General features: G+C 53.3%; 53 protein-coding genes and 2 tRNA genes (1 of these 55 running past the window's edge). 24 read left to right on the forward strand and 31 right to left on the reverse strand.

Features of this window, described 5'->3' with window-relative positions; all coding sequences use genetic code 11:
* Positions 1 to 77: 77 nt before the first annotated feature.
* The gene (locus tag J1778_RS08725) at positions 78 to 524 is read right to left on the reverse strand and encodes a winged helix-turn-helix transcriptional regulator (RefSeq protein WP_217172842.1); all 447 of its coding nucleotides are present in this window, start codon (positions 522 to 524) and stop codon (positions 78 to 80) included.
* Positions 525 to 626: 102 nt separating this feature from the next.
* On the opposite strand from J1778_RS08725, the gene J1778_RS08730 reads away from it, so the two are divergent.
* The gene (locus J1778_RS08730; protein WP_217172843.1) at positions 627 to 1,421 is read left to right on the forward strand and encodes an SDR family NAD(P)-dependent oxidoreductase; all 795 of its coding nucleotides are present in this window, start codon (positions 627 to 629) and stop codon (positions 1,419 to 1,421) included.
* Between the two features lie 92 nt (positions 1,422 to 1,513).
* Complete coding sequence (locus tag J1778_RS08735; protein ID WP_217172844.1) at positions 1,514 to 2,203, forward strand: fumarylacetoacetate hydrolase family protein; 690 nt, start codon at positions 1,514 to 1,516, stop codon at positions 2,201 to 2,203.
* Positions 2,204 to 2,223: 20 nt separating this feature from the next.
* Here the strand turns inward: J1778_RS08735 and J1778_RS08740 are convergent, their stop codons facing one another.
* The 7 genes from J1778_RS08740 to bglF all read right to left on the reverse strand — a co-directional run bounded on the left by J1778_RS08740 (position 2,224) and on the right by bglF (position 10,908).
* Positions 2,224 to 3,030, reverse strand: a complete 807-nt coding sequence (locus tag J1778_RS08740; RefSeq protein WP_217172845.1) for a hypothetical protein — start codon at positions 3,028 to 3,030, stop codon at positions 2,224 to 2,226.
* Positions 3,030 to 3,227 (reverse strand): hypothetical protein, encoded by a 198-nt coding sequence (locus J1778_RS08745; RefSeq protein ID WP_112288224.1) that lies wholly within the window; start codon positions 3,225 to 3,227, stop codon positions 3,030 to 3,032. Before J1778_RS08745 ends, J1778_RS08740 begins: the two co-directional genes overlap by 1 nt.
* A gap of 158 nt (positions 3,228 to 3,385) precedes the next feature.
* Complete coding sequence (gene ansP, locus J1778_RS08750) at positions 3,386 to 4,867, reverse strand: L-asparagine permease (protein WP_217172846.1); 1,482 nt, start codon at positions 4,865 to 4,867, stop codon at positions 3,386 to 3,388.
* A gap of 231 nt (positions 4,868 to 5,098) precedes the next feature.
* Positions 5,099 to 5,947 carry a transcriptional antiterminator BglG gene (bglG, locus tag J1778_RS08755; protein WP_217172847.1) on the reverse strand — a complete coding sequence of 283 codons (849 nt, stop codon included), beginning with the start codon at positions 5,945 to 5,947 and terminating at the stop codon, positions 5,099 to 5,101.
* A 124-nt stretch (positions 5,948 to 6,071) separates the two neighbouring features.
* Entirely contained in the window at positions 6,072 to 7,478 is a 1,407-nt protein-coding gene (locus J1778_RS08760) for a carbohydrate porin (RefSeq protein ID WP_217172848.1), read from the reverse strand.
* Between the two features lie 138 nt (positions 7,479 to 7,616).
* Positions 7,617 to 9,014 (reverse strand): glycoside hydrolase family 1 protein, encoded by a 1,398-nt coding sequence (locus J1778_RS08765; protein ID WP_217172849.1) that lies wholly within the window; start codon positions 9,012 to 9,014, stop codon positions 7,617 to 7,619.
* Between the two features lie 22 nt (positions 9,015 to 9,036).
* On the reverse strand, positions 9,037 to 10,908 hold the full coding sequence (gene bglF, locus J1778_RS08770; protein ID WP_217172850.1) for a PTS beta-glucoside transporter subunit IIABC: 1,872 nt from the start codon (positions 10,906 to 10,908) through the stop codon (positions 9,037 to 9,039).
* Positions 10,909 to 11,363: 455 nt separating this feature from the next.
* Between bglF and J1778_RS08775 the strand changes: the two genes are divergently transcribed.
* Positions 11,364 to 13,742: a glycoside hydrolase family 3 N-terminal domain-containing protein gene (locus tag J1778_RS08775; RefSeq protein ID WP_217172851.1), complete on the forward strand. Its 2,379-nt coding sequence runs from the start codon at positions 11,364 to 11,366 to the stop codon at positions 13,740 to 13,742.
* Between the two features lie 62 nt (positions 13,743 to 13,804).
* Here J1778_RS08775 and ruvB read toward each other — a convergent pair whose 3' ends face one another.
* The 6 genes from ruvB to aspS form a co-directional block, all read right to left on the reverse strand.
* Entirely contained in the window at positions 13,805 to 14,812 is a 1,008-nt protein-coding gene (gene ruvB / locus J1778_RS08780) for a Holliday junction branch migration DNA helicase RuvB (RefSeq protein WP_120162671.1), read from the reverse strand.
* 8 nt (positions 14,813 to 14,820) lie between these two features.
* Positions 14,821 to 15,435, reverse strand: coding sequence for a Holliday junction branch migration protein RuvA (gene ruvA / locus J1778_RS08785; protein WP_013575037.1), 615 nt, complete (start codon positions 15,433 to 15,435; stop codon positions 14,821 to 14,823).
* Positions 15,436 to 15,522: 87 nt separating this feature from the next.
* Entirely contained in the window at positions 15,523 to 16,044 is a 522-nt protein-coding gene (gene ruvC, locus J1778_RS08790; RefSeq protein ID WP_013575036.1) for a crossover junction endodeoxyribonuclease RuvC, read from the reverse strand.
* Positions 16,045 to 16,154: 110 nt separating this feature from the next.
* Positions 16,155 to 16,898 carry a YebC/PmpR family DNA-binding transcriptional regulator gene (locus J1778_RS08795; protein ID WP_015696864.1) on the reverse strand — a complete coding sequence of 248 codons (744 nt, stop codon included), beginning with the start codon at positions 16,896 to 16,898 and terminating at the stop codon, positions 16,155 to 16,157.
* 25 nt (positions 16,899 to 16,923) lie between these two features.
* A complete protein-coding gene (gene nudB, locus J1778_RS08800; protein WP_217172852.1) occupies positions 16,924 to 17,370 on the reverse strand; it encodes a dihydroneopterin triphosphate diphosphatase in 447 nt (148 codons plus the stop codon).
* On the reverse strand, positions 17,370 to 19,166 hold the full coding sequence (gene aspS / locus J1778_RS08805) for an aspartate--tRNA ligase (RefSeq protein WP_217172853.1): 1,797 nt from the start codon (positions 19,164 to 19,166) through the stop codon (positions 17,370 to 17,372). Before aspS ends, nudB begins: the two co-directional genes overlap by 1 nt.
* Positions 19,167 to 19,501: 335 nt before the next feature.
* Between aspS and J1778_RS08810 the strand changes: the two genes are divergently transcribed.
* The 6 genes from J1778_RS08810 to J1778_RS08835 all read left to right on the forward strand — a co-directional run bounded on the left by J1778_RS08810 (position 19,502) and on the right by J1778_RS08835 (position 23,708).
* Positions 19,502 to 20,077 carry a hydrolase gene (locus J1778_RS08810; protein ID WP_217172854.1) on the forward strand — a complete coding sequence of 192 codons (576 nt, stop codon included), beginning with the start codon at positions 19,502 to 19,504 and terminating at the stop codon, positions 20,075 to 20,077.
* Positions 20,078 to 20,164: 87 nt separating this feature from the next.
* Positions 20,165 to 20,983 (forward strand): DUF72 domain-containing protein, encoded by an 819-nt coding sequence (locus J1778_RS08815; RefSeq protein WP_217172855.1) that lies wholly within the window; start codon positions 20,165 to 20,167, stop codon positions 20,981 to 20,983.
* Between the two features lie 108 nt (positions 20,984 to 21,091).
* Positions 21,092 to 21,487 (forward strand): MAPEG family protein, encoded by a 396-nt coding sequence (locus J1778_RS08820; RefSeq protein WP_217172856.1) that lies wholly within the window; start codon positions 21,092 to 21,094, stop codon positions 21,485 to 21,487.
* 136 nt (positions 21,488 to 21,623) lie between these two features.
* Positions 21,624 to 22,367, forward strand: coding sequence for a carboxy-S-adenosyl-L-methionine synthase CmoA (cmoA, locus tag J1778_RS08825; protein ID WP_120162666.1), 744 nt, complete (start codon positions 21,624 to 21,626; stop codon positions 22,365 to 22,367).
* Positions 22,364 to 23,335, forward strand: a complete 972-nt coding sequence (gene cmoB, locus J1778_RS08830; RefSeq protein WP_217172857.1) for a tRNA 5-methoxyuridine(34)/uridine 5-oxyacetic acid(34) synthase CmoB — start codon at positions 22,364 to 22,366, stop codon at positions 23,333 to 23,335. Before cmoA ends, cmoB begins: the two co-directional genes overlap by 4 nt.
* Before the next feature lie 169 nt (positions 23,336 to 23,504).
* A complete protein-coding gene (locus J1778_RS08835; protein WP_217172858.1) occupies positions 23,505 to 23,708 on the forward strand; it encodes a hypothetical protein in 204 nt (67 codons plus the stop codon).
* Between the two features lie 396 nt (positions 23,709 to 24,104).
* On the opposite strand, the gene cutC is transcribed toward J1778_RS08835, so the two are convergent.
* Positions 24,105 to 24,863 carry a copper homeostasis protein CutC gene (cutC, locus tag J1778_RS08840; protein ID WP_120133478.1) on the reverse strand — a complete coding sequence of 253 codons (759 nt, stop codon included), beginning with the start codon at positions 24,861 to 24,863 and terminating at the stop codon, positions 24,105 to 24,107.
* A 113-nt stretch (positions 24,864 to 24,976) separates the two neighbouring features.
* Between cutC and J1778_RS08845 the strand changes: the two genes are divergently transcribed.
* Positions 24,977 to 26,125 (forward strand): MalY/PatB family protein, encoded by a 1,149-nt coding sequence (locus J1778_RS08845; RefSeq protein ID WP_217172859.1) that lies wholly within the window; start codon positions 24,977 to 24,979, stop codon positions 26,123 to 26,125.
* On the opposite strand, the gene J1778_RS08850 is transcribed toward J1778_RS08845, so the two are convergent.
* Positions 26,122 to 26,691, reverse strand: a complete 570-nt coding sequence (locus J1778_RS08850) for a VOC family protein (RefSeq protein ID WP_217172860.1) — start codon at positions 26,689 to 26,691, stop codon at positions 26,122 to 26,124. The two genes, J1778_RS08845 and J1778_RS08850, sit on opposite strands and share 4 nt — an antisense overlap.
* Before the next feature lie 6 nt (positions 26,692 to 26,697).
* Positions 26,698 to 26,847 (reverse strand): hypothetical protein, encoded by a 150-nt coding sequence (locus J1778_RS08855; protein ID WP_217172861.1) that lies wholly within the window; start codon positions 26,845 to 26,847, stop codon positions 26,698 to 26,700.
* A 62-nt stretch (positions 26,848 to 26,909) separates the two neighbouring features.
* Between J1778_RS08855 and argS the strand changes: the two genes are divergently transcribed.
* A complete protein-coding gene (argS, locus tag J1778_RS08860; protein WP_217172862.1) occupies positions 26,910 to 28,643 on the forward strand; it encodes an arginine--tRNA ligase in 1,734 nt (577 codons plus the stop codon).
* A 66-nt stretch (positions 28,644 to 28,709) separates the two neighbouring features.
* On the opposite strand, the gene murJ is transcribed toward argS, so the two are convergent.
* The 4 genes from murJ to rimJ form a co-directional block, all read right to left on the reverse strand.
* Entirely contained in the window at positions 28,710 to 30,245 is a 1,536-nt protein-coding gene (gene murJ / locus J1778_RS08865) for a murein biosynthesis integral membrane protein MurJ (RefSeq protein ID WP_217172863.1), read from the reverse strand.
* A gap of 206 nt (positions 30,246 to 30,451) precedes the next feature.
* Positions 30,452 to 31,363: a Gfo/Idh/MocA family protein gene (locus J1778_RS08870; protein WP_217172864.1), complete on the reverse strand. Its 912-nt coding sequence runs from the start codon at positions 31,361 to 31,363 to the stop codon at positions 30,452 to 30,454.
* A gap of 12 nt (positions 31,364 to 31,375) precedes the next feature.
* Positions 31,376 to 32,029: a YceH family protein gene (locus J1778_RS08875; RefSeq protein WP_217172865.1), complete on the reverse strand. Its 654-nt coding sequence runs from the start codon at positions 32,027 to 32,029 to the stop codon at positions 31,376 to 31,378.
* A 10-nt stretch (positions 32,030 to 32,039) separates the two neighbouring features.
* Positions 32,040 to 32,627 carry a ribosomal protein S5-alanine N-acetyltransferase gene (gene rimJ, locus J1778_RS08880; protein ID WP_132963875.1) on the reverse strand — a complete coding sequence of 196 codons (588 nt, stop codon included), beginning with the start codon at positions 32,625 to 32,627 and terminating at the stop codon, positions 32,040 to 32,042.
* A gap of 212 nt (positions 32,628 to 32,839) precedes the next feature.
* On the opposite strand from rimJ, the gene mdtH reads away from it, so the two are divergent.
* The 3 genes from mdtH (at position 32,840) to J1778_RS08895 (ending at position 35,700) form a co-directional block, all read left to right on the forward strand.
* A complete protein-coding gene (gene mdtH, locus J1778_RS08885) occupies positions 32,840 to 34,045 on the forward strand; it encodes a multidrug efflux MFS transporter MdtH (RefSeq protein WP_217172866.1) in 1,206 nt (401 codons plus the stop codon).
* 265 nt (positions 34,046 to 34,310) lie between these two features.
* Positions 34,311 to 34,958 carry a glutaredoxin 2 gene (gene grxB / locus J1778_RS08890; RefSeq protein ID WP_217172867.1) on the forward strand — a complete coding sequence of 216 codons (648 nt, stop codon included), beginning with the start codon at positions 34,311 to 34,313 and terminating at the stop codon, positions 34,956 to 34,958.
* A gap of 178 nt (positions 34,959 to 35,136) precedes the next feature.
* Complete coding sequence (locus J1778_RS08895) at positions 35,137 to 35,700, forward strand: lipoprotein (protein WP_217172868.1); 564 nt, start codon at positions 35,137 to 35,139, stop codon at positions 35,698 to 35,700.
* Positions 35,701 to 35,772: 72 nt separating this feature from the next.
* On the opposite strand, the gene J1778_RS08900 is transcribed toward J1778_RS08895, so the two are convergent.
* From J1778_RS08900 to J1778_RS08915, 4 genes are all read right to left on the reverse strand, one after another.
* A complete protein-coding gene (locus J1778_RS08900; protein ID WP_217172869.1) occupies positions 35,773 to 36,357 on the reverse strand; it encodes a TorD/DmsD family molecular chaperone in 585 nt (194 codons plus the stop codon).
* Between the two features lie 60 nt (positions 36,358 to 36,417).
* Positions 36,418 to 37,158, reverse strand: a complete 741-nt coding sequence (locus J1778_RS08905) for a phosphatase (RefSeq protein ID WP_217172870.1) — start codon at positions 37,156 to 37,158, stop codon at positions 36,418 to 36,420.
* Positions 37,159 to 37,225: 67 nt separating this feature from the next.
* Positions 37,226 to 38,167, reverse strand: a complete 942-nt coding sequence (gene ghrA / locus J1778_RS08910; protein WP_217172871.1) for a glyoxylate/hydroxypyruvate reductase GhrA — start codon at positions 38,165 to 38,167, stop codon at positions 37,226 to 37,228.
* A 123-nt stretch (positions 38,168 to 38,290) separates the two neighbouring features.
* Entirely contained in the window at positions 38,291 to 39,772 is a 1,482-nt protein-coding gene (locus tag J1778_RS08915) for a peptide MFS transporter (RefSeq protein ID WP_217172872.1), read from the reverse strand.
* A 396-nt stretch (positions 39,773 to 40,168) separates the two neighbouring features.
* Between J1778_RS08915 and J1778_RS08920 the strand changes: the two genes are divergently transcribed.
* Together J1778_RS08920 and J1778_RS08925 are read left to right on the forward strand one after the other, a co-directional pair.
* Positions 40,169 to 40,258 (forward strand) — tRNA-Ser (locus tag J1778_RS08920).
* A 196-nt stretch (positions 40,259 to 40,454) separates the two neighbouring features.
* Positions 40,455 to 40,544 (forward strand) — tRNA-Ser (locus tag J1778_RS08925).
* Between the two features lie 131 nt (positions 40,545 to 40,675).
* Here J1778_RS08925 and astE read toward each other — a convergent pair.
* The 5 genes from astE to J1778_RS08950 are packed head-to-tail and all read right to left on the reverse strand — an operon-like array spanning position 40,676 to position 46,883.
* Entirely contained in the window at positions 40,676 to 41,713 is a 1,038-nt protein-coding gene (gene astE, locus J1778_RS08930; RefSeq protein ID WP_238484639.1) for a succinylglutamate desuccinylase, read from the reverse strand.
* Positions 41,714 to 41,731: 18 nt separating this feature from the next.
* Positions 41,732 to 43,075 (reverse strand): N-succinylarginine dihydrolase, encoded by a 1,344-nt coding sequence (gene astB / locus J1778_RS08935; protein WP_217172873.1) that lies wholly within the window; start codon positions 43,073 to 43,075, stop codon positions 41,732 to 41,734.
* 10 nt (positions 43,076 to 43,085) lie between these two features.
* Complete coding sequence (gene astD / locus J1778_RS08940) at positions 43,086 to 44,564, reverse strand: succinylglutamate-semialdehyde dehydrogenase (protein WP_217172874.1); 1,479 nt, start codon at positions 44,562 to 44,564, stop codon at positions 43,086 to 43,088.
* Positions 44,561 to 45,634, reverse strand: coding sequence for an arginine N-succinyltransferase (gene astA, locus J1778_RS08945; RefSeq protein ID WP_217172875.1), 1,074 nt, complete (start codon positions 45,632 to 45,634; stop codon positions 44,561 to 44,563). The genes astD and astA overlap by 4 nt, the downstream gene beginning before the upstream one ends.
* A 28-nt stretch (positions 45,635 to 45,662) precedes the next feature.
* Positions 45,663 to 46,883: an aspartate aminotransferase family protein gene (locus J1778_RS08950; RefSeq protein ID WP_217172876.1), complete on the reverse strand. Its 1,221-nt coding sequence runs from the start codon at positions 46,881 to 46,883 to the stop codon at positions 45,663 to 45,665.
* A gap of 777 nt (positions 46,884 to 47,660) precedes the next feature.
* Here J1778_RS08950 and J1778_RS08955 point away from each other — a divergent pair.
* The 6 genes from J1778_RS08955 to J1778_RS08980 all read left to right on the forward strand — a co-directional run bounded on the left by J1778_RS08955 (position 47,661) and on the right by J1778_RS08980 (position 54,657).
* Entirely contained in the window at positions 47,661 to 48,647 is a 987-nt protein-coding gene (locus tag J1778_RS08955; protein ID WP_217172877.1) for an autoinducer 2 ABC transporter substrate-binding protein, read from the forward strand.
* Positions 48,648 to 48,924: 277 nt separating this feature from the next.
* A complete protein-coding gene (locus J1778_RS08960; protein ID WP_217172878.1) occupies positions 48,925 to 50,445 on the forward strand; it encodes a sugar ABC transporter ATP-binding protein in 1,521 nt (506 codons plus the stop codon).
* Complete coding sequence (locus J1778_RS08965; RefSeq protein WP_217172879.1) at positions 50,438 to 51,427, forward strand: ABC transporter permease; 990 nt, start codon at positions 50,438 to 50,440, stop codon at positions 51,425 to 51,427. The genes J1778_RS08960 and J1778_RS08965 overlap by 8 nt, the downstream gene beginning before the upstream one ends.
* Position 51,428: 1 nt before the next feature.
* The gene (locus J1778_RS08970; RefSeq protein ID WP_217172880.1) at positions 51,429 to 52,382 is read left to right on the forward strand and encodes an ABC transporter permease; all 954 of its coding nucleotides are present in this window, start codon (positions 51,429 to 51,431) and stop codon (positions 52,380 to 52,382) included.
* Positions 52,383 to 52,411: 29 nt separating this feature from the next.
* Positions 52,412 to 54,052 (forward strand): FGGY-family carbohydrate kinase, encoded by a 1,641-nt coding sequence (locus J1778_RS08975; RefSeq protein ID WP_217172881.1) that lies wholly within the window; start codon positions 52,412 to 52,414, stop codon positions 54,050 to 54,052.
* A complete protein-coding gene (locus J1778_RS08980) occupies positions 54,049 to 54,657 on the forward strand; it encodes a KpsF/GutQ family sugar-phosphate isomerase (RefSeq protein ID WP_217172882.1) in 609 nt (202 codons plus the stop codon). Before J1778_RS08975 ends, J1778_RS08980 begins: the two co-directional genes overlap by 4 nt.
* Positions 54,658 to 54,666: 9 nt before the next feature.
* Here J1778_RS08980 and J1778_RS08985 read toward each other — a convergent pair whose 3' ends face one another.
* Positions 54,667 to 56,097, reverse strand: coding sequence for an aminotransferase-like domain-containing protein (locus J1778_RS08985; RefSeq protein ID WP_217172984.1), 1,431 nt, complete (start codon positions 56,095 to 56,097; stop codon positions 54,667 to 54,669).
* A gap of 368 nt (positions 56,098 to 56,465) precedes the next feature.
* Here J1778_RS08985 and spy point away from each other — a divergent pair, with 368 nt between their 5' ends.
* Positions 56,466 to 56,975 carry an ATP-independent periplasmic protein-refolding chaperone Spy gene (gene spy / locus J1778_RS08990; protein WP_217172883.1) on the forward strand — a complete coding sequence of 170 codons (510 nt, stop codon included), beginning with the start codon at positions 56,466 to 56,468 and terminating at the stop codon, positions 56,973 to 56,975.
* Positions 56,976 to 57,265: 290 nt separating this feature from the next.
* Positions 57,266 to 57,671: the 5' portion of a carbon starvation CstA family protein gene (locus tag J1778_RS08995; RefSeq protein ID WP_217172884.1), read on the forward strand. 1,661 nt of this gene lie beyond the right edge of the window; only the first 406 of its 2,067 coding nucleotides appear in the window; it begins with the start codon at positions 57,266 to 57,268; its stop codon lies off the right edge, out of view.

A 57,671-nucleotide genomic window follows, 5' to 3' on the forward strand; every position in this document is an offset into this window, starting at 1 on the left:
CCCCTTCGCAGGTGAGGGAGCAGATCAAGATTTGCTCTTTTTCCTGTGAAATGGAGGAACCGGATCGCGTACAAATTTTAAATCTCAGGAATAATCGCCGTGATATCCCGGCTCTCCAGCACCCGTCCGTCCTGCGCCCGGATTTCCAATCTGCGCAGTGGCTGGCGGTTTTCACTGTCCACCAGTTGCGTGCAGGCTTCGCCTTCTTCGAACAGGTATTCGCTTCCCCACTGCCCAAGCGCGACCAGCACAGGTTGCAGCGCCAGCCCTTTTTCGGTCAGCACGTAATCCTGATACGCCGAGCCATCCGCCGCCGGTTCAATCTTCAAAATGCCTTCGGCCACCAGCGCTTTCAGGCGTGCACTGAGGATATTTTTTGCCGCACCCAGACTGCGCTGAAATTCACTGAAGCGTGAAATCCCGCGCATGGCGTCACGGACAATCAGCAATGTCCACCAGTCACCGATTAAATCCAGTGCACGGCCAGCCGGACAAGGCGTGTTTTCCAGACGGGTTCGTTTCATGGCACCTCCTGCTTAAAGAATCTGGTTGCATTATAAAACCACTGATGCTAAAAATCATCTGGTTTCATAATTAAACCACTTACTCAACGCCGAGGTTCTCACATGTCAGATTCAATCCGCTCCAAATCCGTCGCTTTAATCACCGGCGCATCCACCGGTATTGGCGCAACCTATGCCGATCGTCTCGCTAAACGCGGCTATGATCTTATTCTTGTGGCCCGTGACGTTGAACGTCTTAATGCGCTGTCAGATCGTCTGCAACAGGAGTCCAGCGTCAATATCACCGTGTTACCGGCCGATCTGACCCGCAGCGAAGACCTGTCACGGGTGGAAGATTTTATCCGCGCGACACCGCAAATTTCCCTGCTGATCAACAACGCCGGCGCGTCCCTGAAAGCCGGTTTTGAGAACAGTGATGCCGATGCCATTGAGAATCTGATCACCCTGAATGTTACTTCCGTGGCCCGCCTTTCACGCGTCGCTTTCGATGGCCTGATCAAACATAAAGACGGTGCGATTATTAATATCGCCTCAGTGATGGCACTGACGCCGGAGCTGCAATCTGCTGTGTATTCCGCGACGAAAGCTTTTGTGCTGACCTTCAGCCAGACACTGCAATTTGAAATGGCCGAACGTGGCTTGTATGTTCAGGCCGTATTACCTGCCGCGACACGTACAGAAATCTGGGAACGTTCAGGCAAAAATATTGATGAAGTGCCGGGCGTGATGGAAGTGGGGGAACTGGTTGATGCCGCGCTGCTTGGCTTTGACCGCAAAGAAAAAATCACTATCCCGCCATTGCAGGATGAAAAACAGTGGGACGATTTTGATGCACTGCGCTCGGCGATGGTGCCGAACTTCCTGCAATCCCACGCCGCACCACGTTACAAAGCCTGACAGTGAGACATTGACCAGTAACATAAATTTGCTGGTCAATGTTGATTCGCTTTGCAAATATGTTAATTCGACAACTTTGTGAAGTGAATACGATGACCGAATATGTAATTGCTGCACCCGAAGTTCCGTCTCTCGCCGTCGAAGGCCAGAGCGCCCGTTTTCCATTGCGCCGCGTGTATTGCGTTGGCCGTAACTATTCCGAGCACGCCCGCGAAATGGGTCATGATCCGGATCGCGAGCCGCCCTTCTTCTTTGGCAAACCCGCTGATGCCGTTATTCCCGCAAGCGGTAACGTGCCGTATCCGACTCTGACCGAAGATCTGCATTACGAAGTGGAACTGGTCGTAGCGATCGCCAAAGGCGGCAAAAATATCGCCGCTGAAGATGCGCTTTCGCATGTCTGGGGTTATACCGTGGGTGTGGATTTGACCCGTCGCGATATCCAGGCACAGGCCAAGAAACAGGGGCGTCCGTGGGATTTTGCCAAAGGTTTTGATGATTCCGCGCCAGCCAATCCGCTGCTGCCCGTCAGTCAGACCGGTCACCCTGCCAGCGGTAAAATCTGGCTGGATGTGAACGGTGAAAAACGTCAGCGCGGTGATTTACGTGATCAGATCTGGCAGGTGGCAGACGTCATCAGCTATCTCTCGCTGGCCGTTGAACTTAAACCTGGCGACCTGATTTACACCGGCACACCGGCAGGCGTTGGCGCCGTGGTGCGCGGTGATGTAATTACCGGCGGTATCGAAGGCCTGAGCGATTTCAGCTTCACCATCGTGTAATTCATTCAGGACGTCTGACTTCAGGCGTCCTTCTCACCGATTTTTTTCTGATTCTCTTCCTCGATAATCGGAATTAACTTCTCAAAGGCACAGGCGCTGGACGGGTCGAAAAGCGACAGCGTTTCAATCTGACTGAGTAATATCACCTTGCGAAATTTCAGCGCATTCACCGGATCCGATACCGGCGTGATGCCGTGCTCCTGATAATAACGGGCATAGTTGTGCTCGACGCGCAGCTCCAGCGTGTCTTTATCGCGATACCCGCTGACCATCGGGATCACCACCACATTGTCCGACGAACTGGTTTCGCATCGCGCGGTATGCACCATGCCGATGTAAACACGCCGTGATTGCAGGGTGATAAACACCATATCGCCCTCTTCCATGCACTGATACAAAAGCCCTTCCACGCCGTTGGCGCGGGTGAGTTGTTTGTACAACTGTTTGCGTCCGGCGGTATTGAGCCGCAGGCCCGGCGACCAGGTAGTTCGCACCAGACACAACATCACAGAAACCGCCAGCATAATGACCACCGGTGCCTGAATGCCTAAGAAACTCCAGTTGATAAAGTCACGATGGTAATGCACATCCTGATGCAGATGCGGGATGGCGGGCAGCCAGTTAACGGCTGCTGAAATCCCCCACAGCGCCATATACACCAGCGCAATCACCAGCACGCCCTGCAGGACAAAAATGCAGCCGTATAGCGCCACCAGAAAATAGACGTCCCAGCCGAAGGTGCGTTTGAGTTTAAAGCGCGATGAGATGTCGCGGGTGGTATACCAGTAACCGCAGACCATTAACACCATGAAAACCGCTGTCGCCATTACAGCACGCTCATACGTTTGACGTGGCGGTCGAAGTCTTCGCGCATATCCTGATTTGCCGGATTAACTGATGCTGTACCGTTTTCATCAATCAGAATACGCTCCCCCTCTTCAATGGTATCTTCCATGTCTGCTGCGCTGAACAGTCCGAGGAATTTTTCCGGGCTGGAGAAAATCTGTAACATAATCTTGAACATAGTTTGCCTCTTTTAACTAAAGAGTAAGCCTAGTCAAAAATGAGGGAGACTTTCACGCTTTCGGATTTTTTACAGGCAACAAAATTTTAGCGCGGCATATAACGAAAAAGGGCCGCCTTACCGGCAGCCCTTTGAGGAAAGTCTCTGAAGTGAATTAATTACTTCGCATCCAGACTTTCGTGATGTGCTTCTTCGTGAGCGGCCTGCTCGGCATGAACTTCCGCCGCGCGTTTACGCAGACCAATCCAGCCCAGAACCAGCAGGATGATCAGCACAGGAATGGTCGCCACGGTGTAGGTGCCGTTCGGATAGTCAAACGCCATCAGGATCAGCACGCCCGCCAGAAATGCCAGCGTCAGCCACGAGGTGACCGGTGCCCACGGCATTTTGAAGGAAACGTCTTTGGCGCGACCTTCTTTGATAGCCTTACGCAGTTTCATCTGACAAACGATGATGAAAGCCCATGAACTGAGGATGCCGAGTGACGCGACGTTCAGGACAATTTCAAATACCTGCGACGGCACGTAGTAGTTGAGTACCACGCCGATGACATAAATACCCACGGTGACCAGAATACCGGCGTAAGGCACCTGCTGTGCGCTCATCTTCGACATGAATTTCGGCGCAGAACCGCCCATCGACAGCGAACGCAGAATACGACCGGTAGAATACAAGCCGGAGTTCAGACTCGACAACGCCGCAGTCAGTACCACGATATTCATGATCGTGCCGATATAAGGCACGCCCAGCTTACTGAAGAAGGTCACAAACGGGCTCTGCCCTGCCTGATACGCATTCCACGGTAACAGCAGAACCAGCAACACCACTGAGCCGACGTAGAATAATGCGATACGCCAGATCACGCTGTTGATGGCTTTCGGCAGCACTTTTTCAGGATTTTTGGTTTCGCCTGCCGCCGTACCGACCAGTTCGATGGCCGCGAACGCGAAGACCACGCCCTGCACCAGAACCAGCGCCGGTAACAGACCGTGCGGGAAAATACCGCCGTTATCGGTGATCAGATGTAAACCGGTGGTATTGCCGTCGAGCTGTTTGCCGGTGCCGAGGAACACCACGCCGACCACCAGGAACAGGGCAATCGCCGCGACTTTGATCAGCGCAAACCAGAATTCCATCTCAGCGAACCACTTCACGCCGATCATGTTCATGGTGGCGACAATCGCCAGCGCGCCCAGCGCAAACATCCATTGCGGGACATCACCGAAGGTTCCCCAATAGTGCATGTAAAGAGCCACTGCGGTGATATCGACAATGCCGGTCATCGCCCAGTTAAGGAAGTACATCCAGCCTGCAACGTAAGAGGCTTTTTCGCCCAGGAACTCACGGGCATAAGAAACAAAACTGCCGCTGGTCGGACGGTGTAAAACCAGTTCGCCCAACGCACGTAAAATAAAGAACGAGAAAATACCACACACCGCATACACGATTGCCAGCGCCGGGCCAGCCATCTGTAAACGCGCGCCCGCGCCGAGAAACAAACCGGTGCCGATAGAACCACCAATGGCAATCATCTGAACCTGACGATTGCCCATACTTTTGTGATACCCGTGTTCGTGCGAGTCCAGCCAGCGTCTTTTGGCCGCGTGCTTCGCCTCTGCCGATTTTTTATGAGACTTCATTCGATCTTGTTCTCCAAAAATAACCTTCACCTGACGTCGGGTGCTGCAAGCAAACGATTGCAAGCCTCAACGTTTATGGGGTTTACCCACTGTAGTTTTTTTAGCCGGAACTGTTTTGGTGCAATAACGGCGAAGGATGCTACCTGTTCTCATTAACCGTGGCAAAAAAAACCGTCATAAAAAATTGTGAACAGTCATATTTCGCGCAACGAAATTTGCGCTTGCGTGCGCTTATGGGGTTTCTTTAGGCAAACATTCTTTTCTCACCCGCTCAATATTGATCGACAGATACATGATCTCTTCCGTCGTCAGATCCCGCTGATATTGCGCGGCGAGGTATTCACCGATCTTCTCTGAGCACTGCCAGGCTTGCGGATAGTTCTCTTTCACGGCCACATGCAGGGTCATGTCGTCGTCAGCGACGACGGTGCGGCTGAGCATGCGCTGTGCGAAGAATTTCAGATGGGTGACGAAGCGCTGATAACTCAGCGATTCTTCGTCATATTCGATACGCAGCTGGTATTTCACCAGATTGAGGATTTCCTGCATCACGCGGGTGATTTGCGCCACTTCCGGCATTTCGCCATTTAACTGGGCGTTCACCAGATGCAGGGCAATAAAACCTGCTTCATCCACCGGCAGACGCACACCGAGGCGCGAATGGATAATCTCCAGCGCTTCCAGGCCCAACGCATATTCTTTCGGATAAAGACGGCGGGTTTCCCACAGCAGCGCGTTGCTGATCGGCACCCCTTTCTTTTGCCGTTCAATGGCGAAGTTACAGTGGTCAGTAAGCGCGATGTAGAGATTTTCCTGCAATTTCCCCAGCCGCCCGCGCGCCAGCGTAATGATCTGGTCACAGGTGGTCATCACTTCCATCGGGATATGCGAGAGCAGTTCTGTCAGATGCGCGACCAGCTCGTCGCTCTGTAATGCAAAGATTTTCTCGATTTTACTGTCATCGAGTTCGTCTCCGGTTTTCTTCATAAACGCCAGCCCGCGGCCCATGACGACCTGCTCCCGCTGCTGATCGCTGACGACAACCACCACGTTATTATTTAGAATTTTGGCGATTTTCATTGTTATTCCCTGAAAAGAAAAACCCGACCGTTCCTAAGAAAGATCAGGTTTTGTCTGCCGCAGTCTGCGGATCTGCCGGGTAATTTTACCAGATCCGATCCTCAGTCAGACGTAAATTTTGCACTCAGAACGTGACGATGGCCTTAAGTCCTGTCACCCACGCATCCTGCGTTTCCTTCACCCCGCCAGGACGATACCAGTATTGCAAATCCGGTTGCAGAATCAGCCACGAACGGACTTTTATCTGATAGTACAAATCAGCGTTCACCGAGTGCCCGGACAGCGGCGTATAGAGCGGATTGCCGTAATCATCCACCTGATAAATCGTATTCAGGTTTTCCTGATTCTGGCGGTAATGATTACTCATTTTAATATACGTCATACCAAAGCCCAGCCAGTCGTCAGGACGCGCATCAAACAGCCCGCGATAGCGCATGGAAGCGGCCTGCGAGTAGTGTATGGCGTTGCTGCGCTGATCGCCCAGCCCCAGACTGTACGACACGCTCATCCCGCGATTCGGATCATCCCCGCGCTGCGTCACCTGCTGGTTGAAACCGGTATACATAAACCAGGTGCTGCTGTGTTTGCGGTAACCCTCTGGATCTGTTGCGCCAACGCTTTGGGTTTTCCCTTCCGATAAATCTGTTTGCGGCGAGTTGGTATACAGCAAACCAAGATTATAAATGCCCGGTAAACCGTTCACTTTGGTTTTCAGTTCTGCTTCCATCGGCAACAGAATGCCGCGTGCGCCTTTGAGCGAACCACTCCATGCATATTTACGGTCAGACGCGTCCGGGTTCTGCTCCATGATGCCGGTTTTCAGCGTCAGTTCCGGCGTCAGTTTGTACTGGAATGTGGTGCCCCAGTAATGTTTATTCCAGTTATACCAGGTCATCGAGTTCGCCGATTTACCGCCACACTGGCTCAGCAACTGAAAATCGCACGGGATAATCTGGTCGAAATCCTGGTTTTTATTCATCATGCCGATGCGCCAGTGCAGTTTGCGGTCATCGAAACTGCGACCAAACGTCAGCCAGCCCAGACGGGTTATCGACTGTCCGCCCCAGCTTTCCTGGGCCAGATCGTTAAAGCTGACCCGCGGATCCTGCGTACGTTTAGACGTCAGATTATCGTCGTGGTTACGGTTAACAATATTCCCTTCAATAGCGGCGTCAGGAATGCCGGTGTACATCTCCAGATCCTGCGTAAACGTCAGCGAAAACTGATCGATATACGCCAGATGTTTATCATGGTTATAACCGCCGCCTGCGTTATAAGAAGACTCGCTCAGATAACCGAGCTGATAATGAAATCCATGGTCTTCAATAATCGGGCGAATACCCAGCATATCGCCAAACATGCCTTCGCCGGGCGCTTCAAAACCTAATACTGTGCCATTCCAGTTATCCACGGCCTGTGCTGAATGAATACCTGCGACTGAAAAACACAGCACCAGAAAACTGGCTTTCAGCAAGCGGTTATTATTTTTGGCTTTATATGTAGGTGCTGCAGAAGTCTTAGAAAGTTTCATTTTTATATATCCGTTTTATTATTTTTAAATCATCATTATTATTTTCGGGCAATACGAAGTGAAGCTGCGGCTTATAAACTTTATAAGCCGCAGGTACTGTTTCTTATTAAGAACGTATCTGTTGAATAAAGAAGCAGATCAGGATTTTAAAGCTGCACCATTAGAACCAATCACTTCTTTATACCAGAAGAAACTTTTCTTACGGCGGCGTTCCAGCGTGCCATTCCCCTGATCATCACGGTCGACATAGATATAACCGTAGCGTTTAGAGAATTCTGCTTTCGAGGCGCTGACCAGATCGATTGGCCCCCAGCTGGTGTAGCCCATCACCTCTACGCCGTCGGCAATGGCTTCTCGCACCTGAACCAAATGGTCGTTAATGTAATCAATCCGGTAATCGTCATTGATGCTGCCATCTGCTTCGACTTTATCGCGCGCGCCCAGTCCGTTCTCCACAATAAATAATGGCTTCTGGTAGCGGTCATAAAGTTCATTCATTAAGAAACGCAAACCTACAGGGTCAATCTGCCAGCCCCATTCAGAACTTTGCAGATGCGGGTTCGGCACCATATTTAATATATTGGCCCGCGCTTTGATATTTTGCTCTGCGTCAGTTGTCACGCAACCTGTCATATAATAACTGAAGGAAATAAAGTCGACAGTTTCTTTCAGCGCCGCTTTATCTTCAGCAGTAATATTAATTTCCATGCCACGATCTTTAAAGAAACGCTTCATGTAGGCCGGATATGCGCCGCGCACCTGAACATCGCCAAAGAATAACCAGTCGCGGTTTTGCTGCAAGGTTTCCATCATATCGGCAGGTTTGCAGGTCAGCGGATACAACATTCCACCGAGCAGCATATTGCCGATTTTGCCATCCGGAATGATCTCGTGGCAGGCTTTTACCGCTCTGGCGCTGGCCACCAGCTGATGGTGAATGGCCTGATAAATTTCCTGTTTGCTGCTGTCTTCCGGCAATCCGACCCCGGTGAACGGCGCATGCAGCGACATGTTGATTTCGTTGAACGTCAGCCAGTGCTTCACCTTATTTTTGTAACGGCTGAACACCGTACGGGCGTAGTTTTCAAAGAAACCGATGGTGTCACGACTGCCCCAGCCACCGTGTTTTTTCACGATACCGTACGGCATTTCGTAGTGAGAAAGTGTCACCAGCGGTGTGATCCCATATTTCGCCATTTCATCAAACAGGCGGTCATAAAAAGCCAGACCGGCTTCATTTGGCTGCAATTCATCGCCCTGCGGGAAAATGCGCGTCCAGGCAATTGAAGTGCGCAGTACGGTAAAACCCATTTCGGCGAACAATTTCATGTCTTCCGGATAGCGATGATAGAAATCTATCGCCACATCTTTCACGCCAAAATCGCCTTCAGCACGCTCCTGCACCGGACCAAAAACGCCTTGCGGTTGCAGGTCAGATGTTGATAAGCCTTTACCGTCAGTCAGATAGGCACCTTCCACCTGATTGGCTGCGACTGCGCCGCCCCATAAGAAACCGTCTGGGAATTGCTTGTTCATGTGAACCTCCTGGCTCTGGTCGTTATCGTAATAAAGTGAGTAATGGCGTTTGTTCGCCAGCGTCCTGACCGACGCCTGCCGGGATGACATCCAGATAGTCGTCGCTGTTCGTGACCAGCACCGGCGTGGTCAGGTCATAACCGGCATCGGCAATGCCCTGCATATCAAATTCCAGCAACAAATCGCCCTGTTTCACCACCGCATCCACCGCGACGTGTGGCGTAAAGAATTTGCCGTCGAGCTTCACCGTATCGATGCCGACGTGGATGAGAATTTCTGCACCCTCATCCGATTCGATTCCGATGGCGTGATGGGTTTTGAACAGCGAAGCGATGGTGCCATTGACCGGCGAAACCACGCGGCCTGTTGTCGGGACGATCGCCACGCCCTTGCCCAGCAGACCGCTGGCAAACGTCGGGTCTTTAACCTGGTCGAGTGCGATACATGATCCGGTCATCGGGCTGGCAATCAGGGTTTTTCCACGTGGCGCCTGAACGGCCTCCGTTTTTGCCTTTTCGATGATTTCCGGCGCGGCGGCTTCTTCTTTCATGCCGAAGAAATAGGTTGCCAGCGCTGCAAACACCAGGGCAATCAGAGTGCCGGCAATGGCGGCGGTTACCGTTTTATCAAAGCCGGTTGGCGGAATAATTTGCGTGAAAGTGAAGATGTTAGCGAAACCGAAGGAATACGCCGTGGTCTGGAAATACCCGAGGATCGCGGCCCCCAGTGCGCCACCGGCGCAACCGAAAATAAACGGACGACGGCGCGGCAGGTTGATGCCGTAAACCGCAGGTTCAGTAATCCCGAAAATCCCTGCACTGATGGCTGAACCCGCCAGCGCTTTAGTCCTTGCATCTTTGGCGCGCAGCATCACGCCGATAACTGCCCCAACCTGCCCCATCACGGCTGGCAACAAGAGAGGCAGCATGGTGTCGTGACCGAGAATACTGAAGTTGTTAATCATCAGCGGCACCAGCCCCCAGTGCAGACCGAAAATTACACACACCTGCCACAGTGCACCCATAAAGGCACCGGCAATCATCGGGCTGATGTGATACACAAACTGATAGCCATTAGCCAGTTGCTGGCTGGCCCAGGTGGCGACGGGTCCGATGACCAGGAAGGTCAGCGGCACCACGACCATCAGGCAAATCAGCGGCGTGATAAAGTTACGCAGCGCAGAAGGCAGGATTTTCATTGCCCGTTTTTCCAGCCAGCAGGAAACCCAGGCAGCCAGAATCACCGGGATCACCGATGAGGCGTAGTTGATGAAAATCAGCGGAATACCGAAGAAGTGCTCCACCGCCGTGCCCGACTGTTGCGCATCAAACGCGGCAATCATCAGCGGATGTACCATCGCGCCGCCAATCATCATGGTGACGAACGGGTTACCGCCAAATTTTTTACCCGCAGTAAAACCAATCAGCAGCGGGAAGAAATAGAAAATTGCATCACTGGCCGCGTACCAGACTTTGTAGGTCCCGCTTTCCGGCACCATCCAGCCGCAGGCCAGCGCCAGTGCCAGAAAACCTTTCAGGATCCCTGACGCGGCCATGATGCCGATAAACGGGGTGAAAATACCGGAGATAATGTCAATCGCGCGGGCAAACAAACTGCCTTTTTCGCCGCTGTCGTCGCCGCTGTCGGAAAGCGCGCTGCCTTTTACCAGCGCTTCATAAACCGCGCCGACGTGGTTACCGATCACCACCTGAAACTGTCCGCCGCTCTCGACGACCATGATTACCCCCGGGTTTTCTTTAAGCCCGGCAGCATCGGCTTTGCTGGTATCTTTCAATTTAAAACGTAGACGGGTGGCACAATGCACCACGCTGTTGACGTTGTCCTTTCCGCCGACTCCGCGGAGGATCTCATCGGCTAATGTACTGTATTCCATGGTGTTATCTCATCAGAGTAATGGCGTCGTGCACGACATTGCCGTTGTATTTCAAAGGGGCGGCCGGCCCCTGAATTCAGGCCAAAAAAAAACCTAAACTTCCGGTCTTTTCGCGATATGCGAAAAAACGAGAAGTTTAGGTTTTGCCTGTCAGACAGTAACAATCCTGCTTTCTGAAAAGGATTCTCTGGCGAATCGTCAGAAGAAACAAGTCGTAATATCCGCCGGATGATGAAACTGTGATCGGCTTCAGAATTTGTGCGAAAAGCAGATGCCTGACCGGATCACCTTCAATCTGATCCTGCTCACAAACCGGAAACAAAATTAAATAACGTAAAATGCATATTCGTTTCCTCAATTGTTTACGCGCAGTCCATTCTCAATACTTCTGTTTATATTTCGTCTTTCCGCGCGTTATCCCTGCGTTCCTATCCGGTAAATCAAGGAGATATAAGATGACTCACCTGTATCAGGATGCTTCACAATCCGTCGCGACCCGCGTCGCCGATCTGCTCGCCCGCATGACCCCCGCCGAGAAGTATGCCCAGATGCACGCGTTCTGGTTGATCCTCGACAGCAACGGGAAGCATAAAGAACGCTCCGATCTGAGCGATGATTTTGCCGGACATAAACAGACCATGGCGCTGGAGGAGCAACTGGCGCTGGGCGCGGGACAAATCACCCGGCCACTGGGAACGCACGTGGTCAGCCCGGCAGAAGGGGTGCGCGCCCTGAACCGGCTGCAAAAAATGCTGGTAGAAGAAACGCGGCTGGGCATTCCGGCGATGTTCCACGAAGAATGTCTGGTCGGCTTATTGTGCAAAGACGCCACACTGTTCCCCTCTTCCCTGAGCTATGCCTCGACGTGGGATCCACAACTGATGGAGCAAATTGCGGGCGCTATCCGCGATGAAGCGCAAAGCATTGGTTGTCATCAGGGCCTGGCACCGGTGCTGGATGTATCCCGCGATGTCCGCTGGGGAAGAACTGAGGAAACTTTTGGCGAAGACCCGTATCTGGTCGGCGTAATGGCGACGGCTTACGTGCGCGGTTTGCAGGGCGAAAAACGTGACCTGCTGGCAACGCTGAAACATTATGTCGGGCATTCGTTCAGCGAAGGGGCGCGCAATCATGCGCCGGTGCATCTGGGTTTTCGCGAGCTGAATGACACTTTCCTGCTGCCGTTTGAGATGGCCGTAAAGCTGGCGAATGCCGGTTCGGTGATGCCTGCCTATCACGACATCGACGGCCAGCCTTGCCACAGCGATCACTTCCTGCTGACCGAAGTATTGCGCGAACAGTGGGGATTCGATGGTCTGATTGTTGCCGATTACGGCGGTGTCAGCCTGCTGCATCAGCATCACGGTGTCAGCCACGATGATGCCGAATCCGCAGCCTTGTCATTCAATGCCGGGCTGGATATCGAATTGCCTAAAGGCGATTGCGCGCAGCATCTGGCTGATGCTGTTTCACGTGGTCTGATCGACATGGCAAAAATTGATGAGATTGTAGCGCGCGTGCTCACCGAAAAATTCCGTCTCGGGCTGTTTGAACAGCCTTACGCCCGTGATCCGCAGCCACAAATGCAACAACCCGCCACGCGTGAACTGGCCTGGAAAGCCGCGGTCCGTTCTATAACCCTGCTGGAGAATAATGGCATCCTGCCGCTGAAACCTGAATCCGGGCAGAAAATCGCAGTGATCGGCCCGACGGCAGACGATCCGCTGGCGTTGCTTAGCGGTTACAGCTTCCCGGTGCATCTGATCATCAGTGAAATGGAAGCGCAGACGGAACAAGTCATCACGCCATTACAGGCCCTGCGCGTAGCCTGTGGCGAACAGAATGTCCGATATGCCAGGGGTTGTCATATTCTCGAAAAACGCACGGCAGGTGCGCCGGTATTCCCCGGCGATGCTGCAACGCCAATGCAAAGTTCACCGGTGTCAGACAGCACCGCGCTTATCCCGCAGGCCGTTAAACTGGCCGAGGAAAGTGACGTCGCACTGGTGTTTGTCGGCGATTTGGCCGGATTATTCCAGAGCGGCACCGTCGGCGAAGGCTCTGATACGGACAGCCTGCAATTGCCGGGCGTTCAGCAACAGTTGCTGGAAGAAATTATCGCGACCGGCAAACCCACCATTGTGGTGATGACCGGCGGTCGTCCGTATTCGCTTGGCGGACTGGAGGATAAAGTCGCCGGGTTCCTGATGGCATTTGCGCCCGGTCAGGAAGGCGGACGTGCCATCAGTGACATTATCTGCGGCAAACAGGCACCCTGCGGACGGCTGGTGGTTTCCGTGCCGAAAAGCGCCGGTGCAATGCCTTATTATTACAATCACAAACTGAAAAGTGGCGGCACACCGATTGCGTTCCACTTTGGAGCCAGATATCCGTTTGGCTACGGGCTTAGCGGCACCACGTTCCGTTATCACGACCTGCAACTGAATCAGCAACCGGTCGCCATCGAAAATGGCAGTATTGCCGTACAAATAAAAGTCACCAATACCGGAAATCAGGCTGGCAGCGAAGTGGTGCAGGTTTATGTGCGGGACTGCGTGGCATCTCTGGTACGCCCGGTGCAGGAACTCAAAGCCTTTGAGCGCATTGAGCTGGATGCAGGACAAACCGCAACGCTCAGCTTCAGCATTCCCACCGACATGCTGAATTTTACCAGTCATGCCGGTAAGCGCATCGTCGAGCCGGGTTCTGTTGAAGTTCAGGTGGGATCTTCAAGCGCCGATATTCATGCAACGGGGAACGTGATTCTTGCGGGTGAAGTACACGAGTTGCCACGCAACTGGCGAATGGTCAGCCATTGTGAAGTCAGCAGGTAATCACCGATAACGGAAAGCAAAACGGACGCTCAGGGCGTCCGTTTTTATACGCGCTACATCGTTTACTCTGATTCTCTGGTGATCCCGAAGTGCTTATACGCATGATTGGTCGCCATACGCCCGCGCGGTGTGCGCTGAATAAAGCCCTGCTGGATCAGGAACGGTTCGATGACGTCTTCAATGGTCTCACGCTCTTCACCAATCGCCGCGGCTAAGTTATCCAGCCCGACCGGCCCGCCGGTGAACTTATCGATGATCGCCAGCAACAGTTTACGGTCCATGTAATCGAAACCTTCGGCATCAACATCCAGCATATCCAGCGCGCCGTTCGCCACATCACCGTTAATAGTGCCGTCGCCTTTGACTTCCGCGAAGTCACGCACACGGCGCAACAGGCGGTTGGCGATACGCGGCGTACCGCGTGAGCGGCGGGCGATCTGATGCGCGCCCTCTTCCGACAATTCCAGCCCGAGGCAGGACGCACTGCGCCCGACGATGTGCTGCAAATCTGCCACCTGATAAAATTCCAGACGTTGCACAATACCAAAGCGGTCACGCAACGGTGACGTCAGGGAACCGGCGCGGGTGGTGGCACCAATCAGGGTAAACGGCGGTAAATCGAGTTTGATGGAACGCGCCGCCGGGCCTTCGCCAATCATGATATCCAGCTGGTAGTCTTCCATTGCCGGATACAAAATTTCTTCAACAACCGGCGACAGACGGTGGATCTCATCGATGAACAGCACGTCGTGCGGCTCAAGATTGGTCAGCATCGCGGCCAGATCACCGGCTTTTTCCAGCACCGGTCCCGACGTGGTACGCAGATTCACGCCCATTTCGTTGGCCACAATGTTGGCCAGCGTGGTTTTACCCAGCCCCGGAGGGCCGAAAATCAACAGGTGATCGAGCGCATCTTTGCGTTGCTTAGCCGCCTGAATAAAGATTTCCATTTGCGAACGCACATGCGGCTGCCCGACGTATTCGCTGAGCAACTTCGGGCGGATCGCACGGTCAATGACTTCTTCTTCACTGAAAACTTCGGAAGATATCAGGCGGTCAGCTTCAATCATCGTTTACCTCACAGCGCCGCGCGCAGCGCTTCTCTAATCAACGTTTCAGATTCTGCACCCGGCTTCGCCACTTTGCTGATCATGCGGCTGGCTTCAGGTGGTTTGTATCCGAGGGATATCAGGGCTGCAACGGCTTCGCCTTCGGCGTCAGATTCTTTTGCTTTCGACGCCGATGCAGGTAGCGTGATATCAGTATGATTGTTAAATAGATCACCGTTTAATCCTTTAAACCGGTCTTTCATTTCAACGACCAGGCGTTCTGCGGTTTTCTTACCGACGCCAGGTAACTTGATTAATGCGGTGATTTCTTCCTTTTCCACCGCACTGACAAACTGCTGTGCCGACATGCCTGACAGGATCGCCAGCGCCAGCTTCGGCCCCACACCGTTCACCTTGATCAGTTCACGAAACAGCGCGCGCTCTTGCTTATCGTTAAATCCGTAGAGCAACTGGGCATCTTCACGGACGATAAATTGCGTGAAGATGATAGCTTCCTGACCCAGCTCCGGCAATTCGTAAAAACAGGTCATCGGCATATGCACTTCATAGCCCACGCCGTTAGTTTCAAGCAGCACCAAAGGGGGCTGTTTTTCCAGAATAATGCCTCGTAGTCTGCCTATCACGTTCATTTTCCTTATCAGGTCAAAAGCAGCGATGTTTATATCATAAAAAAGGCTGGATGAATATCCAGCCTAATGGACTTGCGGCGTCTATCGCATACGTCCACGTGCCATCTGTAATTTGTCCGAGCTGAGACGAATAGCGTTCTGGCTCATGTGACAATGCGTAATGGCAATCGCCAGCGCATCGGCGGCATCCGCCTGAGGATTGGCCGGTAATTTCAGAATTGACCGCACCATATGCTGAACCTGCGCTTTTTCAGCCGCTCCGGTACCGACGACGGTCTGTTTCACCTGCCTCGCCGCGTATTCAAACACCGGCAAATCCTGATTCACCGCCGCAACAATCGCCGCGCCACGTGCCTGTCCGAGCTTTAAAGCCGAGTCGGCATTCTTCGCCATAAACACCGATTCGATAGCAAAAAAATCGGGCTGAAACTGGGTAATGATTTCCGACACACCGGCGTAAATCAGTTTCAGACGTCCCGGCATATCGTCCACCACAGTGCGGATACAACCGCTGCCGAGATAGCTGAGCTGACGCCCTGTCTGGCGGATAATGCCATAGCCGGTAATACGCGAACCGGGGTCGATCCCCAGAATAATAGCCATAGCCAGTCAACGCCTTGTGTTGTCGTTTTTTTTAAGAAAGTTGGGGAGAGTATAAACTGCCGGGGCACAACAGGATAGCCAGCCGGTGGCAACCACCGGCGGCACTGAGATTACAGAGTTTCTGCGATCTCGTCGGAGATTTCACCGTTGTGGTAAACCTCCTGCACATCGTCACAATCTTCCAGCATGTCGATCAGGCGCAACAGTTTAGGTGCAGTATCTGCATCCATGTCGGCTTTGGTCGATGGGATCATGGTGACTTCTGCGGAATCGGCTTTGTAACCGGCCGCTTCCAGCGCATCTTTCACTTCGCCCAGATTTTCCCAGGCAGTGAAAACATCGATAGCGCCGTCATCGTAAGAAATGATGTCTTCCGCACCCGCTTCCAGTGCGGCTTCCATCAGTACGTCTTCATCCAGGCCTGGTGCGAAAGTGATCACGCCTTTTTTGGAGAACAGGTAAGCCACGGAACCGTCAGTTCCCAGGTTGCCACCGGTTTTGGTGAAGGCATGACGCACTTCTGCCACGGTACGGTTGCGGTTATCACTCAGACATTCAACCATGATGGCTGAGCCACCCGGGCCGTAACCTTCATAAATGATGGTTTCCATGTTGGTGTCTTCGTCACCGCCCACGCCACGTGCGATAGCACGGTTGAGGGTATCGCGGGTCATGTTATTCGACAGCGCTTTATCAATGGCCGCGCGCAGACGTGGGTTAGAACCCGCATCGCCGCCACCCAAACGCGCCGCTGTCACCAGCTCACGAATGATTTTTGTGAAAATTTTGCCGCGTTTAGAATCTTGCGCCGCTTTGCGGTGCTTAGTGTTGGCCCACTTACTGTGACCTGCCATAAATATCTCCAAAAAGTCTTAAGTCTTAACAGACCGAATAGTTTACAAATTCTTCAATCGCCTGCTGGTTGCTCGGAGACACCGTCAGCGCAGCCGCTGCGGATTTATCGAGCCACCGGTACGCATGATGTTCAGTCAGAACCACATCACGCTCGTCGGGTAACGCCAGACAGAACCAATGTTCTTTGTTACGGGTCACGCCGGGAGCATAGCGATGGCGCAAATGCGCAAATATTTCAAAGTCCTCGCAGCGCTGGCAGTCCTGCAGAGTCAGATTTTCACCTGCAATGTCGATACCGACCTCTTCCATGACTTCACGCTGCGTGGTTTGATCCGGGGATTCCCCGCCTTCCAGACTGCCGGTCACCGACTGCCAGAAATTCGGGTCATCCTTTCGTTGGAGCATCAGCACCCTGCCGGTGTTTCTGGCGTAGATGACGCACAGTATCGACTCAGGACGCTTATAGCTCATTAGTTATTCTCTGTATTTGTGTCTGGCGTCACTTCTTTTTTCGCCACCACCGCAATGCCCAGTTCCAGCAGTGAAGCCGGGTTGGCAAAGCTTGGCGCTTCGGTCATCAGACACGCAGCCGCGGTAGTTTTCGGGAACGCGATCACGTCACGGATGTTGTCCGTACCGGTCAGCAACATCACCAGGCGATCCAGACCAAATGCCAGACCGGCATGCGGAGGCGTACCGTATTTAAGAGCGTCGAGCAGGAAGCCGAATTTCTCACGCTGTTCGTGCTCATTAATACCCAAAATGCTGAACACGGTCTGCTGCATTTCGCTGCGGTGAATACGCACAGAACCGCCGCCCACTTCGTAGCCGTTGATTACCATGTCGTAGGCATTAGCGATAGCGGAAACAGGGTTAGCCGCCAGTTCTTCTGCCGTCATGTCTTTTGGCGCAGTAAACGGATGGTGCATGGCGCTCAGGCCGCCTTCGTCGGTGTCTTCAAACATCGGGAAGTCGATAACCCACAGCGGAGCCCACATGTCTTCCCTGGTGATTTTCAGATCACGGCCCACTTTCAAACGCAGTGCGCCAATCGCATCAGTCACAATCTTCGAGCTGGCTGCGCCGAAGAAGATCATGTCGCCATCTTGCGCGCCGGTACGTTCGATCAGGGCTGAAAGCAGTTCTTCATTAAGGAATTTCGCAACCGGGCTCTGGATACCTTCCAGACCTTTCGCCACTTCGTTCACTTTGATGTATGCCAGACCTTTCGCGCCGTAAATTTCGATGAATTTTGCGTATTCGTCGATTTGCTTGCGGCTCAGGGAAGCACCGCCCGGAACACGCAGCGCCGCCACGCGGCCTTTCGGATCGTTGGCCGGATCAGCAAACACTTTGAACTCAATGTTTTTCATCAGATCAGCAACGTCGACCATTTCCATCGGGTTACGCAGGTCTGGTTTATCAGAGCCGAAACGACGCATCGCTTCTGCAAAGGTCATGATCGGGAAGTCGCCCAGATCCACGCCTTTCACTTCCTGCCACAGTTCGCGGGCCAGTTTTTCCATCACTTCACGCACTTGTTCAGCGCTCATGAAGGAGGTTTCCACGTCGATCTGAGTGAATTCTGGCTGACGATCAGCACGTAAATCTTCGTCACGGAAGCATTTTACAATCTGATAATAGCGGTCGAAGCCGGACATCATCAGCAGCTGTTTGAACAACTGAGGAGACTGCGGCAAGGCATAGAACTTGCCTTTATGCACACGGCTCGGCACCAGATAGTCACGCGCACCTTCAGGCGTGGCTTTGGTCAGCATCGGGGTTTCAATGTCGAGGAAGTCATGGCTGTCCATGAAACGGCGGACAAAGCTGGTGATTTTTGCACGCGCTTTCAGGCGGTTAGCCATTTCGGGACGACGCAAATCCAGATAACGGTATTTCAGACGCGCTTCTTCAGTGTTGACGTGGTTGGAGTCCAGCGGCAGCGATTCAGAACGGTTGATGATGTTCAGATGGCTGGCGAACACTTCCACTTCACCGGTCGCCATGTCTTTGTTGAACTGGCTTTCAGGGCGCGCGCGCACAGTACCGGTCAGCTGAATACAGAACTCGTTACGCAGTTCAGACGCCAGCTTGTAGGCTTCCGCCTGATCCGGGTCGAAGAAAACCTGAACGATGCCTTCGCGGTCACGCATATCGATGAAAATCAAACCACCCAAATCGCGGCGACGGTTAACCCAGCCACACAATGTTACTTCCTGGCCCACATTGGACGCATTCAGTTTTCCACAATATACAGTACGCATAACGGTATCCTTTTGATCCCACTACCCGGCCTCATGGCGCACAGGCACAGAAACGGTTATTGACTCTGGTCGCTCGCCGCAAAACTCAGCAGCGCTCGGAATGGGTTTTATTCAGGTCGAAAAAAGGCGGCTATTATAAAGGAATTTCCGGCGAAGGATAAGTACGAACACGTCAACGCTGACGCGGAAATTCATTCGTGTTGCAAGCTACACATAATTTAACAAAATTATCTCATTTCAACCTGCCCGTTAGAATAGACTCGCGCCATCCCCTTTGTACACGCAGTAAATTATTCCTTTCGCTCATTACCCCTATTGAAAACCGGGAGCTACATATGAAACTTGACCCAAAAACTACCGCACTGGTGCTGATCGACTTACAGAAAGGGATTTTACCGTTCGCGGGTGGCCCGCACACCGCAGAGCAGGTGCTGGATAATGCCACTGAACTGGCAAACCGTTTCCGTAAACTGGGCGCACCGGTCGTCATGGTTCGCGTGGGCTGGTCAGATTCCTTTGACGAAGCGCTGAAACAACCGGTTGATGTTCCTGCTGCTGCGCCTGAAGGCGGTTTACCGGCAAGCTGGTGGGAATTCCCTGAACAGCTGGGCGTCACCGACAGCGATCTGCTGGTTGTTAAACGTCAGTGGGGCGCGTTCTACGGTACCGATCTGGACCTGCAACTGCGTCGTCGTGGCATTAAAAGTATCGTGCTGGCCGGTATCTCCACTAACATCGGCGTGGAATCCACCGCGCGTAATGCCTGGGAACACGGCTATGAACTGGTGATTGCTGAAGATGCCTGCAGCGCGCACAACAATGACCATCATCAGTCCAGCGTGAAGTTTATCTTCCCGCGTATCAGCCGCGTACGTTCAACGGCCGAAGTGCTTGCCGCTCTGCCAGAGTAACGTTACCCTGATTTTCTTGCCTGAACGCCGCCCGCTGAGGCGGCGTTTTATTTGGGAATTCCGGCTCAGAAAACAGGGAGCACTACTATGTATATTGGTTTACCGCAATGGCACCACAGCGCCTGGGCAAAAATCGGTTTGCGTGATCTGGCCGATTACGCGCGGTATTTCAATTGCGTCGAAGGCAATACCACCTTTTACGCCCTGCCCAAACAGGAAGTGGTGATGCGCTGGCGCGACATGACGCCGGAATCCTTCCGTTTTTGTTTCAAATTTCCTTCTGATATCAGCCATAAAGCGGCCCTGGCGAATTGTCAGGATAACGTCGATTTGTTTTACCGTACGCTCGAACCGCTCGGTGACCGCATTGGGCAGCTCTGGCTGCAACTTCCAGCCACGTTTGCGCCCGTACATCTCGACCGCCTGTGGCAATTTCTGGACGCCCTCCCCGCCGGTTTCGACTACGGCGTTGAAGTGCGCCATCCGGATTTCTTCAACAAAGGTGAGGAAGAGCGAGCGCTCAATCAGGGCTTACATCAACGTGGAATAAACCGCGCCATTCTCGACAGCCGTCCGGTTCACAGTTCGAAATCCACCACTGAAGCGGTGCTCGAAGCCAAACGCAAAAAACCGATTCTGCCGCTACACGCGCTGGCGACATCATCGCGGCCCATTGTGCGCTTTATCGGTGGCGACAGTCTGGACGCTAACCGTCCGCTGTTCGGCCAGTGGATTAAAAAACTCGACGACTGGCAATCCCGGGGATTATCACCCTATCTGTTTATTCATACGCCTGACTGTACCGACGCCCCGCAGCAGGCGCGCAGCCTTTGGCAGGATTTGCACCGGCAAATGCCCTCTGTTCAGCCCGCACCGGACTGGCCGGAACAAGACACCTTGTTCTGAGAATATTCAGGATTTTCTGACGACAGCCTTACGGCAGCCCGTTATCATAGCGACGTAGCGGAAGGAATATGTTCCGCCAGAAAACAGGGATTAACCAAGGAAGTCATCATGATTAGCGCGTTATATGTCGTGCTTGCTGCCATACTTTTGATCAAACTCTCTTTCGATGTTGTCCGCCTGCGGATGCAATACCGTATTGCCACCGGCGACGGCGGTTCCTACGAATTACAAACGGCCATCCGCGTACACGGCAACGCCGTAGAATATCTGCCGATTGGCTGTTTACTGCTGCTGTTTATGGAAATGAACGGTTCGCCCATCTGGACAATTCATGCAAGCGGTTTGCTGCTGATCCTGGGCCGGTTATTCCATTATTACGGGCTGAAAAACCGCGAATTTGCCTGGCGCCGTAACGGCATGGCCGCAACGTATATTTCGCTGGTACTGATGGTTGTGGTGAATATTATCTATCTGCCATGGTCACAATTTCTTAATTTCGACTGATCTCCCCCGCTTTACCCGGCTGTTTTGACGCAGTTTTGAAATAACTGCCGAGCGCGCAGGTATCTGCCTGCGCCAGTATCTGCTAAAATCTGCCCTCAACTTTTTACCCACACTCTTTTTGGCCTGACTCACCGCTATGGCAAACCACGATACGCTGTTTTCTGCACCAATAGATAAGCTGGGCGACTGGACGTTCGACGAACGCGTTGCTGAAGTTTTCCCTGACATGATCCAACGCTCTGTTCCGGGCTATTCCAATATTATTTCTATGATTGGCATGCTCGCCGAGCGCTTCGTTCAGCCCGACTCGAATGTTTACGATTTGGGCTGCTCGCTGGGTGCTGCCACGCTGTCTATGCGTCGCAACATCAAGGTTCCGGGTTGCGAAATCATTGCTGTTGATAACTCCCCCGCCATGGTGGAACGCTGCCGACGTCACATTGATGCATTCCGTGCGGATACACCGGTGAACGTCATTGAGTCCGATATTCTGGATATCGAGCTGAAAAATGCCTCGATGGTGGTGCTTAACTTTACGCTGCAATTCCTCGAGCCGGCTGACCGTCAGCGTTTACTCAATCAGGTATATCAGGGCATGCGTCCGGGTGCAGCGCTGGTACTGTCTGAAAAATTCAGCTTTGAAGATAAAGACGTCGGCGAACTGCTGTTCAATATGCATCACGATTTTAAACGTGCGAACGGCTACAGCGAGCTGGAAATCAGTCAGAAACGCAGCATGCTCGAAAACGTTATGCTGACCGATTCGGTTGAAACCCATAAAGCCCGCCTGCACCAGGCCGGTTTCCAGCATACGGAAGTCTGGTTCCAGTGCTTTAACTTCGGCTCACTGATTGCGCTGAAAGCCGGAGAAGCAGAATGATTGATTTCGGTGATTTTTATCGCGTTATCGCCAAAGGGCCGCTGAGTCCGTGGCTCAATACTCTGCCTTCTCAACTGACTGCGTGGCAGAAAGAATCCCTGCACGGCAAGTTCAAACTGTGGTTTAACTCCGTCGATCGGCTGCCGCTGTTACAGCCTGAACGTCTGGATTTGCTGCACAGCGTCAGCGCTAATAATGAAGTGCCTTTACCCGCCGGTCAGCGCGAAGGGATTGAAAACCTGCTGCGCAATATGATGCCGTGGCGGAAAGGGCCATTCTCGCTATATGACGTTGAAATCAATACCGAATGGCGTTCTGACTGGAAGTGGGATCGCGTATTACCGCACATCTCTTCACTGGCTGGCCGCACCGTTCTTGATGTCGGCTGCGGCAGCGGATACCACATGTGGCGCATGATTGGCGCAGGTGCGCATCTGGCAGTGGGTATCGACCCGATGCAGCTGTTCCTTTGCCAGTTCGAGGCCGTGCGTAAGTTGCTGGGCGGCGATCAACGTGCGCATCTTCTGCCGCTGGGTATTGAGCAGTTACCTGAGCTGAACGCATTTGATACTGTGTTCTCAATGGGCGTGTTGTATCACCGCCGTTCGCCATTAGATCATCTCCTGCAACTGAAAAATCAACTGGTCAGCGAAGGCGAACTGGTGCTGGAAACCTTAGTCATTGAAGGTGACAGTGAGCAGGTGCTGGTGCCGGGTGACCGTTACGCGCAGATGGGGAACATCTATTTCATCCCTTCCGCAGCAGCACTGAAAAACTGGCTGATCAAATGCGGGTTTGTCGATGTGCGCATTGCAGATGTCAGCGTCACCACGCTGGAAGAACAGCGCCGCACCGACTGGATGACCAGTGAATCACTGGCTGAATTCCTCGACCCGAATGATCCGACTAAAACCATCGAAGACTATCCGGCACCTCGTCGCGCCCTGCTTATTGCCCGCAAGCCATAACTCCCTCGTTCTCCGCCAGACACTCTCAGGTCTGGCGGAAGCCATTGCTCACACTTTATCCCCACTTTCAGCCACCTGGCTCTGTACATCACGCCGTAAAAAGGTCTAACCTTTATTGAGCTATCTGTTTGTTCTGACAGAGATCGTCGTTAACGTATTGGGAGGAAGTATGAAATTCCCTACCGGCAGCATCGTTAAACACAGATCCGGAGATATCAAAGGTCGCATCATGAATACCTTCGAATCACAAACAGGCACCGTGTCCTATTTCGTTTCCTGGGAAGATGGCAGCAGCAGTCTGCATAAAGAAGACGAACTACACTGGGCCAATATTGACGTCGCAATCAGGATAAAAAACTTCTACGAAAAGTAGCGGTTTCTCCCTTCTGTCACAGCCCTTTGTAAAGCTTGCCGTTTTGACGTTATAACATTGGATTGATTGATAGGATTTCGTGTATAAATTCGGCCAACCAATTTACCAGTACGCGACTATTTCGCGGAGAAATTAATGCGCAGAAGAATTCGTTTTCTCATGGACCGCGCCGTCATTGTTTTAGGTCTTTTTGTCATGTGTCTGGTCGTTAAAGCAGGAATGTTTGGCGTGGCGCTGCTGACCTGGGGATAAGAATCACTTCCGGTCAATGACATCAAATCCCCCTCAGTCATACTTAAAATAAGCATAAAAAAAGCCCCGCCAAAGTGACGGGGCCTGGTACTTGCGCAGGGCGACGCAATAAGGGTCGTGTGACCCGGTTAAATCTTTGAGTGATTACGCCGTACGGGATATTTCATCGTCGAACTGCAATGTGCTTTTCATTGCGGCAACAATATCGCCATCCACGCAATAACGACTGAATTCATCAAAGTCCGTGTCAGAACTCATCGTGACACCGGCTTTGCGGTAACGCATTGAAGAAGGTACCTGACGTCCTGCTGAACTGTGCAATTCGGTGAGTCCGATATCCACAAACTTTTGCAGATTTGTTAGCCGCACGCCCGCACCTGCCATAATGATTGGACCACGCGTCAGCTGGTTGAGTTCCCGAAGCATCGGTAAACCCACTTCAGCGTTTTGTTGCTGACCTGAAGTCAGAATGCGCGCCACCCCTAACTGAGTCAACTGCTCTAACGCAATCTTCGGGTTCAGACACATATCGAACGCGCGATGGAATGTCACAGCCATATCGCCGCACAGCGCCATGACCTCCCACATTCTTGGCATATCGATATGCCCTTCCGCATCCAGCATTCCGACCACCAGTCCCGGGAAACCGAGATCACGAATACAGGCGATGTCACTTTTCAGCACATCAAATTCGCTCTGGCTATAGCAAAAGTCCCCCCCCCTCGGGCGTACAATCGGATGTACCGGGATTGTCACTTTTTCCCTCGCCAGTTTAAGGGTACCGTAACTCGGCGTAATCCCGCCGTCGGCCTGACTCGCACATAATTCGACGCGGTCGGCTCCGGCCTGTTCTGCTGTCAACGCACAGTCCACGCTGTAACAACACACTTCTAATTTAGTCATGTGATCTCTCCTGATTACGGCATTATGCTACAACACTTGTCTGTAACCGGCCATGTCGCGTAGGCTTTGAGATGAGCATCCCCGCCCAACCTGCTTGCTTAGGAAAGCTAACTATGACACTCAATTTTGATTTATGGGTAGACCGCAGTCACAGTGATAGCGTTAAGTGGAACAAATACAAAAATCAGGATGTCATTCCGCTTTGGGTCGCCGATACCGACTTCACTACTCCGCCTCAGGTTATCAAAGAGTTGCAGCAGCGCGTGGCAGAAGGCGTCTTCGGATATGGCTTCACTCCGCCGGAACTGATTGATTTAGTGGTAAAACGTCTGGCAGAACGCTACGACTGGGCGATTGAGCCTGAATGGATTGTCTGGTTACCGGGGCTGGTGTGCGGATTAAACGTCGCCGTGCGTGCTAACGTAACTCAGCATGAAACCAGCCTGATGCCCATGCCGATTTACCCGCCGTTTATGCAGGCGGCGCAATCTGAAGGGCGTCAGTTTAAATCTGTTAATGTGTCAGAGCAGAATCAGCGCTGGGTCGCTGATTTCGCCGCTGCCGAAAATCAGATGGATGGCAGCGAAAAGTTACTGATGTTATGCAACCCTTATAATCCGGGCGGAACGGTCTATCGCCGTGAAGAGTTACTGGAACAACAAGAATTTGCCCGACGCCACAACTTAGTGGTGTGCTCCGATGAAATTCACTGCGACCTGATCCTCGAACCGCGGCAGAAACATATTCCGTTTGCCTCGCTCAATGCCGATGCTGAACAACGCTCGATTACCCTGCTTGCGCCGTCGAAAACCTTCAATCTGGCCGGTCTGGGTGCCTCAATGGCGATTATCCCTAATCCGCAGTTGCGAAGAAAGTTCCTCAACACCAGCAAAGGCATTGTGCCGCATGTCAATATTCTGGCTTATGTCGCCGCAACTGCCGCTTACCGCGATGGCGAAGAATGGCTCAGTGCGCAACTCGACTATTTGCGTGGTAACCGCGAATTAGTGACACGCCGCATCAACGCTATGCCGGGCCTGCGCATGCTGGCACCGGAGGGCACTTATCTCGGCTGGATTGATGCCAGCGCCCTGCCGGTTCAGGATCCGTATCGTTTCTTTGTTGAAGCCGGCGTCGGTTTTTCCGGCGGGACAGAGTTTGGTGCCCCCGGTTTTGTGCGCATCAATTTCGGCTGTCAGCGTGCATTGTTGGAAAAGGCATTGGATCGTATGGAAGCCGCCTTACAGGCGCTCGAACGTTAACCTCCCACCTTCTCGCTGGCGACAATCTCGCGCAAACTGTGCGGATGGAATTTGATGGTCACTGATCCGTCGGTGATCGCAAGTGTCGGGTTAGGCAGCCGCTCATTTTCACCTTTTGGTGCACTTTGTTTCAGTTTAATTCCGGGCGTCATCAGCGCTTCATCGGCAATCAGTGCCAGCGCCCGCGTATACAATTCGTCTTCGATACCTTCCAGGACAATCTCAATGTGCTCCCAACCTTCGTGCGGATAACGTTTATCGCCGGGATAAGGTAACTCTACCAGATCGATGCTCAGCGGCCCGACAACCAGCGGCTCATTGAGGGTATACAGACAAATCGGCCTGCCGTTGATCATTGTTTCATTAAGCAGTTGCCCGCATTTTTCCAGCCCGGCGCGCCACCGATCCGCGGTCGTATTCTGATGACAGCGCACTGAAATATGATCCGCATGAAACTCGCCGAGATTGATCTGCAATTTTGCGGCAAACGCCGTCAATACGCTGACAAATCGTGGCATATCTTCGACTAAATCCTGTAACTCAGGCACTTGGTTCATGGCGGGCATCCTATATCATTTCAGTTTGCTTATCTTCAGGGTCGGGTAATTTACACAGCCTTTCATCCCGTTGCCAGAGACGCGCCGCAGAATCACGTTTTCATTGCCGTCCGGCGTGCGGTGATACTGACGTCGCGGGGCTAATATGATATAAACACGCATCATTTTAGGTTCGTCCGCATTGGGATGAACAGCAAACAACCCCATTCCTAAATAAAGGTACTTCGGTGAATATTCAGTCACTTCTTTCAAAAAAAGTCAGCCAGGCGCTGATCGCAGCAGGCGCATCCGCCGACAGCGAAGCGCAAGTCCGTCAGTCCGCCAAAGCGCAGTTCGGCGACTATCAGGCAAATGGCGTTATGTCCGTGGCAAAAAAACTCGGTATGCCGCCACGACAACTGGCAGAGAAAGTGGTTGAGCTGTTAGATCTGAACGGTATCGCGAATAAAGTCGAAATCGCCGGTCCGGGATTCATCAACATTTTCCTCGATCCCGCGTTCGTTGGCGCACATGTAGACAGCGCACTGAACGACGAAAAACTGGGTATCACACCGGTTGAACCACAAACCATCGTCATCGATTATTCCGCGCCTAACGTGGCGAAGGAAATGCACGTCGGCCATATCCGTTCCACCATCATCGGCGACGCGGCCGTGCGTACCAATGAATTCCTTGGTCACAAAGTCATCCGCGCTAACCACGTTGGCGACTGGGGTACACAGTTCGGGATGCTGATTGCCTATCTGGAAAAAGTCCAAAACGAAAATGCCGGTGACATGAATCTGGCTGATCTGGAAGAATTTTACCGTGCGGCGAAGAAAAACTACGACGAAGACGAAGCCTTTGCTGAGCGTGCACGGGGTTACGTGGTGAAACTGCAAGGCGGCGACGAATACTGCCTGCAAATGTGGCGCAAACTGGTTGATGTCACCATGAAGCAAAACCAGCTGACCTACAACCGCCTGAACGTGACCCTGACCGAAGATGATGTGATGGGTGAAAGCCTGTACAACAGCATGCTGCCTGGCATTGTTTCCGACCTGCAGGCTAAAGGTCTGGCAGTGGACAGCGAAGGCGCTGTCGTCGTTTATCTGGATGAATACAAAAATAAAGACGGTGACCCGATGGGGGTTATCATCCGTAAAAAAGATGGCGGCTACCTGTACACCACCACCGATATCGCCTGTGCGAAATACCGCTACGAAACGCTCGGTGCCGACCGCGTTCTGTATTACATCGATTCCCGCCAGCACCAGCACCTGATGCAGGCATGGACCATCGCGCGCAAAGCCGGTTATGTGCCAGATTCCGTCGCACTTGAGCACCACATGTTTGGCATGATGCTGGGCAAAGATGGCAAGCCGTTTAAAACACGTTCAGGTGGCACCGTAAAACTGTCTGATCTGCTGGATGAAGCCATTGATCGAGCGCGTAAGCTGATCACTGAAAAAAATCCGGAAATGAAAGATGCCGCTGAACTGGAAAAACTGGTGAATGCCGTCGGTATCGGCGCAATCAAATACGCTGATCTGTCGAAAAGCCGTACCACCGATTACATCTTCGACTGGGACAACATGCTGGCGTTCGAAGGTAACACCGCGCCGTACATGCAATACGCTTATACCCGCGTAGCGTCCATCTTCAAACGCGCCGAAATTGATGTTAACAGCCTGACCCAACCGGTTGTGCTGCGCGAAGAACGCGAAGCCGCGCTGGCAACCCGTTTGCTGCAGTTCGAAGAAGTGCTGACTGTTGTCGCACGTGAAGGTACACCACACACCATGTGCGCATATCTGTACGACGTAGCAGGCCTGTTCTCCAGCTTCTACGAGCATTGTCCTATCCTGAATGCGGAAGATGAAACCAGCCGCAACAGCCGCCTGAAACTGGCTCTGCTGACACAACGCACGCTGAAAACCGGTCTGGATACGCTGGGTATCGAAACCGTCGAACGTATGTAATTCGCAGTAATTCGATATTAAAAAGGGCGCTCAGGCGCCCTTTTGTGTTTCTGACCTATATGCCAGTCAGTCTAACCGGCGGGCAAATTCCTTCACCCGGAAGCCCAGCAGACCGAGCACCGCAAAGTACGCCACCACACCTGCAGCCACTACCGCCGCCAGACGAGCCAGACGATACGCCATCCCGCCCACGTCCCACGCTGGCATCAGGTACAACATCCCGACCAGGGCTGCAGACATCGCAATCACCGCAACAAACAATTTGATCAGGAACATTCTCCAGCCCGGTTGCGGCTGGAAGATATCCTGCTTGCGAAGCTGCCAGTACAGCAGCGAAGCATTCAGACAGGCGGCCAGACCAATCGACAGGGAGAGCCCCGCGTGTTTCAGTGGGCCGATAAAGGCCAGGTTCATCACCTGCGTCATCAGCAGTGTAATGATGGCGATTTTCACCGGTGTTTTGATGTCCTGACGGGAATAGAAGCCCGGCGCCAGCACTTTCACTACAATCAGACCCATCAGGCCGACGGAATACGCCACCAGAGCACGTTGTGTCATCGAGGCATCAAAGGCACTGAATTTACCATACTGGAACAGGGCGACCGTCAGCGGTTTAGCCAGAATACCCAGCGCGACGGAACTTGGCAGCGCCAGCAGGAAGCACAGACGCAGCCCCCAGTCCATCAGACGGTTATATTCACCGTGATTACCGCTGGAGAAGCTGCGTGCCAGTGACGGAAGCAGGATGGTTCCCAGCGCCACGCCCAGCACGCCGGAAGGAAACTCCATCAGGCGGTCAGCGTAATACATCCAGGATACTGAACCGGACACCAGAAACGAGGCGAAAATCGTGTTAATGATCAGGGAAATCTGGCTGACAGACACACCGAGGATTGCCGGTCCCATCTGACGCATCACGCGCCATACACCGGCATCTTTCAGATTCAGGCGCGGCAGCACCAGCATGCCGATTTTCTTCAGATGCGGTAGCTGATAACCGAGTTGCAGCAAACCACCGGCCACCACCGCCCAGGCGAGAGCCAGCACCGGCGGATGGAAGTACGGGGCAGCAAACAATGCAAAACCGATCATGCTGACGTTCAGGAAGGTTGGCGCAAAAGCCGGTATCGAGAAACGGTTCCAGGTGTTGAGTATCGCACCGACCAGCGATGCCAGCGAAATCAGCAGGATATACGGGAAGGTGATCCGCAGCAGCGAGCTGGTGAGCGCGAATTTATCCGGTGAATCGACAAAGCCCGGCGCAGTAATATAAATCACCCACGGCGCGGCAATCATGCCCAACACGGTGACAATCGCCAGCACCAGCGTCAGCAAACCGGAAACGTAAGCGATAAAAGTGCGCGTGGCCTCTTCACCCTGCTGCGTCTTGTACTCTGCCAGGATCGGCACAAAAGCCTGCGAAAATGCGCCTTCGGCAAAAATACGGCGCAGTAAATTGGGAAGTTTAAACGCCACAAAAAAGGCGTCAGTCACCATTCCGGCGCCAAATACACGTGCCACTATGGCATCGCGGGCAAAACCTAATACACGTGAAAACATCGTCATGGAACTGACGGCTGCCAAAGATTTAAGTAGATTCATGTCACTTTTCTTGTTTACCGGTTAGCTGATAAATGAGTCAGTTAAACAACCACGCCTGCATCAGCAGGCGTGAAAGATGAACCGGCATGGCTCAAAGATGCGCTTAGTCTACGCATCCGCCATGCAATAGCCACCGGCAGTTGTTATATGTTGTTATAGAGTGTTAACCGCGCCATTCCGCACGGCTTTTCCGTTAAGAACTCAGGTTAAGAATTCAGAATGTTCTCGATCATTGACTGCGCATAAATCGCCTGCTCACCACTGGTTTCCGGCGCGGTTTGATTGCTCACACAGTCGACAAAGTGTTCAATAGCACCGACAAATCCGCGTTGCGCCAGCGTACTTTGCCAGCCCGGCACCGGCAGTTGCGTCAGGATATCCTGCTGCTCCTCGCGCCAGATTTGCATATTGTCCAGCTGATATACCGCGCCTTCGGTCACTGCCTGAACGCTTTCACGCGAAGTACCCGCACGGCGATGCATGGAAGTTGTCACCAGCGTTTCACCGCACAGGAAATGGTGTTCGCCATAGAGCATCTGGTCTGCTTCATTAATCTGAAGCAGACCGCTTTCCAGAGTGGCATTACCACCCGCCAGCCACAGCGCGGTATCGACCACGTGCAGATAATCGTCCAGCAAGGTGAAACGCAGATCGTTCGGCCCGACGCTGTTGGTCCGGTGTTTATCCATGCGTAATGTCGCCACATCCTGCATGTTGTCTTTAAGCTGACGATATAACGGAGCGAAACGGCGGTTAAATCCGACCATTAACGCTTTGCCTGCCTTGTTCGCCTGTTCGACCAGCTGTTCGGCCTGATCAAGTTCTGCCGCCAGCGGTTTATCGACATACACATGCACACCCTGCGCCAGCAGTTGCCCGACCACCTCGAAATGGCTGGCGGTACTGCTGTGAACGAAAACTGCATCACACTGACTGGCCAGCTCATCTATACGGGAAAAACAGGCCATACGGTAACTGTCACAAACGGCCTGCGCTTTTTGCTGATTCGGGGAGAATCCACCTGCCAGCGTCCAGTTTTCAGCGTGGCTCAGCACCGGCAGATAGGCTTTCTGCGCAATCCCGCCCAGCCCGATAACACCAATACGTAATTTACTCACAACCCGCTCCTGTTAATCAGCCAGATGTTGCAATAAATTTTCCAGACGCTGTTTCAGCTCAGCGACTTCTGCTTCCAGCGTTTCTACTCTCGCAGCCAGATCTGCACTTTCCGGCGCTGAACTGGATAAGGGTTCTTCAGCCCCACCGGCCACATTGCTGACTTCACCGCTAAAAAGATGCATAAACCGGCTCTCACGTTTACCCGGCTCGCGGGCGAGACGCACGCAGAACGGGCCGTCTTCACGGGTCGTCAGTTCAGTCAGGGTTTGTTCAACTTCAGCGACATCGGAGAAATCATGCAAACGGTTTGTGCGGGTTCGCAATTCACCGGGCGTTTGTGCGCCGCGCAGCAACAGCGTAGTGACCACCGCCACTTCCGGCGGGGAAAATTTGAGATTACCGAATTCGGAATTACAGAAACGATGCTCGTACTTCATGGTGCGCGAGCCGCTCAGGGTGCGGATGATGTGCTTGCGCAGCAGTAAATCCAGCGTCTGCTGCACCTCGCTCTCGCTCAGTTCCATCACCGGTTCACGGTTGGTTTTCTGATTACAGGCCGTGGTCAGGCCGTTGAGAGTCATCGGATATTGTTCTGGCGTGGTGAGTTGTTTTTCAAGCAAACAGCCCACGACACGGGCCTCCCGGGCGCTGAGTTCGTGTTTCATACTGCTCTCCTTATCGGGACGGGGGTGTCCATTCTTGCCAGGTGAGTGCTGTCAGCACGTGATCCTGCCATTTGCCGTCGATCAGCAAATAGTCTTTCGCGTAGCCTTCACGTTCAAAACCGAGACGCTCCAGCAACTGACCACTGCGTTTATTGTGCGGCATGTAATTCGCCATAATGCGGTGCATCTTTTGCTGGCGTTGCATATAGCGGATAAGCGTCTGCAACGCTTCGTGCATCAGGCCTTTGCCCTGCCATTCCTGGCCAAGTGAATACCCGAGGAAACAGGCATGAAAAGAGCCACGCAGCACGTTGCTGAAATTCGCCACGCCCATCACCCGGTTTTCATCGGGGTCGAGCAAAATAAAGTAATACGCGCTGCCCTGCTTTTGCATCTCGGTAATCAACCCGAGGCGAGCCTGCCATCCGGAGGGATAACAATGGCTTTCATCCCTGACCGGCTCCCAGGGTTTCAGAAACGCACGATTCTCGGCGTAGTATTCAGCCAGCCGGTGCGCATCACGGTCATGAACCAGGCGCAGAACCATCCGGTCAGTGGTAAGCCGCACCTTTGGTACGGCAGATTTGTAGCCAAACATCCCTTCCCTCCACATCCCGCATGGGTCGATAAATAGAATTTATAGGAAACGACAGATCATCGCTAATTCTGCCAGTCAGAACGCGGCTTGACGATAAAAAAATATTATCAATAGCGCCCTATCTAAATGCCTGTTTCCGGTTCAGACTGGAAGCGTCTTTTCTCCTTTCTGTATCTGCCGGACAGGATACAAATAATCGCTCATGGTGAAGCATGTCTCTGGTATCGCAAGCTCGGAGCTTGGGTAAGTATTTTCTGTTATTAGACAACGCGCTGGTAATTTTAGGCTTTTTCGTGGTTTTTCCGTTGATCTCGATCCGATTTGTCGATCAGCTTGGCTGGGCAGCGATGGCCGTCGGTCTGGCGCTTGGCGTTCGCCAGCTCACGCAACAGGGATTAGGCATTTTCGGCGGAGCAATTGCTGACCGGTTCGGCGCAAAACCGATGATTATCACTGGCATGTTATTACGTGCGGCGGGCTTCGCCACCATGGCAATGGCCGATCAGCCGTGGATTTTAGTCTGCTCGTGTATCCTCTCCGGCCTTGGCGGTACCTTGTTTGATCCGCCACGTACCGCGCTGGTGATCAAACTGACCCGTCCGCACGAGCGCAGCCGTTTCTTCTCCCTGATGATGATGCAGGACAGCGCCGGTGCCGTTATTGGCGCGCTGATCGGCAGCTGGCTGTTGCAGTACGATTTTCACTACGTCTGCTGGGCCGGAGCCGCCATTTTCTGTCTGGCCGCAGCCTGTAACGCCTGGCTGTTACCCGCTTACCGAATTTCCACCCTGCGTACGCCGATGCGCGAAGGCATGATGCGCGTAATTCGCGACCGCCGCTTTCTGGCTTATGTCCTCACGCTCACCGGCTACTACATGCTGACCGTTCAGGTGATGCTGATGCTGCCTATCGCGGTCAATGACGTTGCCGGCAGTCCGTCGGCGGTGAAATGGATGTACGCCATTGAAGCTGTACTGTCACTGGCATTTTTATATCCGATCGCCCGCTGGAGCGAAAAACGCTTTCGCCTCGAACAGCGTCTGATGTTTGGATTGCTTATCATGACGCTCAGCCTGTTGCCTGTCGGGCTGGTGACTTCAATTAACCCGTTATTGCTGCTGATCGGCTTCTTCTACATCGGCTCAATTATTGCCGAACCGGCGCGTGAAACGCTCAGTGCGTCACTGGCGGACTCCCGCGCACGCGGCAGCTATATGGGCTTCAGCCGTCTCGGACTGGCATTGGGTGGCGTGATTGGTTACACCGGCGGCGGCTGGATGTACGACACCGGCCGTGCGCTGCAACTGCCTCAGTTACCCTGGTTTCTGCTTGCCGTCGTCGGCTTTATCACCCTCACCGGCTTGTACTGGCAATTCAATCTGCGCCGCATCGAACCCGCCATGCTCAGCGGCGGCTGATCTCTTACTCATTTTTTTAATACCCACAATGATTGGCGTTGTAACAAGGCGGCAAGCGAGTGAACCCCGATGAGCTGACAAAGGTCAGTGATTCGGGTAAACGAGCGTAGCCAACACAGTGACAGTGACAAGCATGACGGGCAGGTTTGATCTCACACGTATCTATACCCATACTGAATCATAGCGTTAGATAAAATCCGAACCTACATCCGGCAGTTTTCATGCACCCTACAGGTCACCGCCGGCGATAAAAGGAGCCACGACTATGAGACTTTACGTTTACGAACATTGCCCTTTCTGCGTGAAAGCGCGCATGATCTTCGGTCTGAAGAACCTCCCGGTTGAGATCAAAGTGCTGCTCAACGACGACGAAAAAACGCCGATATCAATGGTAGGCAAAAAGATGGTGCCTATCCTGCAAAAAGCCGATGGCGGCTTCATGCCTGAGAGCATGGATATCGTACATTACATTGATAAAAGTGATGGTAAACCGCTGCTGACCGGTCCGCTGAATGCGTCGATTGCCGCGTGGTTGCGTCAGGTTTCTGAATATACCGGACGCCTGCTTTTGCCACGTTTTGCCGCCGCACCGCTGGAAGAATTCTCCACACCGGAAGCGCGTAAATATTTCTCCGATAAAAAACAGGCCGCCAGCGGCAGTTTCGCAGAGCACCTGCAACACTCCGAAGGTCTGGTGAAGAAGATCAGTCAGGATTTGCGCGCACTCGACAAGTTGATCGTCGAGCCGAATGCGGTGAACGGCGAACTTTCTGAAGATGACATTAATCTGTGGCCGTTGCTGCGTTCGCTGACAATTGTACAAGGCATTGACTGGCCTTCGCGCGTGCAGGACTATCGCGACAATATGGCGAAACAGACACAAGTTAACCTGTTAACACGCCTCGCAAGTTAAGTCCGCCCTGCTTCCCGTTGCAGATGCGTTGGCTGCAACGGGAAGTATTTAGCACTTATTTTCCCTATTTCCCTTTTCTTCCCTGCCTCGGGCACTTAGGCTAATCAGCGTTGTCTGATTGGAGCCATGACGCTTTGGGGTCATGCTGACAAAATAGCATTTACGTAATGAGGGAAGAATGACAAAGCGATTTCTGGGTGCCGCAGTACTGATGTGTGCCAGTTTACTGGCCGGTTGTAATCAGCTGACGCAGTACACCATCAGCGAGCAGCAGGTGAATGATTACCTGCAAAAGAACAACAACTTCGAGAAACAGTTGGGTGTTCCGGGACTGGTAGATGCAAAACTGATTCTGACCAATCTCAGCAGCCAGATTGGCCGTGCAGAACCGGGCATCGTGACACTGACGGGCGACGCGCATGTTGATATCTCCTCATTGTTCGGCCCGCAAAAAGCCGATATGCGCCTGACCCTGAAAGCGCATCCGACGTACGACCGTGAGAAAGGCGCCATTTTCCTGCGTGATATGCAGGTGGTTGATTACACCATCAAGCCCGAAAAAATGGATAACGTGATGAAAGGGCTGATGCCTTATCTGAACAATTCACTGAACACCTATTTCAACCAGCGTCCGGCTTATGTGCTTAATGGCGATCACAGCAAAGGTGAAGCGATGGCGAAGAAACTGGCCAAAGGGATTGAAGTGAAACCGGGGCAGTTAGTGATACCCTTTACTGACTAGTCTGAGTAAACCGATAATAAAAAGCCCGGCGTGATTGCTCACCGCCGGGCTTTTTACGTTCTGTCGTCCGGATTACTGGTCGTCTTCTTCCGCATCATCCAGCTCTGGCGGCAGCTGCTCTTCCAGTTCGTCGCGCATCGCCTGCAAGGCTTCACGACTGATTTCAGACAGTGTGCGGTAAAAACCGCTGGTGGCATGGGCTTCGACTTTACCGAGGAATTTGCCGCACCACGGGAACAGGAACTCATCGAACAACGTGATTTGCGCGCTGACTTCATCTTCCTTCGACTGGTCTTCCAGCCAGGACGCTGCCAGCAACATACCGCCAAAATGATCGGCAGGCGTTTCACCTAAAGGCATTCCGCGCTGTTGCAGGAATGTGCGCACATCCATTTCATTTGCACCGTCAACATAATCGCTGCGGAACGGCGAAACCGCGCATTCTGAGCCGACAAACAGACGGTTAAATTCAGCGGCCAGTGCTTCGGGATTGGCGCTTTCCTGCAAACGGATAAGCAGCGCATCCTGTTCCAGCGGCCAGTGTTCGCGCAGCTTTCCGTCCTGAATCAGACCAAATAACGGAACCAGTAACGGATCCTGCGGCTGACGGTAAAACAATGTGCCCAGCACGCGGCAGACAATCGAAAACTCATTCATAACAGTAACCTGATAAGACAATGAAAAGGGTTAATCACCCGCGATTTGGCCGTGACAATGTCACAGTTCACTTAATTCAGCAATGGGTTCACGCCCGCGTGCCTCGAGAAAATCGAGGAAACGTCGCGGGCTGACGTTAAGAATACGGTCCTCAGGGAAATCAATTTCACGCAGGATACGTTCGCAATGCTCAAAACCGCCCAGCGAGTAAGCGATATGCGAATCTGACCCCAGCGCCAGCCAGCCACCGGCTTCTTTGACTGCCAGCGCGATGGCGCGGCAGTTAGGCTCGCTGCCCACGCGGGAATGAATAAACGAGGAGTTATTCAGCTCCAGCGCGACGTTATATTTTGCAGCAGCGGCCGCCACGGCAGGGATATCAATCGGGTATTTCGGGTTGCCGGGATGAGAAATAATATGTACTTCTCCGCCCGCCATCGCTGCAATCATCGCTGCGGTATGGGTTTCTTTATCAACCGGTTGCATCACCGGTTCGTGGAAACCGGCAATAATGACGTCGATTTCTTTGAGCATCGGGCCGGTACAGTCGATATCACCATCAATGTTTTTTATATTCGATTCAATGCCGCGCAGGATGCCGATTCCGTTCACCAGACGCGGCCAGACCCGCATATTCATAAAGTGCCAGTAGTGCGGCGCATCGGCCATATCAGGGCCATGATCGGTGATGGCAAACAGCTTAATGCCCTTTTCCGCTGCCTCATCAATGTAATCATGTAACGTGCTGTAGGCGTGGGTGCTGGCAACAGTATGCATATGTAAATCAACCGGGTACGGCATGTGCTCTCCTTGAAGTCTTTCGCTGCGGCGAAATAACCGCAGCAATTATAATGTTAGCAGATGAACGTCAGTAACCCCGACCGAGATCGACACGCCCTTTCGGCTCTTGCCCTGCTTCTATCGCCAGAATATTGCTGACGATGCTGTCCATCGCTTGTTCCGGCAGCGTATCAGCAGCGACGTGCGGCGTAATGCTCACGCGCGGATGTGACCAGAACGGGTGCATACCCGGCAACGGCTCTTCAACGAAAACGTCGAGTGAGGCAGCGGCTATCTGACCGCTGTCGAGGGCGCGCAGCAAATCGCCTTCCACCAGATGTCCGCCCCGGCCAAGGTTAATCAGATACGCATTATGCGAAAGATTTGTGAACAGTTGATGATTGAGAATACCGGCGGTATGCGGCGTGTTTGGCAACAGATTTATCAGCACCTTGCAACCGCGGGCAAAAGTCGCCAGCTGATCGTCACCATAGAAACTCTGCACACCTTCCTGCGACTTGGCGCTGCGGCTCCAGCTGCGCACGGTAAACTGCATATCCACCAGCGCCTGCGCCACGCTGCTGCCGAGTACGCCGGCACCGAGAATACCGATGGTGAATTCACTGCGTGAATGCGGCGAAAGGGGACGCCACTGTTTTTGTTGCTGGAACAGCTGATATTCGTCCATCCGGCGGAAATAACGCAGTACGCTGGCCAGCGCATATTCCTGCATCTGCAATGCCATGCCGGTATCTTCCAGGCGCAGTAACGGCACACCGGCAGGCAATGTGCCCGGCTGACGCTGTTCTTGTGTGAGGATGGCATCGACGCCCGCCCCCAGCGCGAAAATACCTTTCAGCATGGTGCGCGGTGCGAGCATGGCATACGGCGGTCGCCAGACGAGGGCGTAATCTGCGGGTTCATGATCATCGGCATTCCACACGCGTACGTTGGCCTGCGGTAATCTTTTTGTTATTCCTTCAATCCAGGGCTTTGCATCAAATGTAGGGTGGTAAAAAATAATGTTCATCGGGGAAGCCTCCTGTGGACTGATAGATTTCCCTGAATATCATCGGGATGCAACCCTGTGATGTAAAAAAGAACAAGCCCCGCAGAACGGGGCTTGTGAAAGGATATGTTGTGACGACAAAAATCAGGCCACAGCAGGCTCGCGGTGGATCATCCGGCGCAGCAGCGGAATAAGAATCAGCAGTACGACACCCGTCGCAACAGAACCCCAGCCCAGTGCGTTAAACACCTGACTGTATCCCGGATTGGTCAAGACCGGCGTACTGCCAGCATTTTGCGGCATCAGCCCGGAAATGTAGCTCGCAAGCACTGATGCCACGCCTGTCACCATCATCCAGCAGCCCATCATCACGCCCTGGTAACGCGGAGGCGCCAGTTTGCCGATCATCGCGTAACCGATGGGTGAAATCAGCAGTTCGCCGATACTTTGCAATATATAGCTGATGGCAATCCATTTAAACGCCACCAGCCCGTCGCCGCCCGCCAGATGAATACCCAGCGGGAGAACCAGCATCCCCAGCCCCATACAGAACAAGGAAGCCGAAAACTGCGCCGGAATATCAATGTTCCAGCCGCGCTGACGCAGACGGTTAAACCACAGCGCCATCAGCGGCCCGCCGATGACGATCACCACGGTATTAATGTTCTGGATCCACTGCGGTGCGACGCGAATACCGTAAACGTTCAGGTCAATGTTGTGTTCAGAGAACAGCATCAGCCCCATTGGCGCGAGCTGATACAACATCCAGAACACCAGTGAACCCAGCGCCAGAAGCAGATAGGCTTTCATGCGGCGACGCTCATCGGCATTACGATGGCGGAACGTAACCAGCGTCATGAGCGCAAAAATCACCACTCCCAGTGCCACCACGAAGTAACTGCTGAATTCTGCGTGGGTCAGCAACATGCGGATCACCGGCACCAGCACGATCAGGATGGCAATACCGACGGCCAGCCGGCGCAACCACTGACTGCGGCTGACCTCTTTAAGCGGTGTACTGATGTCAGCCAGAATCGACCAGCGGGAAAGCGTCACGACAATCGCCGCCACATTGCCCAGCGTGGCGAACAGGAACAGCGCGCGATAGTTTTCACTCAGTTGGAAATAACCGGCAACCGCGAAACCAATAAAGAAGCCGAGGTTCATCCCGGCGTAGTTCCACAGGAATGCCGATTCACGGCGGTCATCGTCCGGCGCAAAGCGCTGAGTCAGCATCATGTTCAGGCAGGTGACATTCAGTCCGCTGCCGGTCAGGAACATCGCCAGCCCCCAGTACAAACCTGTCACGCCTTCCAGCGCAATCAGCGCGCAGCCTAACACCTGCAACACCATGCCGAGCACGAACAGATTACGGTTGCTGAGATAACGTCCGCCCAGATAGCCGCCGAACATATGCAACCCGTAGTTGAATGCGCCGAACACGCCCATGATGGCGTTGGCGTTATCTTCACTGAAGCCGAGTTTTTTGGTGGCGTATAAAACCAGCGTGGAATACAGCACCGCAAAGCCGAGCGTCGCGAATGTCTGAACGAAGAATAATGTGCCCGCCCCGGCAGGAATTGCCGTCCGGTGTGGCGACGTGGTCGCGTTATTTGACTGACTCAAGAATAACCCCTGTCCTTATGTGATATACAAACTCTGCTTCAATTGGTGACTTGTACAGTTCTTATGCGAAGCATTTTTTAACAGTGCATTGTTATACCGCTACCGCCCGCGATTACCACAACATATCTTGCTATTTCGCCGTAACAAAAAGTGTTTGCGGGATAATTGTGCTTTTATGCAAAATTGCTAATTATTTATTCATTCTGATAAGCAAATTTAATCACATCAGGCAACCAGATAACGGTTGTTCATCCTTAACGCATTTTTTGCTCTTTAAATCATCAGATTGCTCTAAGTTTGTCTAAACGGCATGGAACCTGCAAAAGAGTGTTGACGCTGACCTCACTTTTCCCTACATTAGCGCCGGTCAGCAGCACTGCGGTGCAGCCGGCGACTGGAGAGGTGTCTGAGTGGCTGAAGGAGCACGCCTGGAAAGTGTGTATATGAGAAATCGTATCGAGGGTTCGAACCCCTCTCTCTCCACCACATTAAACAAAAAAGGTTCTGATGAAAATCAGGACCTTTTTTGTTATGGGCGTTTCAAAAACCAGTCAGCGTATCAACGGGGATCCCCTGCGCAGAGTCTGAGCGTCTGACACAAAACGCCGAAAATTTTCTTGACCCTTCGCGGCTGTCTCCCTATAGTAGCGCCCCGTTGCAACGCTTGCGCTGTAACGAACACGGTGAGGTGTCTGAGTGGCTGAAGGAGCACGCCTGGAAAGTGTGTATACGAGAAATCGTATCGAGGGTTCGAACCCCTCTCTCACCGCCAAATTAAAGAAAAAGGGTCCTGATGAAAATCAGGACCCTTTTTCTTTTGTATTACACCTGGACGACGCGAAAACCGATACCCAAAATAATTCAGGCTGCAGGAAGGCGGCAAATGAAGGCATCCCGATGAGCTTACTTACGTAAGTGATTCGGGGGACTGAATGCAGCCAACGCATCTGCAGCGTGAAGGATGAAGGGTACCAGCATCAGCCCTGCCCTTAACCCCAGCGCGACGTTCGGATTGGGAAACAGCACGACTTCCTCGTCTGCTTCCACTTCATAAGTTCTTCCGCTTTCCTTCGCGATAACAAAACCTTTGCTGAAGGCCGTAAAATTAAGGGCATCTGCCGGGACAAACAGCTCAAAATCTTCCTTTGAACGGATCACATCCTGCACCACGCGGTAATGCACCAGCGGCGCGTCGGCTTCACGGGGAGGCAAGGGTTCACCGCTGACCAGCGTTTCCAGCGCGCAGCGAATACCGGTGAACTGCGCGTGATCGTTAGTGCCAAAAGGCAGCGCCTTGCCCAGCTCCAGCGTGCAGCTGTCGGCCTGAAAAACATCACTGCTGAAATGCGTAAAAGTACCGCCCGGCGACCGGTGATGCACCAGCGCATCCAGTCCGGCGGCATCAAGCCAGGCGAGCATCGCTTCGCTTTTCGCCCGTGTCTGTAAAGGCAGCAGCCCGAAGCGCACATGCTTTGAACCGCGGATTGCCGTGTGCAAATCATAGTGGAATCGCTGCGTAGTTCCCGCCGCAGTGGCACTGCGGTAAAACAGCGCCATCACCTGTTCAAGTTCCTGCGCCCGGCGGCTTTCATCATTGGGCGTATAACGCGCATGACGCCCGCCAAACATGCGATTCATATCCGCGTCGATAAATCGCTTATTGATACGCATTGCAGGAGGATTGCCCAGTAAGACCAGCAATCTGACCCGTAACTGCCGCTGGCCTGAAAGCAGTTCAGCGACCAGTTGATTGAGCAGCTCCACCGGCGCGGTTTCATTGCCGTGAATACCGGCGGAGATCACTACCGCGTCCACGCAGGGATAACGCGGTGACAGCTCGAGGATCCCCTCGCCGCGCCATTGCCAGTCCAGCGTTTCGGTTTGTCCGGCAGGCTCTGTCAGGGCATCGCCGGAAAGCGTCGTCGCCAGCAAATCAAACATATCTCACTCCTTTGAGGTTCAGCGCTGGAACGGATAAATCGCACCCAGCCCGAGAATATTGGTCAGTTCGTCAAGCGCGGTACGCACTTCCGTCAGAAGCTGTGGATCGGCCAGATCTTTGGCCTGCATCCGGTCACGATAATGGGCATCCACCCAGGTATTGAGCCGTGTGAACTGGCTGTCGTTCATCAGCGAAGCCACGTTAACCGCATTCAGTTCGTTGCGGTTGAGCGCCACACGCAGGCGCAGACACGCCGGACCACCGCCGTTACGCATACTTTCGCGCAGATCAAACACTTCAATCTGATCGACAGGTCCGCCGCTGTCTTTCAGCTCCGACAGATACGCCCATACGCCGGGGTGCTGGCGCGACTCTTCCGGCACCACCAGCATCATTTTTCCGTCCGTCTTGCTCAGCAACTGACTGTTAAACAGATAGGTCGCCACCGCATCGTCGAGCGATACTTTTGACTGAGGCACTTCAACGGGTAAGAAATCCAGCTCCAGCGCCGTCATTTTTTTGCGGATTTCGGCCAGTGCTTTCTCTGAATTGACAAACGCCTGTTCATGATGGAAAAGCACGTTACCGTTACTGACAGAAATCACATCGTTATGAAAAACGCCGCTGTCGATGGCGTGCGGATTTTGCTGAATAAACACCGTGCGCTTCTCATCAAGCTGATGCAAACGCGCTATCGCGTCGCTGGCTAAACGGGTCTGACGCGCCGGATAGCGCACCGGTTCGTTTTCGCCGGTCATCAGCCCGTCACGCCCGTAAACAAAAACCTGTAAACCGGGTTTATCGTAGGCACCGCATAAACGGTTGTGATTTGCTGCTCCCTCATCCCCCAGCGCCGCCACCTGCGGCAGTGCGTCGTGGTGAGCGAAATATTTATCCGCGTGGAACGTCGCGCGCAAAATGGCAGAGGTGGTTTCTGCCTCAATCGCACGGTGGAATTTATTGTTCAGGTTGGCGACGGTAAAATGCACGCGCCCGTCCGCGCTGTCCGCGGAAGGCGAAACGGTCGCCGCATTCGCCACCCACATGGCAGATGCAGAACTCAGCGATGACAGCAAACGTGGCGAATAAGCCTGCGCTTTGGTCAGCACCTCACGGTCACTGCCACCGAAACCCATTTTACGCAATGTGCTCAGATGCGGACGTTCATGCGGTGGCAAAATTCCCTGCGCAAAACCCAGGTCAGCCAGCGCTTTCATTTTCAGTAAGCCCTGTTTAGCCGCCAGACGCGGATTCGCTACTGCATTCTGATTTTTGGTCGAGGCTTCGTTGCCAAACGACAGCCCCGCATAGTGGTGCGTTGGCCCGACTAATCCGTCGAAATTTGCTTCACATCCAGACATTCCTGTCTCCTCAGGTTGTTCGGAAATCAATACCAGGCGACAACGTCGCAGGGAGTTCCAGCTTGTCTGTTTCCAGCGAGGCCATCGGCCAGGCACAATAATCCGCCGCATAATAAGCACTTGGACGGTGGTTGCCTGAAGCACCGATGCCACCGAAAGGCGCGTTGCTTGATGCGCCGGTCAGCGGTTTGTTCCAGTTAACAATGCCTGCCCTTGCTTCCAATAATAGCTGCTCAAACTGAGAGCGCTCAGCAGAGATAAGTCCGGTTGCCAGGCCGAAGCGTGTCTGATTGGCGAGGACGATGGCATGATCGAAATCGCTGTAGCGATAAATGCCCAGCAACGGACCAAAATATTCTTCATCAGGAATGCCCGCCACGCCAGTCAGATCGATGATACCCGGCGTCAGCACGGTATTGAGCGGATCCGGACGTGTCAGCAACAGCAAGGGTTTTCCGCCCAGCGCCAGTAATTCATCCTGCGCTTTCAGCATATTGCGTGCCGCCGCGTCAGAAATGACGCCACCCATAAACGGCTGCGGATCATCGTTCCAGCCGCCAACACGCAGTTGCATGGTCACGTCGAGCAAACGTGCGATAAACGCATCCCCCGCCGCGCCCTCTTTTACCAGCAGGCGACGTGCACACGTGCAACGCTGCCCGGCAGAAATAAAGGCCGACTGAATGGTCAGGTTCACCGCCGCATCAATGTCTTCTGCCGGCTCAACAATCAGCGCATTGTTGCCGCCCATTTCCAGTGCCAGAATTTTTTCGGGCTGACCGGCCAGTTGCCGATGCAGCTGATAACCGGTGCCTGCGCTGCCGGTAAACAGCAACCCGTCGATATTGCCGCAGGCCGCCAGCGCTTCCCCCGTCGAACGACCGCCCTGCACCAGATTCAGCACCCCTTCCGGCAGCCCAGCCTGCTGCCAAAGTTTCACAGTTTCTTCCGCGGTTTTCGGCGTCAGTTCACTCGGTTTGAACACCAGCGTATTACCCGCCAGTAAGGCCGGGACAATATGTCCGTTCGGCAGATGTCCGGGGAAGTTATACGGGCCAAAAACGGCCAGCACGCCGTGTGGCCGGTGGCGCAATACGGCTTCACCGTCAGGCATGGCGGTGTGTTTTTCCCCGGTACGTTGCTGATTAGCCTCCAGTGAAATTGCCACTTTGCCGATCATTGCCTGAATTTCGGTCAGCGTTTCCCAGCGTGGTTTGCTGGTTTCCTGGCTGATGATTTCCGCCAGCCGGGTTTTGTTTGCAGTGAGTAAATCCGCGAAACGCTGAATGACTTCAGCGCGTTCAGTCACACTTTTACGCGCCCACGCCGGAAATGCCGTGCGCGCTGCCGTACAGGCGGCTTCGACATCTTCTGCATTGGCGCTCAGCGCCGACCATAACAACGTGTTATCCGCCGGATTGGTTTTGTTGAGCTGCGCGCCTTGTCCGCTGCGCCACTGGCCCTGAATAAAAAGTGCAGGTTGCATCATGCGAGACTTTCCTTTTTGAGAATTTGGGTAGCAGGAGGAGGTGTGCTGCCGGGGAAAAGCGCCACGGCGCGCAGGGTATCGCCTTCGCGCAGGCCAAGTATTTCGGCTTCTGCGGCATTAAGCGTCAGGTTATCCGGCGTTTCGCCCCCCGGAACCAGCAGGGCACGGAAGTTCTGATATTGCTCATTGGCGACCAGATACAGCGGCTCATCGCCATCGCCGGAATTTTCCGCCAAACGCACCGGCAACAGGCGGCTTTCTTTCACCGCGCGTAACTGATCAATTTCGCCTTCAAGCGTCGGACCGGCATCGAAAATATCCACATAACCTTCGTAACGCAGCCCTTCGCCTTCAAGCACGGCACGCGCTGGCGCAGTCTGCGGATGCACTTCGCCGATCACTTCACGTGCTTCATGACTGAGCAGTTCAGTATATAAAGGATGTTTTGGCATCAGTTCAGCAATAAAGGATTTCTGCCCCATGCCGGTCAGCCGATCGGCTTCGGCAAATTCCATACCAAAGAAATGCCGCCCCACGCTGTCCCAGAACGGCGAATGACCGCTGTCGTCGGAGACACCGCGCATTTCAGCGATAACCTTGCGGGAGAAGTATTCGCGGAACGCTGCCAGAAACAGGAAACGCACTTTCGCCAGCAACTGACCGTTTTTACCGTTGCGGTAATCAGCATCGAGAAACAGCGTGCAAAGCTCGGTATAACCGGTGTGATCATTGCTGAGAAACAGCGTCGGTACCGGCTTATAAATATTCAGGCTTTTAGAGGCATGGACCAGCGTGCCGAGGCGGAAGTTGTACCACGGCTCACTGAGTCCGACCGCCACTTCAATCGCGCTGACGCCGACCACTTTTTTCTTTTCGGTGTCTTCGAGCACGAACAGATAGCCCTGTTCGCCTTTATCCAGACGACCTTCCCAGGTCGCCACCGAGCGCTCAATGCGCCCGCGTAAATGCGCTTCATCCTTGGGCAAAGACGTTAAACCGATGCCGGTTTTGCCTGATAACTGCAGGATATCGGCGAGATCGCCGGGCCGCACAGGTCGAATCAACATCATGATGCTCTACCTCTATTTACCCAATGGATCATACGCACAGTCGCGCAACGGCTCGCTCAAGGCGGTTCAGCCCTTCTTCAATATCTGCGCCCGGAATAATCAGTGAAGGCGCAAAGCGCAGCACGTTGGGGCCGGCAATCAGCGCAATCAGTCCTTCTTCTGCCGCCAGCGTATTCAGCTGTTTGGCCTGATCCTGATAACGCGCGTTCATTACCGCGCCGATCAGCAAACCTTGCCCGCGCACTTCGCTGAACACCTGATAACGGTCGTTGATGCGTTTCAGACCCGCGACAAACCACTCATGGCGTTTAGTGACGCCGGCCAATACTTCCGGCGTGTTAATCATCTCAAACACCTTACCTGCCACCGCTGTCGCCAGCGGGTTACCGCCGTAGGTGGTGCCGTGGGTGCCCGGCTGGAATAACACGGCATAACGGTCAGTGGTCAGCATCGCACCAATCGGGAAACCGCCGCCGAGCGCTTTGGCACTGGTCAGAATATCCGGCACCACGCCGTAATGCTGATAGGCATACAACTCACCGGTACGTCCGACGCCGGTCTGCACTTCGTCGAAAATAAGCACCGCCTGATGTCTGTCACACAGCTCACGCAGTCCTTGCAGAAATTCAGCGTCAGCCGGCACCACCCCGCCCTCGCCCTGAATGGGTTCAACGATAACCGCGCAGGTGCGGGAGGAAATATGGCTGGCGACAGCGGCCAGATCGTTAAAGGGCAGATGGGTAATCGCCTGCGGTAAGGGCGCGAAATCTTCGGAATATTTTGGCTGACCACCGGTTGTTACGGTAAACAGCGTGCGTCCATGAAACGCATTTTTGAAGGCGATGATTTCATTCTTTTCGCCGCCGGTTTTATTGCCGTACAGTCTTGCCAGTTTCAGCGCAGCTTCGTTGGCTTCCGCGCCGGAGTTACAGAAAAATACTTTGTCAGCAAAGGTGGCGTCGATCAGTTGTTTCGCCAACCGCAACACCGGTTCATTGGTGTAACCGTTACCCAGATGCCAGACTTTATCCGTCTGTTCATGAAGTGTTTTACGGATTTCAGGGTGCGCATGACCCAGCGCATTCACGGCAATGCCGCCTGCAAAATCGACATAATCTTTGCCCGTCTGATCCCACAGCCAGGATCCTTCACCACGCACGGGAATAAATGCCGCAGGGGCATATACCGGCACCATCCAGTCATCAAAGTTCTGGCGGCTGACGTTTTGTGGCTGCTGTTGGTGTTCCATATAAACCTCTTAATGTAAGGCCAGTGACTGGCTGAATTCAGGGTGCAGGCGTCCGCCCCCCATACCAGCAGGAATTCTGGTTATTAGTTTGTTATTTAAAAGTTAATAAATAATCTCACTTAGTCACATCATAGAGTGCAGCCTTCATGCCAGCAAAGGAAAAAAGTGAATAAAAAAAGTGACCTCGAGAAAAAACAACCACTTAATACCGCCTGTTATTCACTTTAAATGCATAAAAAATGAATAAATGAAAAAATCCCCTTTTGCAGCAACGAGGCCCCGGGAATGACTATGCAGGGAAATAATTTCATTTCTGACTTCATCTTTTATGCAGGATTGTGATCCGGCGCGTATCCGTTCTGACTCCGGCACGTGCAAAGCCCGATAAAGGTGCAACGTCGCACCGTTCTGGCGCAGTTATGCCCTGTGACCCGGTTCACACTCTGCACAAATAAAAATCTGCGTCCCGCATTTCTGTCTGGAAAATCTGTGTCCTGCCTTTCTCATGTGTTTAATTTGTTAATTATTTGATCCAATTTTGTTTCATTGTTATCGGTAACGCTGATCTTCCGGGCACAACCTGATGGGCTCGAAGGATTTAATTAACTTTATTTTCACATAAACAGTCACTTAATTTAACAATTAAGGGCTTTGATCACATTCTCTTCACGACCCCGCGAAAAGCGCTTTCCCGTTAAGTTAATCTCTGAGTGTGGAATAAATGACCACTGCCCGTTCCCCTACACAAGAACAGAACATCATAAGAAAGGTACCGACATGAAATTTAACCTCGCATTAGTCAGTGCATGTGTGGTTTCAGCATGCATGTTATTCACAACACCGTCATTCGCCGCCAAACCCTATGACATTGCCGTCGTCGCCAAAGTTACCGGCATTCCGTGGTTCACCCGCATGGAAGTCGGCGTAAAAGAAGCTGCGCAAAAACTGGATGTTAACGCCTATCAGGTGGGCGCTTCCACGCCGGATCCGGCGCAGCAGGTTAAGGTGATCGAAGATCTCATCGCCAAAAAAGTCGACGCCATTATCGTGGTGCCAAACGATGCCAAAGTGCTTGAACCGGTGCTGAAGAAAGCGCGCGACCAGGGCATTGTGGTGTTAACGCATGAATCACCGGACCAGCAGATTGGTCAGTGGGATATCGAAACCATCGACAGTCAGAAATATGCGCAGGCCAATATGGATGAGCTGGCGAAAGACATGGGCGGCAAAGGTGGTTATGCCATTTATGTCGGTTCCCTGACCGTGCCATTGCATAACGCCTGGGCTGATGCCGCAATTAAATATCAGAAAGAAAAATACCCGGATATGCATGAAGTCACTTCACGCCTGCCGGTGGCAGAAAACATCGATAAGTCTTACTCCACCACGCTCGATTTAATGAAAACCTATCCTGACCTGAAAGGGATTATCGGTTTCGGTTCGCTCGGCCCGATTGGTGCCGGTCAGGCCGTTCAGCAGAAACGTGCGAAAAACAAAATCGCGGTGGTCGGTATCGCCATGCCTGCTCAGGCTGCGCCATACCTGATGCGCGGTGATGTGAAGAAAGTGCTGCTGTGGGATCCGAAAGATGCCGGCTACGCCTTAGTTACCGTCGCCGACCAGTTGCTGCAGGGCAAAGAAGTGACCAAAGACCTGAGCATCGAAGTTTTAGGCAAAGCTGATGTGGATATGGATAAACACGTGATCCGCTTTAATAAAATTCTGGAAGTGACACCAGAGAATGCGAAATCACTCGGCTTCTGATTTAGCTTTTTAATTCTTTTATTTATCGGATATTTACCGGAGATACATTTATCTCCAGCGCCACACCAGGCAAATAGAAACAGATACGGCGATGTTTGCTGTGCCGTATCTGAATTTCTAATCAGACATTGAAACTTATACCCTAAATAATTTGAGTTGTGGGAAGGCGGCAAATGAGTGAATCCCGATGAGCTTACATATGTAAGTGATTCAGGTGAGCGAGTGCAGCCAACGCATCCACAGCACGAAGTATGAGGGGTATGTTGTAAGGATTGCGATGAATACTCTCAGCACGTCCCCTGCCCCTGCTGAGGCCTTTATCAGCCTCGAAAAAATCAGTAAAAAATTCCCCGGCGTATTAGCGCTGGATAATGTCAGCCTGACGCTGAATAAGGGCGAAGTGCATTGTCTCGCCGGTCAGAATGGTTGCGGCAAGAGCACCATTATTAAAATTATTTCAGGCGTATACCAGCCGGAAAAAGGCGCGGCGATTACGCTCGACGGAAAACTATTTCATACCCTGACGCCGCAACTTTCTTCTTATTACGGCATCCAGGTTATTTATCAGGACTTATCTTTATTCCCGAATTTATCGGTGGCCGAAAATATTGCCATTCACCGTTATTTACCAGGCGGTGATTTTTGGGTACACCGCGAGGCAATGCGCAAAAAAGCTGTCGCGGCGATGCAACGGGTCGGTGTTTCTCTCGATCCGGACCGTAAAGTCGAAAAACTCTCGATCGCAGACCGCCAGTTAGTGGCAATATGCCGCGCAATCGCCGCTGACGCCAGCCTGGTCATCATGGATGAACCCACCGCGTCGCTGACCCGCACCGAAGTTAACGGCCTGCTGCGCGTGGTCAATGAGCTGAAAGCCGCGGGCATCTGCGTGGTGTTTGTCAGCCACCGTCTCGATGAGGTGATGGAAGTCGCCGACCGTATCAGCGTGATGCGCGACGGCAAACTGGTCGGCACGTATCCGGCCAGTGAACTCGACAGCAATGAGCTGGCGTTCCTGATGACCGGACAGCGTTTTACCTACAGTCATCTGCCGCACCGCGCACCCGCCGACGTGACGCCGCTGCTGGAAGTCAGCCATCTGAGCCGTAAAGGCCAGTATCAGGATATTTCGCTGTCACTGCGCCAGGGCGAAATCACCTCGATTATCGGCCTGCTGGGTTCGGGGCGTACCGAACTTTGTCTGAGCCTGTTTGGCATGAGCCAGCCGGACAGCGGTGAAATCCGCGTTAACGGCAATGCGGTGAAATTTCACAGCAACCGCGACGCCATCCGCCACGGTATCGCTTATGTGTCAGAAGACCGTCTGACGCAGGGGCTGATCATGGAGCAATCCATTTACGACAACACGCTGGTGTCGATTTTCGACAAGCTGCACACCGGCACCGGGCTGATGGATCACCGCAAAGCGGCATCAGTGGTGAAAGACCTTATCCGTGACCTGAACATTAAAGTTTCCGACAGCGGCTTACCCGTGAAGACGCTTTCCGGCGGTAATGCGCAGCGTATCGCCATCGCCAAATGGGTCGCGACGCAGCCACATATCCTGATCCTCGACTCCCCTACCGTCGGCGTCGATATCGCCAACAAAGAAGGGATTTACCGCATCGCCCGCGACCTGGCGGAGTCCGGTATGGCGGTGCTGATGATTTGCGATGAAATCCCGGAAGCTTATTACAACAGTCACCGCGTGCTGGTGATGCGCAAAGGCCAGCTGGTGGCGGAATTCGCGCCGCACCAGAGCAGCGAAGCGCAGATTGCGGAGGCGATCAATGGATAATAAATCTCTCTCGAAACTGTTTTCTCAGCACGAATTCTGGCTGGGATTACTGGTACTGCTGCTGGTCATCGGCCTGAGCATCAGCACCAGTGAATTTATGACGCTCGGTAACCTCACCGACGTCGCCACCAGTTACGCCATACTCGGCATTCTGGCCTGCGGCCTGTTCGTGGTGCTGATTGCCGGCGGCATCGACATCTCTTTCCCGGCTGTGACCTCTATCGGACAGTACGTGATGGCGAGTTACATCATCCATCACGGCGGCAGTTTTCCGCTGGCGTTTGCCATGTCGATGGGCACAGGTTTACTGCTGGGGCTGGTCAATGGTTTTCTGGTGTACTGGCTTCGCGTTCCGGCCATCATCATTACGATTGCCACACTGAACCTGTTCTACGGTTTGCTGGTGTATCTGACCAATGGCACCTGGCTGTACGGCTTCCCCGACTGGTTTATGAACGGTATTAACTGGTTCTCCTTTACTGCCGCCGACGGTTATGACTATGGCCTGACATTGCCGTTACTCAGTCTGCTGGGCGTCATTATCGCCACCGGTGTGCTGATGAACCGCACCCGTGTCGGGCGTCAGATTTACGCGATGGGCAGCAACCGTGACGCCGCCTCGCGCCTCGGTCTGAACATCCTGCGGCTGCATTTTTACGTCTACGGATTTATGGGATTACTGGCGGGTATCGCTGCAGTGGTTCAGGCGCAAATCACCCAGTCGGTAGCACCGAATTCCCTGCTCGGATATGAACTGACGGTACTGGCAGCAGTTGTGTTAGGCGGCACCAGCATGACCGGTGGGCGCGGCTCGCTCACCGGCACCATTCTGGGCGTGATGCTGCTGGCCTTCCTGCAAAACGGCCTGACTCTGTTGAGTATTTCGTCTTACTGGCATCAGGTATTCAGCGGCGTGATCATTCTGGTCAGCATCAGCAGCACCGCGTGGAATGAAAAACGCAAACTGGCAAAGGGGATGTGACATGACGACCTTAAACCGATTCTTCCCCGGCGACCGCATCATCCGTTTGCAGTTGCTGATCATCGTCGCCGTGGCCGTGCTGTTCTCGTTCACGCTCGGCGGCAGTTTCTACAGCGTCGGCAACTTCCAGTCGATCTCTTCACAACTGCCTATCCTTGGCATGCTGGCGCTGGGAATGGGCATCACCATGCTCACCGGCGGTATCAACCTTTCAGTGATTGCCGGAGCCAATGCCTGTTCGCTGGCGATGGCAGCGATTCTGGTGGCACACCCGGATCAGCCGCAATATTTCGTGCTGGCGATGCTCGCCGGTCTGGCCGTTGCTGTGGTCATTGGCGTTCTCAATGGCGCGCTGATTGCGTATATCGGTGTTTCGCCGATTCTGGCAACGCTGGGCACCATGACGCTGATTGCCGGGCTGAACATTCTGCTGACCAACGGCGCGGTGATCTCCGGCTTCCCGGCGGCAATCCAGTATCTCAGTAACGGCAGCCTGCTGGGCATTCCGGTCGCCCTGCTGCTCTTCCTGCTGGTCGCGCTTTTGCTGTGGGTTTTACTCGAACACACCACGCTCGGCCGCAGCCTGTATCTGATGGGTTCCAACGAACAGGCCACGCGTTTCAGCGGCGTTAACACTCATAAAGTGACCATCGCGGTGTATGTGCTTTCCGCCCTGCTCGGATGGGGCGCGGCACTGCTGATGATGTCCAAATTTAACTCAGCGAAAGCAGGCTACGGCGACTCGTATTTGCTGGTGACCATTCTGGCCTCGGTGCTCGGCGGGATTAACCCCGACGGCGGTTTCGGTCGGGTCATCGGGCTGGTACTGGCACTGATCGTCCTGCAAATGCTGGAAAGCGGCCTGAATCTGATGGGTGTCAGCAGTTACCTGACAATGGCTCTTTGGGGCGGCGTCCTGATCCTGTTTATCGCTCTGCAAAACAGAAAATCTTAAGCGAAAGCTTTTTACCGAAGGGAAAGAACATGGCGAGTTATTTTATTGGAGTTGACGTAGGAACCGGCAGCGCCCGCGCGGGCGTCTTCGACATGACCGGCCGCATGGTCGGCCAGGCCAGCCGTGAGATTACGCTGTACCGCCCGAAAGCCGATTTCGTCGAGCAATCCTCTGATGAGATCTGGCAGTCCGTTTGCAATGCCGTAAAAGACGCGGTGAATCAGGCAGATATCAATCCGATCCAGGTGAAAGGCATCGGTTTCGACGCGACCTGTTCGCTGGTGGTGCTGGATAAAGAAGGAAAACCGCTGACCGTCAGTCCGTCCGGTCGCAGCGAGCAGAACATTATTGTGTGGATGGATCACCGCGCCATTACTCAGGCGGAACGCATCAACGCCACCGGTCATCGCGTGCTGGAATTCGTCGGTGGGATTATTTCGCCGGAAATGCAGACACCAAAACTGCTGTGGCTGAAACAGCATATGCCCACCACCTGGAACAACGTCGGTCACCTGTTTGATCTGCCTGATTTCCTGACCTGGCGTGCCACGCAGGACACCACACGTTCGTTGTGTTCCACCGTCTGCAAATGGACCTATATTGGCCATGAAGACCGCTGGGATCCTGGCTATTTCCGCCAGATCGGGCTGGAAGATTTGCTGGAAAACAACGCGGCAAAAATCGGCAGCGAAGTGAAAACCATGGGCGAACCACTCGGGCATGGCCTGACCCAGCGCGCTGCCGCCGAAATGGGGCTGATGGCAGGCACGGCAGTCAGCGTCTCGATTATTGATGCTCATGCCGGCAGCCTCGGTATTCTCGGTGCCAGCGGCGCCTCCGGTGAATCAGCGGATTTCGACAACCGCATTGCGCTGATTGGCGGCACCTCAACGGCTCACATGGCGATGTCGCGCAGCGCACGCTATATCGGCGGGATCTGGGGGCCTTATTACTCAGCGATTCTGCCTGATTACTGGCTGAACGAGGGGGGACAATCTACCACCGGCGCGTTGATCGACCATGTGATCCAGTCGCATCCGTGTTATCAGGATTTGCTGAAACAGGGCAAGGACAGTGGCAAAACCATTTACGAAGTGCTCAACGGCATCCTGCGCAAAATGGCCGGTGAACCGGAGAATATCGCCTTCCTCACCAAAGACATTCATATGCTGCCCTACTTCCACGGTAACCGTTCCCCCCGTGCCAACCCGACGCTGACCGGTACGCTGACTGGCCTGAAACTTTCGCGCACGCCGGAAGATATGGCGCTGCATTATCTGGCGACCATTCAGGCGCTGGCGCTCGGCACCCGTCACATTATCGAAACCATGAATCAGAGCGGTTACCGCATTGATACCATGATGGCGAGCGGCGGCGGCACTAAAAACCCGGTATTTGTACAGGAACATTCTAACGCCACGGGCTGCGCGATGTTATTGCCGGAAGAAAGCGAAGCGATGTTGCTTGGCAGCGCCATGATGGGCACCGTCGCGGCGGGCGCATACGACTCTTTGCCGGAAGCGATGGCGGCCATGAGCCGTATCGGCAAAACCGTTACGCCGCAAACCAACAAAATCAAAGAGTATTACGATCGCAAATACCGCGTATTCCATGAGATGTACCACGACAGCATGAAATACCGCCGCCTGATGCAGGGGGAAACTGAATGAATGCAGAAGAGGAATTTACGCTGGCGTGTCAGGGCTGGCAGATTTACAGCCAGGAACTGCTGGCGTTGCAGCACAATCTCGATGCGGAGGTGTGGCAGCAGTTGCTGACGCTGGTGACCGGCTGTAAGGGCAAGATTGCCGTGACCGGCGTCGGCACCTCGGGGATTGCGGCGCGGAAAATCGCGCATATGCTGGCGTGCGTCGAACAACCCGCCGTATATCTCAGCGCGACGGATGCTGCCCACGGTGACTTAGGTTTTATGCGCAGCAACGACCTGATGATCCTGATTTCACGCGGCGGCAATTCCGAAGAACTGACGCGTCTGCTACCGACGCTGAAGGGCAAAGGCGTGGCAATCATCAGCGTAACAGAGAATCTGGATTCAGCCATTGCCCGCGCCGCCACGCTGGTGGTGAAAACGCATATCCAGCGGGAAATCGATCCGCTCAATATGCTGGCCACCACTTCTATCGTGCTGGTGCTGGCGGTGTTCGATGCATTATGCGGCAACATTATACTGCGCAATGGCTTCGATCAGCAGCGTTTGCTGAAAGTCCATCCTGGGGGAAATGTCGGTAAGACGTTGCGTGAGAAGGATGTTTGAATTGTGCTTTTATCCTTTAATTTCTTCCGCCACCAGCGCCGCCAGAATTGAGACAGCGCGCGCGGTGTGCGGCCCCCATTCGAATGACGTATTCAGACGCAGACAGTGACGGAATCTTTCATCGGCCGAAAACATGGTGCCGGGCGCGACGCTGACGCCTTGTGCCAGCGCGCGCTGATAGACCCGCGCCGCATCCACGTTATCGCCCAAATCCAGCCACAGGAAATATCCTCCCGCAGGTTGCGAGACTGAAACCTGCGGCGGGAACTCCCGGATAATTGCGTGGCGCATCGCCAGCTGACGTTGTTCGAGCTGACGCCGTAAACGCCGCAAATGCGTGTCGTAACCGCCCTGCTGCGCGCTTTGCAAATAATCCGCTAATGCCAGCTGAACCGGTACGCTGGCCGATAATGTGCTCATCAGTTGCAGACGCTGGATACGTTCAGCATAAGCACCCGCCGCCACCCAGCCGACACGAAATCCCGGCGCCAGGCATTTTGAAAAAGATGAACAGTGCAGAATTTCCCTGCGGTAATCTGACGCTTTAAGCGGCACCGTCCGTTCGCTGCCGAAATACAGTTCGCTGTACACATCGTCCTCAATCAGTGCCACGCTGTGCGCCTGCAAAATTCCCACCAGCCGTGCCTTGTTTTCCGGTGGCAGGCTGCATCCGAGCGGGTTCTGAAAATTCGACATCAGCCAGCACGCTTTAATCGGATAGATTTCCAGCGCCTTTTCCAGTGCATCAGGATCCATGCCGTAACGCACATCTGTCGGAATGGCGACGGCTTTTAATTTGCGGCGCTCAATGGCCTGCAATACGCCGTAAAAAGCGGGCGATTCGATCGCCACCCAGTCACCCGGCTCTGTCACTACCTGCAAACTTAATCCGAGCGATTCCATCGCACCTGACGTAATCACAATTTCATCGGGTGCAACTTCAATACCGTTTTGTGCGTAGCGCTGCGCAATACTTCGGCGCAGCTCTTCATTACCTGGCGGCAGATTTGCAATGGCGCTGTGTGGTGACATGCGGCGCACAGCGCTGGCCAGTGAGCGCGCCAGCCGTGGTTGCGGAAAAAGCGTCGGATCAGGAAACGCAGAACCGAGCGGCACCACGGCAGGATCTTGCCCGGCTTTGAGGATATCGAAAATGGCGTCGTTAACATCCACCTGTTCGGCGGCGTGCAGGCGTTCATCAGGCGAATGACGTACCGGGCGATGTGTTGCAGCCGCCACGTAATAACCGGATTGCGGGCGGGAAACAATTACGCCCTGACTTTCCAGCAACTGATAAGCCTGCAATACCGTCATCAGACTCAGGCCGGACTGTTTGCAGGTATCGCGCAACGAAGGCAAACGGTCGCCCGGCAGCCAGACCTGCGTATCGATTTGTCTGCGTAATGTACGCGCGAGCGTTTCATAACGGGATTCGGCCATCATTCATCTGCACTGTTATAGGAAGTGTTAATCAAATGATAACTATTATGCCTGCTTTTAGCGTTGAACAGCGACGTAAACTGCTCATCAACAGCAATCAATGTTTACCAGAGAGGTCTGGCGGCGAAACATTCGCCATGTTAATGTGTGAAAACACCGCATTACTCAGATTTATCTGACCTCCCGTTCATGCCTGTTCGCGCAACCTTACGCTTTCTAAACATTTTCTCCACGATTGCCGGATAAATGACATTTTGGCTTTCACTCTTTTACATCTTCCTCGCATTACTATTCATTGGAATGAGTAGACTTGTTTACGTCGAAACAAAACGGGCGACGTGCCTGAATATTCAATGAGGAATTTAATTATGCGTAAACTTACCGCAATGATTGTGGCTTCAACTCTGGCTCTGAGCTCTGCTTCTTTCGCGTTTGCTGCTGAGACGACCGCTGCTCCTGCAGCTGATGCCACCACCGCGCCACACGGCAAAATGATGCACCCTAAAGGCCCGCATCATATGAACCCGTTTGCCGGTCTGAACCTGACTGAGCAGCAGAAAACTCAGATGAAAGAGATCATGAAAGACAGCGGCGCGCGTCCTGACCGCGCAGCAATGAAAGCACAGATGGATCAGATGCACAGCCTGGTGGCATCCGACAGCTTCGATGAATCAAAAGTGAAATCGCAGATTGATACCATCACCAAGGCGCAGTCCGACCGTATGCTGGAACGCGCACGTGCTGAGAACAAAATGTATAACCTGCTGACGCCAGAGCAGAAAAAACAGTTCAACGAGAACTACCAGAAACGCGCTGCCAAAATGGAGCAGATGCGTGACCACAAACCAGGTGAAGCAAAACCTGCTGCCGCTGAATAATCGCGTCTGATAACCTGCATAACCGGCCCCTCTCGGGCCGGTTTTTTTTTGCATTCTTGCTTCTGCGCCACAACTCTAATGTCATCCGACCAGTCTTCTCTGCTGAAAGCGTCAACCCCATCACAATTTCATCTTTAAGTTCAAACTTTTCCGTTTAGAAACACTATTTTTAAACGGAATTTTCACAATATTGCAACCTGATACCGATCTACGCATCGTACCTCTACATCACACTCTATGCATAAAAAGTGGCCTGCCTGAGCAGGACCATTCTTAAGGAGTTGTACATCATGAAAAGCGTCAAGTCCGGGATTACCTGGCTGGTGGTGGCGTTAATCGGGGCTTTTGCCTTCGGAATGCTGGCCCTGAGCCGTGGCGAACACGTCAACGCGCTGTGGCTGGTGGTCGCCGCTATTGCCTGTTACAGCATTGCCTACCGTTTTTACAGCCTGTTTATCGCTGAAAAAGTCTTTGAACTTGATGACAAACGTATGACGCCGGCCGAGCGCCACAACGACGGGCTGGATTACGTACCGACCAACAAATGGGTATTGTTCGGCCACCACTTTGCTGCCATCGCAGGAGCCGGTCCGCTGGTCGGCCCGATCCTTGCCGCGCAAATGGGCTTCCTGCCGGGCACTATCTGGATTTTAGTGGGCGTGATGCTGGCCGGTGCGGTGCAGGACTTCCTGATCC

It is taken from the genome of Rahnella bonaserana (assembly GCF_019049675.1).
GTDB classification, from domain to species: Bacteria; Pseudomonadota; Gammaproteobacteria; order Enterobacterales; family Enterobacteriaceae; genus Rahnella; species Rahnella bonaserana.

Excerpts from the sequence above, each read along its gene's own strand:
- ruvB (WP_120162671.1), bottom strand. The coding sequence starts at position 14,812 with ATGATTGAAGCTGACCGCCTGATATCTTCCGAAGTTTTCAGTGAAGAA.
- cutC (WP_120133478.1), bottom strand. The coding sequence starts at position 24,863 with ATGACTAAATTAGAAGTGTGTTGTTACAGCGTGGACTGTGCGTTGACA.
- J1778_RS08980 (WP_217172882.1), top strand. The coding sequence starts at position 54,049 with ATGAATGCAGAAGAGGAATTTACGCTGGCGTGTCAGGGCTGGCAGATT.
- grxB (WP_217172867.1), top strand. The coding sequence starts at position 34,311 with ATGAGACTTTACGTTTACGAACATTGCCCTTTCTGCGTGAAAGCGCGC.
- J1778_RS08975 (WP_217172881.1), top strand. The coding sequence starts at position 52,412 with ATGGCGAGTTATTTTATTGGAGTTGACGTAGGAACCGGCAGCGCCCGC.
- aspS (WP_217172853.1), bottom strand. The coding sequence starts at position 19,166 with ATGCGTACTGTATATTGTGGAAAACTGAATGCGTCCAATGTGGGCCAG.
- J1778_RS08985 (WP_217172984.1), bottom strand. The coding sequence starts at position 56,097 with ATGGCCGAATCCCGTTATGAAACGCTCGCGCGTACATTACGCAGACAA.
- ghrA (WP_217172871.1), bottom strand. The coding sequence starts at position 38,167 with ATGAACATTATTTTTTACCACCCTACATTTGATGCAAAGCCCTGGATT.
- J1778_RS08875 (WP_217172865.1), bottom strand. The coding sequence starts at position 32,029 with ATGAAACACGAACTCAGCGCCCGGGAGGCCCGTGTCGTGGGCTGTTTG.
- J1778_RS08760 (WP_217172848.1), bottom strand. The coding sequence starts at position 7,478 with ATGAAACTTTCTAAGACTTCTGCAGCACCTACATATAAAGCCAAAAAT.
- astB (WP_217172873.1), bottom strand. The coding sequence starts at position 43,075 with ATGTCTGGATGTGAAGCAAATTTCGACGGATTAGTCGGGCCAACGCAC.
- astE (WP_238484639.1), bottom strand. The coding sequence starts at position 41,713 with ATGTTTGATTTGCTGGCGACGACGCTTTCCGGCGATGCCCTGACAGAG.
- astA (WP_217172875.1), bottom strand. The coding sequence starts at position 45,634 with ATGATGTTGATTCGACCTGTGCGGCCCGGCGATCTCGCCGATATCCTG.
- J1778_RS08955 (WP_217172877.1), top strand. The coding sequence starts at position 47,661 with ATGAAATTTAACCTCGCATTAGTCAGTGCATGTGTGGTTTCAGCATGC.
- J1778_RS08815 (WP_217172855.1), top strand. The coding sequence starts at position 20,165 with ATGTATATTGGTTTACCGCAATGGCACCACAGCGCCTGGGCAAAAATC.
- J1778_RS08895 (WP_217172868.1), top strand. The coding sequence starts at position 35,137 with ATGACAAAGCGATTTCTGGGTGCCGCAGTACTGATGTGTGCCAGTTTA.
- J1778_RS08775 (WP_217172851.1), top strand. The coding sequence starts at position 11,364 with ATGACTCACCTGTATCAGGATGCTTCACAATCCGTCGCGACCCGCGTC.
- J1778_RS08730 (WP_217172843.1), top strand. The coding sequence starts at position 627 with ATGTCAGATTCAATCCGCTCCAAATCCGTCGCTTTAATCACCGGCGCA.
- J1778_RS08855 (WP_217172861.1), bottom strand. The coding sequence starts at position 26,847 with ATGATGCGTGTTTATATCATATTAGCCCCGCGACGTCAGTATCACCGC.
- nudB (WP_217172852.1), bottom strand. The coding sequence starts at position 17,370 with ATGAGCTATAAGCGTCCTGAGTCGATACTGTGCGTCATCTACGCCAGA.
- J1778_RS08810 (WP_217172854.1), top strand. The coding sequence starts at position 19,502 with ATGAAACTTGACCCAAAAACTACCGCACTGGTGCTGATCGACTTACAG.
- J1778_RS08965 (WP_217172879.1), top strand. The coding sequence starts at position 50,438 with ATGGATAATAAATCTCTCTCGAAACTGTTTTCTCAGCACGAATTCTGG.
- J1778_RS08795 (WP_015696864.1), bottom strand. The coding sequence starts at position 16,898 with ATGGCAGGTCACAGTAAGTGGGCCAACACTAAGCACCGCAAAGCGGCG.
- J1778_RS08845 (WP_217172859.1), top strand. The coding sequence starts at position 24,977 with ATGACACTCAATTTTGATTTATGGGTAGACCGCAGTCACAGTGATAGC.
- J1778_RS08950 (WP_217172876.1), bottom strand. The coding sequence starts at position 46,883 with ATGGAACACCAACAGCAGCCACAAAACGTCAGCCGCCAGAACTTTGAT.
- spy (WP_217172883.1), top strand. The coding sequence starts at position 56,466 with ATGCGTAAACTTACCGCAATGATTGTGGCTTCAACTCTGGCTCTGAGC.
- rimJ (WP_132963875.1), bottom strand. The coding sequence starts at position 32,627 with ATGTTTGGCTACAAATCTGCCGTACCAAAGGTGCGGCTTACCACTGAC.
- bglF (WP_217172850.1), bottom strand. The coding sequence starts at position 10,908 with ATGGAATACAGTACATTAGCCGATGAGATCCTCCGCGGAGTCGGCGGA.
- J1778_RS08725 (WP_217172842.1), bottom strand. The coding sequence starts at position 524 with ATGAAACGAACCCGTCTGGAAAACACGCCTTGTCCGGCTGGCCGTGCA.
- J1778_RS08960 (WP_217172878.1), top strand. The coding sequence starts at position 48,925 with ATGAATACTCTCAGCACGTCCCCTGCCCCTGCTGAGGCCTTTATCAGC.
- cmoA (WP_120162666.1), top strand. The coding sequence starts at position 21,624 with ATGGCAAACCACGATACGCTGTTTTCTGCACCAATAGATAAGCTGGGC.
- J1778_RS08765 (WP_217172849.1), bottom strand. The coding sequence starts at position 9,014 with ATGAACAAGCAATTCCCAGACGGTTTCTTATGGGGCGGCGCAGTCGCA.
- murJ (WP_217172863.1), bottom strand. The coding sequence starts at position 30,245 with ATGAATCTACTTAAATCTTTGGCAGCCGTCAGTTCCATGACGATGTTT.
- bglG (WP_217172847.1), bottom strand. The coding sequence starts at position 5,947 with ATGAAAATCGCCAAAATTCTAAATAATAACGTGGTGGTTGTCGTCAGC.
- J1778_RS08735 (WP_217172844.1), top strand. The coding sequence starts at position 1,514 with ATGACCGAATATGTAATTGCTGCACCCGAAGTTCCGTCTCTCGCCGTC.
- J1778_RS08820 (WP_217172856.1), top strand. The coding sequence starts at position 21,092 with ATGATTAGCGCGTTATATGTCGTGCTTGCTGCCATACTTTTGATCAAA.
- J1778_RS08740 (WP_217172845.1), bottom strand. The coding sequence starts at position 3,030 with ATGGCGACAGCGGTTTTCATGGTGTTAATGGTCTGCGGTTACTGGTAT.
- J1778_RS08905 (WP_217172870.1), bottom strand. The coding sequence starts at position 37,158 with ATGCCGTACCCGGTTGATTTACATATGCATACTGTTGCCAGCACCCAC.
- mdtH (WP_217172866.1), top strand. The coding sequence starts at position 32,840 with ATGTCTCTGGTATCGCAAGCTCGGAGCTTGGGTAAGTATTTTCTGTTA.
- ruvC (WP_013575036.1), bottom strand. The coding sequence starts at position 16,044 with ATGGCTATTATTCTGGGGATCGACCCCGGTTCGCGTATTACCGGCTAT.
- ansP (WP_217172846.1), bottom strand. The coding sequence starts at position 4,867 with ATGAAGTCTCATAAAAAATCGGCAGAGGCGAAGCACGCGGCCAAAAGA.
- J1778_RS08745 (WP_112288224.1), bottom strand. The coding sequence starts at position 3,227 with ATGTTCAAGATTATGTTACAGATTTTCTCCAGCCCGGAAAAATTCCTC.
- cmoB (WP_217172857.1), top strand. The coding sequence starts at position 22,364 with ATGATTGATTTCGGTGATTTTTATCGCGTTATCGCCAAAGGGCCGCTG.
- J1778_RS08970 (WP_217172880.1), top strand. The coding sequence starts at position 51,429 with ATGACGACCTTAAACCGATTCTTCCCCGGCGACCGCATCATCCGTTTG.
- J1778_RS08900 (WP_217172869.1), bottom strand. The coding sequence starts at position 36,357 with ATGAATGAGTTTTCGATTGTCTGCCGCGTGCTGGGCACATTGTTTTAC.
- J1778_RS08850 (WP_217172860.1), bottom strand. The coding sequence starts at position 26,691 with ATGCCCGCCATGAACCAAGTGCCTGAGTTACAGGATTTAGTCGAAGAT.
- astD (WP_217172874.1), bottom strand. The coding sequence starts at position 44,564 with ATGATGCAACCTGCACTTTTTATTCAGGGCCAGTGGCGCAGCGGACAA.
- J1778_RS08835 (WP_217172858.1), top strand. The coding sequence starts at position 23,505 with ATGAAATTCCCTACCGGCAGCATCGTTAAACACAGATCCGGAGATATC.